Annotated in this window: 54 protein-coding genes and 1 tRNA gene (1 of these 55 running past the window's edge); 33 read left to right on the forward strand and 22 right to left on the reverse strand. The window is 37.7% G+C overall.

Annotation, left to right across the window (positions count from 1 at the left end):
* On the reverse strand, nt 1-162 hold a 162-nt coding region (locus tag I2F17_RS02290), incomplete at its 3' end, for a helix-turn-helix domain-containing protein (protein WP_196421905.1).
* Between the two features lie 255 nt (nt 163-417).
* On the opposite strand from I2F17_RS02290, the gene I2F17_RS02295 reads away from it, so the two are divergent.
* Entirely contained in the window at nt 418-1569 is a 1152-nt protein-coding gene (locus I2F17_RS02295) for an aldose epimerase family protein (protein WP_196422046.1), read from the forward strand.
* A 152-nt stretch (nt 1570-1721) separates the two neighbouring features.
* Nucleotides 1722-2414: a pirin family protein gene (locus tag I2F17_RS02300; protein WP_211138999.1), complete on the forward strand. Its 693-nt coding sequence runs from the start codon at nt 1722-1724 to the stop codon at nt 2412-2414.
* 46 nt (nt 2415-2460) lie between these two features.
* Here the strand turns inward: I2F17_RS02300 and I2F17_RS02305 are convergent.
* A tRNA-Ser gene (locus I2F17_RS02305) sits at nt 2461-2550 on the reverse strand.
* Nucleotides 2551-3106: 556 nt separating this feature from the next.
* On the opposite strand from I2F17_RS02305, the gene I2F17_RS02310 reads away from it, so the two are divergent.
* Entirely contained in the window at nt 3107-4240 is a 1134-nt protein-coding gene (locus tag I2F17_RS02310) for a transglycosylase SLT domain-containing protein (protein ID WP_196422044.1), read from the forward strand.
* 815 nt (nt 4241-5055) lie between these two features.
* On the opposite strand, the gene I2F17_RS02315 is transcribed toward I2F17_RS02310, so the two are convergent.
* On the reverse strand, nt 5056-5445 hold the full coding sequence (locus I2F17_RS02315; RefSeq protein ID WP_196422043.1) for an SCP2 sterol-binding domain-containing protein: 390 nt from the start codon (nt 5443-5445) through the stop codon (nt 5056-5058).
* A 162-nt stretch (nt 5446-5607) separates the two neighbouring features.
* Nucleotides 5608-6510: a tRNA 2-thiocytidine(32) synthetase TtcA gene (ttcA, locus tag I2F17_RS02320; protein ID WP_196422042.1), complete on the reverse strand. Its 903-nt coding sequence runs from the start codon at nt 6508-6510 to the stop codon at nt 5608-5610.
* A gap of 758 nt (nt 6511-7268) precedes the next feature.
* On the opposite strand from ttcA, the gene I2F17_RS02325 reads away from it, so the two are divergent.
* The 13 genes from I2F17_RS02325 to pal all read left to right on the forward strand — a co-directional run bounded on the left by I2F17_RS02325 (nt 7269) and on the right by pal (nt 20174).
* The gene (locus I2F17_RS02325; protein ID WP_211139000.1) at nt 7269-8666 is read left to right on the forward strand and encodes a mannitol dehydrogenase family protein; all 1398 of its coding nucleotides are present in this window, start codon (nt 7269-7271) and stop codon (nt 8664-8666) included.
* Between the two features lie 26 nt (nt 8667-8692).
* Complete coding sequence (locus I2F17_RS02330) at nt 8693-9106, forward strand: SemiSWEET family sugar transporter (protein WP_211139001.1); 414 nt, start codon at nt 8693-8695, stop codon at nt 9104-9106.
* Nucleotides 9107-9283: 177 nt separating this feature from the next.
* On the forward strand, nt 9284-10039 hold the full coding sequence (locus I2F17_RS02335) for a transglycosylase SLT domain-containing protein (protein ID WP_196422039.1): 756 nt from the start codon (nt 9284-9286) through the stop codon (nt 10037-10039).
* Nucleotides 10040-10182: 143 nt separating this feature from the next.
* Nucleotides 10183-11091, forward strand: a complete 909-nt coding sequence (gene htpX, locus I2F17_RS02340; RefSeq protein ID WP_196422038.1) for a protease HtpX — start codon at nt 10183-10185, stop codon at nt 11089-11091.
* 347 nt (nt 11092-11438) lie between these two features.
* Nucleotides 11439-12779: a deoxyguanosinetriphosphate triphosphohydrolase gene (locus tag I2F17_RS02345; protein ID WP_211139002.1), complete on the forward strand. Its 1341-nt coding sequence runs from the start codon at nt 11439-11441 to the stop codon at nt 12777-12779.
* Nucleotides 12780-12791: 12 nt separating this feature from the next.
* Complete coding sequence (ruvA, locus tag I2F17_RS02350) at nt 12792-13403, forward strand: Holliday junction branch migration protein RuvA (RefSeq protein ID WP_196422036.1); 612 nt, start codon at nt 12792-12794, stop codon at nt 13401-13403.
* Between the two features lie 6 nt (nt 13404-13409).
* Nucleotides 13410-14417 (forward strand): Holliday junction branch migration DNA helicase RuvB, encoded by a 1008-nt coding sequence (gene ruvB, locus I2F17_RS02355; RefSeq protein ID WP_196422035.1) that lies wholly within the window; start codon nt 13410-13412, stop codon nt 14415-14417.
* 653 nt (nt 14418-15070) lie between these two features.
* Complete coding sequence (gene ybgC, locus I2F17_RS02360; RefSeq protein ID WP_196422034.1) at nt 15071-15499, forward strand: tol-pal system-associated acyl-CoA thioesterase; 429 nt, start codon at nt 15071-15073, stop codon at nt 15497-15499.
* A 9-nt stretch (nt 15500-15508) separates the two neighbouring features.
* Entirely contained in the window at nt 15509-16207 is a 699-nt protein-coding gene (tolQ, locus tag I2F17_RS02365) for a protein TolQ (protein ID WP_196422033.1), read from the forward strand.
* Nucleotides 16207-16644 carry a protein TolR gene (gene tolR / locus I2F17_RS02370; protein ID WP_196422032.1) on the forward strand — a complete coding sequence of 146 codons (438 nt, stop codon included), beginning with the start codon at nt 16207-16209 and terminating at the stop codon, nt 16642-16644. Before tolQ ends, tolR begins: the two co-directional genes overlap by 1 nt.
* Before the next feature lie 3 nt (nt 16645-16647).
* A complete protein-coding gene (tolA, locus tag I2F17_RS02375) occupies nt 16648-18201 on the forward strand; it encodes a cell envelope integrity protein TolA (protein ID WP_211139003.1) in 1554 nt (517 codons plus the stop codon).
* 89 nt (nt 18202-18290) lie between these two features.
* The gene (gene tolB / locus I2F17_RS02380) at nt 18291-19577 is read left to right on the forward strand and encodes a Tol-Pal system beta propeller repeat protein TolB (protein WP_211139004.1); all 1287 of its coding nucleotides are present in this window, start codon (nt 18291-18293) and stop codon (nt 19575-19577) included.
* A gap of 18 nt (nt 19578-19595) precedes the next feature.
* Nucleotides 19596-20174: a peptidoglycan-associated lipoprotein Pal gene (gene pal, locus I2F17_RS02385; protein WP_211139005.1), complete on the forward strand. Its 579-nt coding sequence runs from the start codon at nt 19596-19598 to the stop codon at nt 20172-20174.
* A gap of 45 nt (nt 20175-20219) precedes the next feature.
* Here pal and I2F17_RS02390 read toward each other — a convergent pair whose 3' ends face one another.
* On the reverse strand, nt 20220-20408 hold the full coding sequence (locus I2F17_RS02390) for an NF038105 family protein (RefSeq protein WP_196422028.1): 189 nt from the start codon (nt 20406-20408) through the stop codon (nt 20220-20222).
* Between the two features lie 185 nt (nt 20409-20593).
* Between I2F17_RS02390 and I2F17_RS02395 the strand changes: the two genes are divergently transcribed.
* From I2F17_RS02395 to I2F17_RS02415, 5 genes are all read left to right on the forward strand, one after another.
* Entirely contained in the window at nt 20594-21565 is a 972-nt protein-coding gene (locus I2F17_RS02395; protein ID WP_196422027.1) for a class 1 fructose-bisphosphatase, read from the forward strand.
* Between the two features lie 64 nt (nt 21566-21629).
* Nucleotides 21630-22406: a TrmH family RNA methyltransferase gene (locus I2F17_RS02400; protein WP_196422026.1), complete on the forward strand. Its 777-nt coding sequence runs from the start codon at nt 21630-21632 to the stop codon at nt 22404-22406.
* A 126-nt stretch (nt 22407-22532) separates the two neighbouring features.
* A complete protein-coding gene (locus I2F17_RS02405) occupies nt 22533-23156 on the forward strand; it encodes an RNA polymerase sigma factor (RefSeq protein ID WP_235985041.1) in 624 nt (207 codons plus the stop codon).
* Nucleotides 23149-23481, forward strand: a complete 333-nt coding sequence (locus I2F17_RS02410; RefSeq protein WP_196422024.1) for a hypothetical protein — start codon at nt 23149-23151, stop codon at nt 23479-23481. Before I2F17_RS02405 ends, I2F17_RS02410 begins: the two co-directional genes overlap by 8 nt.
* Entirely contained in the window at nt 23471-23869 is a 399-nt protein-coding gene (locus tag I2F17_RS02415) for a DUF3106 domain-containing protein (RefSeq protein WP_211139007.1), read from the forward strand. Before I2F17_RS02410 ends, I2F17_RS02415 begins: the two co-directional genes overlap by 11 nt.
* Before the next feature lie 287 nt (nt 23870-24156).
* Here I2F17_RS02415 and I2F17_RS02420 read toward each other — a convergent pair whose 3' ends face one another.
* Nucleotides 24157-24867 (reverse strand): DnaA ATPase domain-containing protein, encoded by a 711-nt coding sequence (locus I2F17_RS02420; protein ID WP_196422014.1) that lies wholly within the window; start codon nt 24865-24867, stop codon nt 24157-24159.
* 2 nt (nt 24868-24869) lie between these two features.
* Nucleotides 24870-26060 (reverse strand): chloramphenicol efflux transporter CxpE, encoded by a 1191-nt coding sequence (cxpE, locus tag I2F17_RS02425; RefSeq protein WP_211139008.1) that lies wholly within the window; start codon nt 26058-26060, stop codon nt 24870-24872.
* A 132-nt stretch (nt 26061-26192) separates the two neighbouring features.
* Here cxpE and purM point away from each other — a divergent pair, with 132 nt between their 5' ends.
* Entirely contained in the window at nt 26193-27263 is a 1071-nt protein-coding gene (gene purM, locus I2F17_RS02430; protein WP_196422012.1) for a phosphoribosylformylglycinamidine cyclo-ligase, read from the forward strand.
* The gene (gene purN / locus I2F17_RS02435; RefSeq protein ID WP_196422021.1) at nt 27260-27895 is read left to right on the forward strand and encodes a phosphoribosylglycinamide formyltransferase; all 636 of its coding nucleotides are present in this window, start codon (nt 27260-27262) and stop codon (nt 27893-27895) included. The genes purM and purN overlap by 4 nt, the downstream gene beginning before the upstream one ends.
* 35 nt (nt 27896-27930) lie before the next feature.
* Here the strand turns inward: purN and sppA are convergent, their stop codons facing one another.
* Nucleotides 27931-28950, reverse strand: a complete 1020-nt coding sequence (gene sppA / locus I2F17_RS02440) for a signal peptide peptidase SppA (protein WP_211139009.1) — start codon at nt 28948-28950, stop codon at nt 27931-27933.
* Nucleotides 28951-29079: 129 nt separating this feature from the next.
* Between sppA and I2F17_RS02445 the strand changes: the two genes are divergently transcribed.
* A complete protein-coding gene (locus I2F17_RS02445; RefSeq protein WP_211139010.1) occupies nt 29080-30036 on the forward strand; it encodes a lysophospholipid acyltransferase family protein in 957 nt (318 codons plus the stop codon).
* Here the strand turns inward: I2F17_RS02445 and I2F17_RS02450 are convergent.
* The 4 genes from I2F17_RS02450 to I2F17_RS02465 all read right to left on the reverse strand — a co-directional run bounded on the left by I2F17_RS02450 (nt 30025) and on the right by I2F17_RS02465 (nt 35046).
* Nucleotides 30025-32442, reverse strand: coding sequence for a DNA internalization-related competence protein ComEC/Rec2 (locus I2F17_RS02450; RefSeq protein WP_211139011.1), 2418 nt, complete (start codon nt 32440-32442; stop codon nt 30025-30027). The genes I2F17_RS02445 and I2F17_RS02450 overlap by 12 nt on opposite strands.
* Nucleotides 32443-32525: 83 nt before the next feature.
* A complete protein-coding gene (gene lolD, locus I2F17_RS02455; protein ID WP_211139012.1) occupies nt 32526-33209 on the reverse strand; it encodes a lipoprotein-releasing ABC transporter ATP-binding protein LolD in 684 nt (227 codons plus the stop codon).
* Nucleotides 33202-34437, reverse strand: a complete 1236-nt coding sequence (locus I2F17_RS02460) for a lipoprotein-releasing ABC transporter permease subunit (protein ID WP_196422007.1) — start codon at nt 34435-34437, stop codon at nt 33202-33204. Before I2F17_RS02460 ends, lolD begins: the two co-directional genes overlap by 8 nt.
* Before the next feature lie 135 nt (nt 34438-34572).
* The gene (locus tag I2F17_RS02465) at nt 34573-35046 is read right to left on the reverse strand and encodes a YaiI/YqxD family protein (protein ID WP_196422006.1); all 474 of its coding nucleotides are present in this window, start codon (nt 35044-35046) and stop codon (nt 34573-34575) included.
* Nucleotides 35047-35251: 205 nt separating this feature from the next.
* On the opposite strand from I2F17_RS02465, the gene I2F17_RS02470 reads away from it, so the two are divergent.
* Together I2F17_RS02470 and I2F17_RS02475 are read left to right on the forward strand one after the other, a co-directional pair.
* Nucleotides 35252-36196, forward strand: a complete 945-nt coding sequence (locus I2F17_RS02470; RefSeq protein WP_407926540.1) for a hypothetical protein — start codon at nt 35252-35254, stop codon at nt 36194-36196.
* 45 nt (nt 36197-36241) lie between these two features.
* Nucleotides 36242-36385, forward strand: a complete 144-nt coding sequence (locus I2F17_RS02475) for a hypothetical protein (RefSeq protein ID WP_196422005.1) — start codon at nt 36242-36244, stop codon at nt 36383-36385.
* A 36-nt stretch (nt 36386-36421) separates the two neighbouring features.
* Here I2F17_RS02475 and serC read toward each other — a convergent pair whose 3' ends face one another.
* The 3 genes from serC to mtgA all read right to left on the reverse strand — a co-directional run bounded on the left by serC (nt 36422) and on the right by mtgA (nt 40544).
* Nucleotides 36422-37501 carry a 3-phosphoserine/phosphohydroxythreonine transaminase gene (serC, locus tag I2F17_RS02480; RefSeq protein ID WP_211139013.1) on the reverse strand — a complete coding sequence of 360 codons (1080 nt, stop codon included), beginning with the start codon at nt 37499-37501 and terminating at the stop codon, nt 36422-36424.
* Nucleotides 37502-37660: 159 nt separating this feature from the next.
* Nucleotides 37661-39763: a polyphosphate kinase 1 gene (ppk1, locus tag I2F17_RS02485; protein ID WP_196422003.1), complete on the reverse strand. Its 2103-nt coding sequence runs from the start codon at nt 39761-39763 to the stop codon at nt 37661-37663.
* Nucleotides 39764-39869: 106 nt separating this feature from the next.
* Entirely contained in the window at nt 39870-40544 is a 675-nt protein-coding gene (gene mtgA, locus I2F17_RS02490) for a monofunctional biosynthetic peptidoglycan transglycosylase (RefSeq protein WP_211139048.1), read from the reverse strand.
* Nucleotides 40545-40619: 75 nt separating this feature from the next.
* Here mtgA and I2F17_RS02495 point away from each other — a divergent pair, with 75 nt between their 5' ends.
* Nucleotides 40620-41420, forward strand: a complete 801-nt coding sequence (locus I2F17_RS02495; protein WP_196422002.1) for a rhomboid family intramembrane serine protease — start codon at nt 40620-40622, stop codon at nt 41418-41420.
* A 120-nt stretch (nt 41421-41540) separates the two neighbouring features.
* Here the strand turns inward: I2F17_RS02495 and I2F17_RS02500 are convergent, their stop codons facing one another.
* Both I2F17_RS02500 and I2F17_RS02505 read right to left on the reverse strand, forming a co-directional pair.
* Nucleotides 41541-44006, reverse strand: coding sequence for an ABC transporter permease (locus tag I2F17_RS02500; RefSeq protein ID WP_196422001.1), 2466 nt, complete (start codon nt 44004-44006; stop codon nt 41541-41543).
* Nucleotides 44003-44704, reverse strand: a complete 702-nt coding sequence (locus I2F17_RS02505; protein WP_196422000.1) for an ABC transporter ATP-binding protein — start codon at nt 44702-44704, stop codon at nt 44003-44005. The genes I2F17_RS02500 and I2F17_RS02505 overlap by 4 nt, the downstream gene beginning before the upstream one ends.
* A gap of 86 nt (nt 44705-44790) precedes the next feature.
* On the opposite strand from I2F17_RS02505, the gene I2F17_RS02510 reads away from it, so the two are divergent.
* Nucleotides 44791-45378 (forward strand): arylesterase, encoded by a 588-nt coding sequence (locus I2F17_RS02510; protein WP_196422018.1) that lies wholly within the window; start codon nt 44791-44793, stop codon nt 45376-45378.
* A 45-nt stretch (nt 45379-45423) separates the two neighbouring features.
* Here I2F17_RS02510 and I2F17_RS02515 read toward each other — a convergent pair whose 3' ends face one another.
* On the reverse strand, nt 45424-46038 hold the full coding sequence (locus I2F17_RS02515; protein WP_196421999.1) for a carbonic anhydrase: 615 nt from the start codon (nt 46036-46038) through the stop codon (nt 45424-45426).
* A gap of 208 nt (nt 46039-46246) precedes the next feature.
* Here I2F17_RS02515 and I2F17_RS02520 point away from each other — a divergent pair, with 208 nt between their 5' ends.
* Nucleotides 46247-47248, forward strand: a complete 1002-nt coding sequence (locus tag I2F17_RS02520; RefSeq protein ID WP_211139014.1) for a hypothetical protein — start codon at nt 46247-46249, stop codon at nt 47246-47248.
* A gap of 39 nt (nt 47249-47287) precedes the next feature.
* On the opposite strand, the gene nfuA is transcribed toward I2F17_RS02520, so the two are convergent.
* Nucleotides 47288-47932 carry a Fe-S biogenesis protein NfuA gene (gene nfuA / locus I2F17_RS02525; protein WP_196421997.1) on the reverse strand — a complete coding sequence of 215 codons (645 nt, stop codon included), beginning with the start codon at nt 47930-47932 and terminating at the stop codon, nt 47288-47290.
* 149 nt (nt 47933-48081) lie between these two features.
* On the opposite strand from nfuA, the gene I2F17_RS02530 reads away from it, so the two are divergent.
* Entirely contained in the window at nt 48082-48702 is a 621-nt protein-coding gene (locus I2F17_RS02530) for a rhomboid family intramembrane serine protease (RefSeq protein WP_211139015.1), read from the forward strand.
* Nucleotides 48703-48760: 58 nt separating this feature from the next.
* Here the strand turns inward: I2F17_RS02530 and purL are convergent, their stop codons facing one another.
* From purL to efp, 3 genes are all read right to left on the reverse strand, one after another.
* Entirely contained in the window at nt 48761-52594 is a 3834-nt protein-coding gene (purL, locus tag I2F17_RS02535) for a phosphoribosylformylglycinamidine synthase (protein ID WP_211139016.1), read from the reverse strand.
* 193 nt (nt 52595-52787) lie between these two features.
* On the reverse strand, nt 52788-53495 hold the full coding sequence (locus tag I2F17_RS02540; RefSeq protein ID WP_196421994.1) for a VIT1/CCC1 transporter family protein: 708 nt from the start codon (nt 53493-53495) through the stop codon (nt 52788-52790).
* A 146-nt stretch (nt 53496-53641) separates the two neighbouring features.
* Entirely contained in the window at nt 53642-54211 is a 570-nt protein-coding gene (gene efp / locus I2F17_RS02545) for an elongation factor P (protein ID WP_196421993.1), read from the reverse strand.
* Nucleotides 54212-54281: 70 nt separating this feature from the next.
* Between efp and epmB the strand changes: the two genes are divergently transcribed.
* The 3 genes in view from epmB to I2F17_RS02560 are tightly spaced (at most 10 nt apart) and all read left to right on the forward strand, a layout consistent with a single transcriptional unit that may run on beyond the window.
* Nucleotides 54282-55304, forward strand: a complete 1023-nt coding sequence (gene epmB, locus I2F17_RS02550) for an EF-P beta-lysylation protein EpmB (protein ID WP_211139017.1) — start codon at nt 54282-54284, stop codon at nt 55302-55304.
* Nucleotides 55305-55309: 5 nt separating this feature from the next.
* Nucleotides 55310-57052, forward strand: a complete 1743-nt coding sequence (locus I2F17_RS02555; RefSeq protein ID WP_211139018.1) for a hypothetical protein — start codon at nt 55310-55312, stop codon at nt 57050-57052.
* A 10-nt stretch (nt 57053-57062) separates the two neighbouring features.
* Nucleotides 57063-57671, forward strand: the start of a protein-coding gene (locus I2F17_RS02560) for an EAL domain-containing protein (protein ID WP_211139019.1). The gene runs 1497 nt beyond the window's last position; only the first 609 of its 2106 coding nucleotides appear in the window; its start codon is at nt 57063-57065; its stop codon lies off the right edge, out of view.

Below are 57671 nucleotides of genomic sequence, written 5' to 3' on the forward strand. Positions count from 1 at the left end.
TTTAAAAGGTTTCCGTGGACGGGTTCTTTTAACCTCAATTCGTTTTTTCCAACTCAAAATTGTATTTTTATCAATTTCAAATTGTGCAGAGACCGCTCGTATGGAATATCCTTCCTCAAGCTTCGCTATCACTTTTCGTCTAAAATGTTCTGAATAACTCATTTTTATATTGTCTTATATTTTTGATTGTTTGACTATATAGAAACTTACCTTCTTGAATCAGTAATTAATCAAATGAATAAAATTCACTCCTAATTATTTTAATGGTGTCATGCTGACATAAAAATACGTTATTGCTTACACATATTCAATACACGCACTCATGCTATGCCTTACCTTTTAAGTACAATAATAATGTCAAATATAGAAATATTTGCAACATAAATAAAATAGACAACCGAATCAAAGGACGATTCAATGAAAGCTAGACATCAACTATATATAGGTATTATTGCTATGGCGATTGGAACCCTTAGTCATGCTGCAACACTCACTAGCCAACCTTATGGCACAACCCAAAACGGTCAAAAAATAACTAAATACACGATGACCAACAACAAAGGCGTTTCAGTATCATTTATTGATTTTGGTGCTGTTATTACACAAATGATTACACCTGATGCACAAGGCAATAAAGAAAATATTGTACTCGGCTTTGATAATTTACATGGATACGAAGTAACAGACACCCAAGAAGGTATTCACTTTGGATCACTGATTGGTAGATATGCTAACCGTATTGGTCAAGGTCAATTTAATTTAGATGGTAAAACTTATCAACTTGAAAAAAACAATGCACCAAACACCCTACATGGTGGGTCACTTGGCTATGACAAACGCGTATGGGGAGTAAAACCTCTTGTTACTCAAGGAGATACTGTAAAAGCTGCATTAACATTAACAAGCCCAAATGGTGATCAGGGTTTTCCTGGAAAACTCGATATTGAAGTCATTTATAGCTTATCTGACCAAAACGAATTTAAAATTGAGTACAAAGCCAATACCGATCAACCGACAGTTATCAACTTAACCAATCATAGTTACTTTAACTTAGCAGGTGTAAAGAATACGCCTTATGGTATTTTAAATCACGCTGTACAAATACATGCAGATCGTATTTTAGAAGTCGATAAGAACTCACTGCCTACAGGCCAATATATTACTGTTAAAGACACACCATTTGACTTCACTGCATTAAAAACTGTTGCAAAAGATATTCGTAAAAACAATCAGCAATTGGCATATGGTTATGGATATGATCAAACTTGGGTGTTAAATAAAAGTGCATCCCACCTCCCTCAATTGGCGGCCAAAGTGCTAGACCCTCAGTCTAAACGTACTTTAGAAGTTTTGACAACAGAACCAAGTATACAATTTTACACAGCCAATCACTTACATGGTAATGTCATGGGTCGAGATGGGGTTTTATACCGACAAGCTGATGCATTAGCTTTAGAAACACAACATTTCCCAGATAGCCCAAATAAAAATAGTTTTCCATCTACCCGTCTGAATCCAGATCAAACATATCACAGTACAACCGTGTATAAATTTGGTATTGAGAAATAATATATCAAAAGCCTTTGTATGGAATTACCCTACAAAGGCTTTTTTCACACATCATTGTTCTACTTGTAAAACATTACATTCCAAATTCGTTATTTAAATATAAATTTAAAACAATAAAATAATAAATATATTCTGCAAAACAAGGCAAAACAATGAACACTTATTTACATCATCATCAAAATCGTGGGCATGTACATACGGACTGGCTCAACACTTATCACAGTTTCTCATTCGGCCAATGGCATGACAGACGCTTCATGGGAATTGGTGCTTTACGAGTCATTAATGATGATACCATCGCTGCACACCGTGGTTTTGGTACACACCCCCACGACAATATGGAAATTCTAACCTACGTTGTATCAGGTGCAATTACCCACAAAGACAGTATGGGTAACCATGGTCAAATTCATGCTGGTGAATGGCAACTTATGAGTGCAGGAACAGGGGTTGAACATAGTGAAGTAAATCAAAACGACACGCCCGTACACCTATTTCAGATTTGGATTCACCCCAATATTAGAAATGCAAAACCGAACTATCAGCAAGTCTCACTTGACCCTAAAACACAACCTAACCAATGGCATGTTATAGCAGGCCCTGAAGACAATGCATTAATGCATATTCGTCAGTCCGCTGAAGTAAAAACAGCATTTTTAGATCAAGATCAAACTCTTGAGCTTGAAAGACAGCATGATGTCAATTATGTACATGTTATTTCAGGGCAAATTAAAATTGGGCAACAGATCCTAAACCCTGGAGATGCACTGGCATTTACCACAGAAAATCAAATGACAGCGATGTCTAAAGATAGTCATGTACTATGGTTTGATTTGCCTCAATAAAAAAAGGCCACCTCAATAAAAGGTGGCCTTTTTAAAACTACATATTTGGCGGAAGCGGTGAGATTCGAACTCACGGAGGGGGTAAACCCTCGTCGGTTTTCAAGACCGGTGCATTAAACCGCTCTGCCACGCTTCCAATGTGCGCAATCATATAAACAAAATGACGATATTGCAAATGTTTTATGTCTTGGCATCACCTAAAAGGACAAAAAAACAGCAAAAAGATGTCATCATATCTAGCAAATGATCAAAAGAATCACTGCAACATCCTCCTAATCAAGTTTAAAACGTATATTTAATAAACAAAGGAACATCTAAAATGAAGATTAAAAGTAAAAAAATTTACGTCTTTTTATCCATAGAAAAATTAAATTAAACACCTGAGTTTAATCAAAAAAAATTGTAAGAACATCTAGATTAAAAATAAAATAAATATTTTTATTAAAAAGTCAAGTTTGACTTTTAATATTCAGCACATTATTATGCACCCAACATCACAACATGGCTATTTTTCCACCTATATTGTTGTATAAGTAATTTGACTACTTTTAACGCAATATAAATCCCAACTTTAATTCTTGCTATAGACATAGCAAACATGACTACCCCCTCAACACTTTAGCAACTTACGCAAGCATTAGACACCTGTCTTTTAGCTTCATTGGGTGGTTATTCTCTGTCGTGGAGTCACTATGCAAAATACGTTATCTGTTTTAGCAAGGCGTTTGCGCCTTACATGTAAAACAAACAAATTACCCGTTCGCGTATCAATCGTTACAGCACTTGCGATGCTGCCCTTACTACAGCTACATGCGATTAGTTCTAAAAAAGAAATGAATCAATATGTAGATGTCATGAACAATAATCGGCTGACTGTGGTCTCTGTCAAAAGCCCAAATACTGTGTTTAACAATGGCCAAAGTTTACATGGATTTGGTTATGACCTAATGCGAAATTATGCGAAGAGTCTAAATGTACAATTAGATTTTAAAATTGTTGCAGATGACACAACTGCGCTTCAGCTTGTTGCAGAAGGTAAAGCAAATATGGCTTTGACCAATGCATCTATGCAAGCTATAGAAAAGAAGAGTTTAAACTTCTTCTCGGCCACCTGTGGGAACTTAAACTCACTTGAAAAACATGGCCTTTCAAGTAATATTAATCTTGTGGTCAGTAGTGCCACCGATCCACTGGCTCAAACAGCCACAGGTTTCACATGTAAAGCCAACGACAATGGATACATTGATCAATTAGCATCTTTTTACAATCACAACACTGTGGATGAAAACTCTTGGGAAATTATTGAGCAAGATCTTAAAAAGCGCATGCCAATTTACCGAGCAAGCTTTAAAAGAGAAGCACAAAAATACAATATGGACTGGCAATTTCTTGCAGCTATGGGCTATCAAGAATCATATCTCAAACCGAACTCAGTTTCACCAACAGGTGTGAGAGGCTTGATGATGCTCACTAACAATACTGCAAAAGCCATGGGAGTTACAGATCGAAATAATCCTCAACAAAGCATACAAGGTGGAGCGAAATATCTGGATCACCTTTTAGAGCAGTATGAAGACATCTCGTACCCAGATCGTGCATGGTACGCGTTAGTTGCATACAACATGGGCCCAGGTGCATTAGCCAATGTACAAACAAAAGTGTCTAAATTAGGTAAAAATCCAAATGAATGGATTAATATCTATAGTTATATGCAAACTCACCAAGCATCAAATGGTAAATATAAACAAGCTGTACAATATGTAACGCGTATAAGAGCATATATCGAACATATTCAAAGTAATGACAGCAGTACCATAGAAGTGTGATAAACACAGGATCTCCATTTCAAATTATATTGAAATAGAGATCCTGTAAATCAAAGCGATCCTTCTGTTGCCCGTCTATAAAGTCTCTCTCAAATACCGTTTACTGAGATGTTCACTCATAATGAATGACATGATCGTATGATCACATCCAAATTACTTCATTTGATTTTCAACATGAATTTATAAATACAGCACTCACTATTCCACTTGAACATATCAATACACGTTTGAATATTCATACAACATAGTGTTTAACATTTATCATGTTTACATAGTCACTTTACAGCAATAAATGTCATGAAATAATAGCATGTGAGCACTAAAAATATTTATCATCGTAAAGAGCGCCTCTAATAGCTTCAAAATCGCACGTATAACAGCGCTAAAGCCTCTTAATCAATAAGAAGATGGTACGTGGGAATTTTTCTATATCTCAATCTACCTCAAACAATAGAACATCTATTTATTTTTGTAATACAGTTTAAAGTGATTATGATAGATATGACCGCTAACACCATGGATCATTTTTTAAAATACCCCCAACACTACGCTTTTATTCAGACGTTTAAATGCATTTTAGATTTATAAAATGAGTAAATGATTATTCTGTTTCTATCAAAATAGAAATGGCTTACATACAACATTTATTTTTATTTTGCCAATACTAAAGTACGACTAAATAACATCCAATTTTTAAATGACCTATAAAAAAATCCTTCCACTGTAAAAGATCATTCTGTTTACAATAGAAGGATTATAATCACTTTCATTTCACACTTAAAAAAATATGTGCAAAACTCAGGCAACAGATGAAGCTATAAAGTAGTATGTGCCAAAATATTATGAAATAATTGTTTTTGTGCAGGCGTTGGTTTTGCAGTTTGTAAAGCCATAAGCTGAGACATATCCCCTTGCACTTTAATTTTCCCTGTCATAAATGCTTGCATAGCCGCAGTCATATCGAACTCTAGAAACACTTTTCTTAATGTTTCAGCATTCATCGTTAGTGTTGTTCTTGCTTGCTCAGAAAGACCTTTATGTAACTTCCCCGCAGCCAAAGAAAGCTCTTTCACGCCTGCTTCTGAGTCAGATACAATCAAATTAATGACTAAGTTTTGCAATGCAGGCGACAAATTTAAATCTCCTGCTTGAGCCGTTAGCGTTTCAACTTGAGTGAACCACTCCTCTGTTAAAAATACAGGCATATTATTTCCTTTCATTTATTTAAGTTTTTCACGACAACTATGGTCATAATGAGATTCACATATCAATCTAAAAATACACACAAAGATTGACGGCTTACACCTCACTAAAAATTGCGATAAAGGGTGCAACACCTAAAGAACTATACAACACTCTACATTTGATTAAGCCATATAGCCTAGATTAACAACATCTAGCTTATTTTTATCTGCATCTGAATTTTTTAAATCAAACTCTCTTTGCTCGTCTAGCTTTTCGAAATCAAAAAGCTCACGATCAGCGAGTTGCGATGGTGCAACATTTTGTAAAGCACCAAAAATACTATGTAAACGTTTAGGATGAACTTTATCCCATTCACGAAGCATATCATTAAGCATGGCACGTTGTAAGTTTTCTTGAGAACCACATAAATTACATGGAATAATTGGAAACTTACGCATGTTTGCATATTTAATAATGTCTTTTTCTTCCACATATGCCAATGGACGAATGAGAATATTCTTTTTATCTGAAGATAACAGCTTAGGAGGCATTGCCTTTAAACTACCACCATGAAATAAATTTAAAAAGAACGTTGCAAGAATATCATCACGATGATGACCCAAAGCCACTTTTGTTGCTCCAATTTCTTGCGCGAACCCATACAATGACCCACGGCGAAGACGAGAACATACTGCACAGTACGTTTTACCTTCAGGCGTCAATTTTTTTGTAATACTATAAGTGTCTTTTTCTAAAATATAGTAAGGGATATTATTTTCTTCCAAATATTTTGGTAAAACATCCTCTGGAAATCCAGGTTGTTTTTGGTCCAAATTTACAGCCACAACGTCAAAATGGATAGGTGCAATACGCTTAAACTGCAATAAAATGTCAAGTAACGTATAACTGTCTTTACCACCAGAAATACACACCATGACCTTATCGCCATCTTCAATCATCTTGAAATCACGAATGGCATGACCTACCTGCCTACGCAGTTTTTTTAATAACCGATAATACGATGAACTCGTTGGCAAATCAGGCTTAAAATTAAATCCTTGATTGGACTCAATTGGAGAGTACATAGACGACACAAACCATTTGAAAAAATTAAGAGATAATTTTATATGATTCTTCAATGATTCGCATCTATCTTATCGATGAATTATATAAGATATTTCAATTTACCTTTTACACACTTACAGCTTATGATCAGATCAACACAATTGCACAGTAAAAATGCTTTTTCAGCATAAAATATGTCCATAATTGAGCAATTTTGATTGCAATCCCTCTAAACGCTTTGACTAAAATCAGTTGTCCACAAATACTGTGGATAAACCTGTGGATTGTCACCATCTTGACAAAACTAATCATAAGTAGCACAAGGCTTTCAATTGGTTTGGTTATTTTTTAACCTACAAAATAAATACATAAAAAACAATATCTTAGTTAAGTCAAGACAAAAAAATGAAAAATAATTTTTTATTTTTTGAAAAAAACAAAAATATTGATTAGATCAATTATTTACAATATGTAACAACTTGATTTAGGAAAAAATAGCAATCACTAAAAAAAATACGTCTAAATTGTTACAAAATCTAATCAAGTTTCAAATAAGACAAATAAATAAATAAAAATATTTTTTTTTGCCTATAAAACAATGTTTTGTATAAACAGTCATTTTTTTAATAAATATAAAATACCGAGGTAATCTACGCCAAAAGTCCATAAATTTGTGATGAAAACAGCATAAATTGTCAATGCTTTTTTTTATTTTTGGAGAGTTAATGCTAAGCTAAAAATATGATCAAAAAAAACCTCTATAGAGGAAGGAGTAAGTTTGAGTAGGCAAACCATTGAACCAAACTCTGAAAATATTTGGCTACATTTAGGCGCAAGCGCGTTTTTCAGAGCACACCAAGCATATTATTTAAATCAATTAAATCAAAAAGGAAATCATCCATGGCATGTGAGTTTAGCGAATATTCGCAATAGCTCATCACAAGACACATTAAAACAACTGCAACAACAAAATGGGACCTATACCCTCGAAATCATCTCACCCTCTGGCGATTTCAACTATGAAACCATAGAATGTCTCGACCAAATATTACTTTGGGATCACAGACTTCAATCAACTGTTAATGTGGGTGCCAACCCAAAGACAAAAATCATTTCTTTTACTGTAACCGAAGGTGGTTATTTTCTTAAAGAAGATAATAACCTCGACTTAGAACATCCCGCGATTCAAAATGATCTTTCTGCAACAGGCGAAATCCAAACGCTGTATGGCGTTTTGTATGACATTCTCGCTTTACGCATGAAAAACCAAAGTGGCCCGGTCACTTTACTATGTTGTGATAACTTACGTAGTAATGGCGATAGCTTTGCCAAAGGTTTAAATGACTTTGTTCAAGCCAAAGGAAATACAGAACTTTTAGCTTGGATTGAAGAATTTACATCTGCCCCAAACAGCATGGTTGACCGTATTACCCCAAAGGTCAATGATCAAAGTATTGAAAGAGTACAAGCACAACAAGATCAATCAGATGCTGTACCTATTAGTTGTGAGCATTATACAAGATGGGTTTTGGAAAAAGACTTTGTCAATGATCACCCTCAGCTTTCTAAAGTTGGTGTTGAATTTGTAGATGATGTCCTACCCTACGAAGAGGCTAAAATCCGATTGCTCAATGCAAGTCACAGTGGTTTAGCTTGGTATGGAGCACTTCATAAACATACTTTCATCCATGAAACATTAGCTCCTTCTATTTGTGAAACACTCACAAATTATGCAAAGCACGATGTAAAAGATGCATTACATCATCATCAGATTGACATCAACACCAATGTTGAATGTAAAACTATCTTAGATCGCTTCAGTAGCCCATATGTGAAAGACACTGTAGCTAGGGTTGCCTCTGACAGTATTTCTAAATTACGTGGTTTTATTTTACCTACGATTAAAGATTGCTTAATACAAGGTAAAAATCCCAAATATGCACTTCAGCTTGTTGCTTCATATTTTTACTTTTTGCAACGCAACCAACAAAACCAACTGTCTTTTGAATACCAAGACAGCGCACTCAATGACATTGCAATCGATCAAGTTTTTCAGCACTCAGACCCTATTACAGCTTTTGCAACACATGCTGGTCTGTTTGGTTCACTCACTGAAGATCCAGCTTTTTACACCGAGCTCATCAAAACTACTCACTCGTTTAACCTCGTCGAATGACGGACAAAACAAATAAGGAAAAAGTGATGACTAAACAGTATCGAAAAAATATTTATATTGTAATTGCAACTTTAATTGCTGTATCCATTTCTGTTGCTGCACTTTATCGTTGGCCTGTTGCACTAGGCACATTGGCTGCATGGGTCACAACAGGTTCATTTTCATTACAAGTCATTCACATGATTCGCCAAAAAGACACCAAAGGCGTATCTTTAGGGATGTATGCGACACTGTTTTTTGGTGTGACAAGTTGGACGTTCTACGGTTACAAAATGAATGACATTCCTGTCATGACTGCCAATGGACTCACAGCAGTACTTGCCATTGTTGTGATTATACTTAAGCTATACAATGAAAGACCGTCTGGGGGAAAGCCCAAAGAACAGACCAACATTAAACCTAAAACAACAACGGGGATTCGCCAACAACAAATAAGCTAACACACCACCACAGCACCGTGTTGATGACGAGTAAGACCACAAACATCGATCAGGTCTTACTCATCATTAATTTCTCGCTCTGCCATATTTTACTTGCTTTTCGTTTTTTAAATTGATAAAAGCATTAATCAACCTCTCTATCGAATATTGCTCCTATTGAAAAAACATCACGTGATCATGCTTTTGCTTGCAGCACATGATATCTACGCACCAACATCGGTCAGCGCAGTCAATATTTACACCTATAAAGATGCCAATGGAGAAGTACTTTTTACAAACCAAGTGCAAACCAACAAACAGTTTCAAAAAGTCACTGTCACCTACTACCCAGACAGTAATATTCATAATTATAAAAATTGGGGCAAAAATGAGGCCTCTGTTCTACCTAGTTTTAGTAAAAACAAAAACACGTTCGATCAAATCATTATAAATGCAGCACAAAGGCATGGTGTTCCAGAAGGATTAATTAAAGCCATTATGCATACAGAATCTAGCTTTAATATCTATGCAAAATCACCCGTAGGGGCGCAAGGACTCATGCAATTGATGCCCGCAACAGCAAAACACCTTAATGTCTCAGATAGTTTTAATCCAGAAGAAAATATTCATGCAGGTGCCAAGTATATTGCTTTACTACTTAAACAGTTTAATGGTAATACACGCTTAGCACTTGCCGCTTACAATGCAGGTGCAGGTAATGTTAATAAATATGGTGGAATTCCACCATTTAGAGAAACTCAAAACTATGTTGAGCGTGTGTTAAGTCGTTACCACAATCTGTATCAAAATCAGTTAAGCCTAACAAACCACACTTCTTCTACAACAACCAATCCGATCAAAACCAACCCACAAACTGTGCACAATACCCTTTATCGGAAAAAAATTGTTCAGACAGCTGACGGCACATTTACTGAAGTACTTGTTCAACAGTGAACTTCAGGCACGATTGCTGTAGAATATTCAAAAATTCAACAAATAGCGCTTGAAATTTAAAAAATCAAGCCACATAGTAAATACTAAGGTTCATTGTATTCAAAATACAATCACTTCTTTTTCTATTATAGAGGATCTACTCAATGATGCGGATTGGTTTGTTCTTGCTAACCAACCTCGCGGTACTAGTTGTCGCTGGTCTTATTTTGTCAGTTTTAGGTGTCGGGAGTTATCACGGCGCAGGCGGTCTAAAGTTAGGTAACTTGCTGGTTGTCTGTTTTGTGTTTGGTATGGTTGGCTCTTTTATATCGTTATTCATGTCAAAATGGATGGCTAAAAAAACCACAGGTACAGAGCTTATTAACCCTAATGCGCCACGTAACCAAGCAGAAATGGTTTTACTGCAAATGGTGAGTGATCTGTCGCAACGTGCTGGTATTAAAATGCCAGAAGTCGGTATATTTCCATCATATCAATCTAATGCATTTGCAACAGGTTGGAACAAAAATGATGCTTTAGTTGCCGTCTCTAGTGGTTTACTTGAGCGCATGAATCAAAATGAATTACGTGCAGTACTCGCACATGAAATCGGTCACGTTGCTAATGGTGACATGGTCACATTGTCGTTAGTACAAGGCGTTGTCAACACCTTTGTTATGTTCTTTGCACGTGTTGTTGGTGACTTCATTGACCGTAATTTATTCGGCAGAGAAGATGGCGAAGCACCTGGTATTGCCTACTTTATCATTACTATGGTTCTAGATATTGTCTTTGGTATATTAGCAAGTGCTGTTGTGATGTGGTTTTCACGCTACCGTGAATATCGTGCAGATGAAGCAGGTGCACAACTTGCAGGTAAACAAGCCATGATCTCAGCTCTACTTCGCTTACAAGCAGAACATGAACTACCTGATCAAATGCCAAAAGAAATGAAAGCGCTGGCCATTACAGAAGGTAAAGAGCAAGGCGGTTTCAGTTTAAGTGCTTTATTCCAAACTCACCCAAGTATTGAACAACGTGTTGCTGCGTTACAACGCTTAAACTGCCCGTAACTTAAGCAAACTCCATTCATTCAAATATAACGCTTTTCTTAAAAAGGGTATATTTAAAGGCAAAAAAAAAGCCATACTCTGTCAGTAGGAGTATGGCCCAAAAATAGGAAATTACAGCATAATCCCTATGTTTTGTATAATAAAAACCAAAACTTAAATCAAACTTAATCAGGCATTATAAACGTTGAAATCTTCAGGTTTATTTCCTCATGAGAAAAACACAGCCTTAAAATACAATCAAATCATACAACAATGCATCACTACGACAAATTTTGACGCAAGTGACTAGAGAATCATGTTTTTTTTTGGCATGATGTGCATACCACTACAGGAACTTCTTAACATTAATGAAAGAAATGCGCTGGCTAGAACTACTTTCTGCAATTCGACTAGGAAGTAAAAAAAGTCGTAATGAACTCGGCAGAAGCCCTTTTCATAAAGACTATGACCGCATTGTATTTTCACAAAGTTTTAGGCAACTCAATCGAAAAACACAAGTGCATCCATTAACCCAAAACGATGGTGTGCATACACGCCTCACACATTCTCTTGAAGTGTCTTGTATTGGTCGTTCCTTAGGCATGTTGGCTGCAGAAAAAATCAAAGATGATTTGCCCTCATGGATTGATCCCACAGATGTCGGCGCCATTATTCAAGCGGCATGTTTAGCACATGACATTGGAAACCCACCATTTGGACATGCAGGTGAATATGCCATTCGTGAATGGTTTGATCATGCTGCCCAACAAGGAATACTTGACCAACTCAGTCCCGAAGAACAAGCAGATGTCAGACAGTTTGAAGGCAATGCTCAAGGGTTAAGACTCATTACACGTATTGATGACCATCCTGAAGATGGCGGCATGCGTCTGACTTTTGCCACATTAGGTACATATCTTAAATACCCATGGCTTTCACAGATCATTGCCAATGACGATACACAACCTGCCTATAAAAGACATAAATTTGGCTGTTATCAAAGTGAAAAACATATTTTAGAGAACATTGCAGATCAACTTGGGTTAATTGAGCTTGGTCCATCTCATTATTGTCGTCATCCTCTTACCTATTTACTTGAAGCAGCTGATGACATTTGTTATGCACTCATTGACCTTGAAGATGCAATGAGTTTAAACATGCTCAATTATGAAGAAGTTGAGCCCATTTTCATTCAATTAATTGCAGACTATAGCATTCCACCCGAGATTTCGCTCACATGGACAACATGGCAACAAAAAATTTCTGCCTTACGTGGACGAGCAATGAAAAGATTAGTCGATGAAGTTGCAACCACTTTTGCTAAATACCAAGCAGATATTTTGCTAGGACAATTTAAAGGCTCACTCCTACAATACTGTCCATCAGATATTTCTCAGGGCATTCAAACTGCTAAAAATTTGGCAAGAGATAAAATTTTTGCACACCGACAGAAAATGGATTTAGAGATTGTTGCACACATGAGTTTGCAACATATCTTAGATGCATTTATCCCGCTGACAGATCCTGCGCATCAAATGAGTTTTAAAGACCAAAAACTTATGACCATTTTACAACAATATGGAATTCATTTTGGTCTGAGCCACTATGAAAATATTATGCAGGTTTTAGATATTGTCGGCAAATTTTCAGACCATCAAGCCTACGACATTGCACAAATTTTACAAGGTCAACGACCGACTTACAGATAACAAGGACACCTCATGATTGGTTGCTTAACTGGCGAAGTAGTCGCACTTGAAGCTCCTACCGTACTCCTTTTGGTACATGGTGTAGGGTATGAAGTAGATACTCCCCTATCTACTTTTTGCCAGCTACAAAAAGGACAAACGACCACACTTTGGACTCATCTTGCCGTAAGAGAAGACGCTCAATTACTATACGGATTTTCAGAAGCACGTGAAAAAACACTATTTCGTACATTACTAAAAGTTACAGGTGTTGGGCCTAAAATGGCTCTTGGTATTTTATCTACCCTCAGTGTAGATTTACTCATACAGACCGTGGAACATGATGACATCAACACCTTAACCAAAGTACCAGGTGTAGGCAAAAAAACAGCTGAACGACTCATGATTGATTTAAGAGATCGAATTAAATCACTACAACACCACAGTGCTATACCATTAACAGCAAACAATGCAGAAACAACATCACCTTTCTTAGCACACACAGCAGTTGCTGAAGCAGAAGCTGCTCTACAGTCACTTGGGTATAAACCGATTGAAGCCAAAAAAGTGATTGCCACTGTAAAAGATCAACATACTGAAGTGTCCGATATGATTCGTGCCGCACTCAAATCAATGATGAAATAATAAACCATGCAAGATAGAATGATAAGTGGCTTTGAAAAGCCAGAAGACCAAATTGACCGAGCCATTCGACCAACAGCATTGGTTGATTACATTGGTCAGCCCGTGGTTAGAGAACAAATGGAAATCTTCATTGGTGCAGCACGAGGTCGTGGAGAAGCACTAGATCACACACTCATTTTTGGCCCACCGGGATTAGGAAAAACCACATTGGCTAATATTATTGCCAAAGAAATGGGAGGTGGTCTAAAGTCGACTTCAGGCCCTGTACTTGAACGTGCAGGAGATTTAGCAGCTTTGCTCACCAACTTAGAAGAAGGCGATGTATTATTTATTGATGAAATCCATCGCCTTTCGCCTGTCATTGAAGAAATTTTGTATCCAGCAATGGAAGACTATCAATTAGACATTATGATTGGTGAAGGGCCAGCTGCACGCTCAATTAAGTTAGATTTACCTCAATTTACTTTGGTTGCAGCCACAACACGTGCAGGACTACTCACCTCTCCTTTGCGTGATCGATTTGGTATTGTTCAAAGACTTGAATTTTATTCTGTAGCCGATCTAACATTTATTATCGAACGCTCAGCACGACTTATGGACGTACCGACCACACAGGCGGGTGCCAAAGAGATTGCTCAACGTTCACGAGGTACACCGCGTATTGCCAATCGTTTATTACGTCGAGCACGAGACTATGCTCAAGTCAAAGGCACAGGAGAAATCACTCAAGAAATTGCTCAATTGGCTCTCGATATGCTCAATGTAGACCGTTCAGGGTTAGATACACTAGATCGTCGTTACTTAAGCATGCTCATAGAAAGGTTTGATGGTGGCCCTGCAGGCGTTGAAGCACTCGCAGCAGCAATGGCTGAAGACAGTGGTACACTTGAAGATGTCATTGAACCATATCTGATACAACAAGGTTATGTTATGCGCACAGCAAGAGGACGTATTGCAACCAATATGGCCTATTTACAATTTGATTTGACGCCACCTGAAAGGCCTATTCATTAAATCAAAAGTACAAAACCTGTAGTTTAATGTCGTCAAACACGTCACCAATGAACGTTTTAAACTACAGCAGTTTGATGATTACAAAACACCTCATCACTCAGAATAAGTATCCATAAAACCTTTCAAACAAATACATCCTCAAATTTAATGCATATCTACTCATGATGATTCATCGATTTTCACCTAGCCCATTCAAGCTTCATTTAACTTAAATTTTTCATCGGTTAAACATCAAATACACATATGTATAGTTAAACCACTCAAAACTACATACAAGTAAAAATTAATAAATACAGCGACATAAGGCTTTAATAGGATGAACTGTATGAACTGTATGAACTGTATGAACTGTATGAACTGTATGAACTGTATGAACTGTATGAACTGTATGAACTGTATGAACTGTATGAACTGTATGAACTGTATGAACTGTATGAACTGTATGAACAACTAGATGGTTTCACTATACTTCCATTACCTCAAGTATTTTCTCCACTAAAAAGTAGTTATTTTTTACAGTTATCTTTACAATATGCACTTTAAAATAGTGATTCTAGAGACTTTTTTTTTGCTGTAATACTCTATAAATCACATATGATTACGATTCACTACTTTCGCTTTCGTGAACAATTTGATCAAAACATAGGTTATGTATGTCACAACTTAGTAAAAACAACAACAAGACATTTTGGTTTCCAGTACGTATATACATTGAAGACACTGATGCAGGAGGCATTGTGTATCATGCTAATCACATACGCTATATGGAGCGTGCACGTACCGAATGGCTCAGAGCATCAGGTGTTGCACATTATTGGCATCAAAAAAGTTATAGTTTTGTGGTGCATCGCCTAAATATTAAATATGTAAAACCAATTTTGATGGATGATCTTATACATGTAAGTGTACAAGTTATTTGTTGTAAAAGTGCATCTTTAGTATTGCAACAAGATATTTATCGTGGTGAAATCTTGCTTGCTACAGGCGAGGTTGAATTAGCATGTTTAAATGCCAACATGGCACCTTGCAGACTCCCTCAAGAAATAAAAGCCATCTCTCAGCCATCAGTGATACCGAACTAAGCTTATATTATGACAACTTCTAATCCAACATCATTACACATCAGTGATCTTATTTTACAAGCAAGCCCTGTTGTTCAAGCTGTGATGCTCATTTTGTTATTTGCATCACTTTATAGTTGGTATGTGATTGCAAAATTATCTATGGGGTTCAATAAAGCCCTAAAACAAGATGAACACTTTCAAAAAATCTTTTGGTCTGGTGCTGAGATTAATACTCTATTTCACAATGCACAGCTCAATTCAACACGCCATGGCCTTGAAGATATTTTTTATGATGCATACCTTGAATTTACCAAATTACAAAAAAACACAAGTACAATTGCTCAAAAAATAGATGGTACAGAACGCATACTTCATGTTGGACTTTCAAGAGATCAAAGTCGTTTAGAACATGGGCTCAGTGGCTTAGCAAGTATTGGTTCAGTTGCCCCATATATTGGTCTATTTGGTACAGTATGGGGCATTATGAATGCATTTATTGGTCTGTCAGCCGTGGAGCAAGTCACACTTGCAACCGTTGCTCCAGGGATTGCAGAAGCACTGATTGCAACAGCCATAGGACTGTTTGCTGCCATTCCTTCTGTACTTGCATTTAACCGTTTTAGTACAAAAAGTGAGGCCATCTACTCAGATCGTGCACTTTTTGCAGAAGAAATGATTACTGTATTACAGCGCCAGTCCATAGAAGCGACAAAGGATAGTGAATAATGGCCATACAGCGTTCAGGACGTTTCTCTCGTATCAAAAAACCACTCAAAAGTGATATGAATGTCGTTCCGTATATCGATGTAATGTTGGTGCTTTTGGTTATTTTTATGGTAACAGCGCCTATGATTACAAGTAGTATAAAAGTTGACCTACCAAAGGCGAGTTCACAACCCTTTGAGGCAAAGTCTCCACCTGCGATTGTTAGTTTAAATGATCAAGGAGAATATTTTTTACAATATGCTCAATATAAAAACCAAAAAATGTCACTTGAATCTTTAAAAACAGCTTTAGCGAATGAGCAAAGTCAGCAACAACAGCTGACTGTATTAATCAATGGCGCACAATCGAGACCTTATGGTGACGTTGTAGCACTCATGGCATCTTTACAAGGTGCTGGCCTAACCCAAGTCGGTTTACTGACAGACCCTGTTAAGTAGTGTATGAAAAAATTTCAACCGCATAATGTTCATCAAGACCATTTCAAAGCCCTTGGTTTTACACTAGGGATACACGTTATTGCACTTACAGGCTTACTCTTTTTAGGTACAACCCCACCCCCAAAGCCACCACAAGAAATTAAAACTTTTTTAGTCAGTACAGATCAAGTTACACTCCCCGACAATACCTCGGGAAATACACCAATAACACCTGAACAGTCACCTGAAAGTCAAAATCAAGTCATGACGGAAAGTTTAGCACTCGCAGCAACCCAACAAGCCAACCTTGCAAAGCAAAAAGCAGAAGCGGAAGAAAAACGCCATGCTGATGCAGAGGCTAAAAAACAAGCGAGTCTCGCAAAGCAAAAAGCAGAGGCGGAAGAAAAACGTCAAGCTGATGCAGAGGCTAAAAAACAAGCTAACCTTGCAAAACAAAAAGCAGAGGCGGAAGAAAAACGCCATGCTGATGCCGAGGCTAAAAAACAAGCGAGTCTCGCAAAACAAAAAGCAGAGGCGGAAGAAAAACGCCATGCTGATGCCGAGGCTAAAAAACAAGCGAGTCTCGCAAAGCAAAAAGCAGAGGCTGAAGAAAAACGCCATGCTGATGCCGAGGCTAAAAAACAAGCCAATCTCGCAAAGCAAAAAGCAGAGGCTGAAGAAAAGCGTCAAGCTGATGCTGAGGCTAAAAAACAAGCTAGTCTCGCAAAACAAAAAGCAGAGGCGGAAGAAAAACGCCAAGCTGATGCCGAGGCTAAAAAACAAGCCAATCTTGCAAAACAAAAAGCAGAGGCTGAAGAAAAACGTCAAGCTGATGCCGAGGCTAAAAAACAAGCCAATCTCGCAAAGCAAAAAGCAGAGGCTGAAGAAAAGCGTCAAGCTGATGCCGAGGCTAAAAAACAAGCCAATCTTGCAAAGCAAAAAGCAGAAGCGGAAGAAAAACGCCATGCTGATGTAGAGGCTAAAAAACAAGCCAATCTTGCAAAGCAAAAAGCAGAAGCGGAAGAAAAACGGCAGGCTGATGCTGAGGCTAAAAAACAAGCTAATCTTGCAAAGCAAAAAGCAGAAGCGGAAGAAAAACGCCATGCTGATGCTGAGGCTAAAAAACAAGCTAATCTCGCAAAGCAAAAAGCAGAAGCAGAAGAAAAACGCCATGCTGATGCTGAGGCTAAAAAACAAGCCAATCTTGCAAAACAAAAAGCGGAAGCAGAAGCAAAACGGCAGGCTGATGCCGAGGCGAAGCAAAAAGCTGAAGCCGAAGAAGCTGCAAATAAAAAAGCGGAAGCAAAACGAATTGCATCAGATGCAAAAAACCAATTTACCAAAAAAATAGAAAGATCTTGGGATGTTCCTCCTGGTACTCATGGTAAAAAAGCCAATGTACGTGTCACCCTAACTAGCTCAGGACAAGTCGCATCAGTATTAGTCACATCAAATGATCCAGACGTAAAAGCCAGTGTTGAAGCGGCCATCAGACAAGCAGCACCGTATCCAATGCCATCGGATCCAGATGCACGGCGTGAAGCACAAAATTTTAATGCAACATTTACAGCACAGTAACACTTTACTCAAACCATCTAGGTTAAATTAGTACGCATTATCATGCTATTTTGGCCTATGTTTAACCTTTGTTATACGTGAAAATAATTATGGAAATGAACCGTAAACATTTAACAGCAATTCTATTGGCACTATCATGTAGCTCAATCATTGCAACCTCGGCACAGGCTCAATTACAGTTAGAAATTGCAAAGTCACCAGATGCAAGTGCACCTAAAATTGCGATTGTTCCATTCGATAGTGATGAAAAAATTTATACTATTGTAGAAAGTGACCTCAACCACTCAGGAAAATTTACGAGTGCATCAAAAAATCTACCAGCCACCTCTACACTCAATAGCATTGATGCAAATAGTTGGGCCAATGCAAGTGTACCTTACGTTGTGGTGGGTAAAGTAAGCCAACCTGACCCAAATAGTTATCAAATTCATTACCAATTATTTGACGTAGAAAAAAAACAATTTCTACTCAATGAGGTATTAACCGCACCTGTATCGAGAATACGCCAAGCAGGTCACACCATTAGCGATGCAATTTATCAGGCACTCACAGGCATACAGGGAAGTTTTAGTGGGAAAATTGCTTACGTCTTACGTAACCCCAATGTGCCAGATCAACGCTATACCCTACAAGTGGCCGATACAGATGGGGAAAGACCAATTACAGTACTTGCATCACACTACCCGATCTTATCTCCAACATGGACACCTGACGGAAAATCTATTGGGTATGTTTCATTTGAAAGCAAACGCCCACGTATTTATTTACAAGATTTGTCTACAGGTCAAAGACAAGTTCTCACCAGTTATCCGGGACTAAATGGCGCACCTAGCTTTTCACCCGATGGTAAATCCATGCTATTTACAGGCTCTATGGATGGCAACCCTGACATTTACCAAATGAACTTAGAAACTCGTCAAATTGAACGTCTGACTAAAGATACCGCAATAGATACAGAAGCAAGATATGCACCTGATGGTAAATCATTTATTTTCACTTCTGACCGTGGCGGTTCACCACAAATATATCGCTATACATTTGATAATGCCACTGTTCAGCGCCTCACGTTTAGAGGAACATTTAATGCACGCAGTACGCTAAGTGCAGATGGGCGCAAACTTGCAATGGTCAGTCGTCAAAGTGGAAGTAGCTTCAAAATTGCCATACAAGATCTCAACTCTGGCGTATATAGTGTAATCACACCCACGACACTCGATGAATCTCCAAGCTTTTCTCCAAATGGGCAGATGGTTGTATATGCCACACAAGAAGGAAATCGTGGCCTATTATCGATCGTATCACTCAATGGACAATTTAAAATGAACTTGCCAAGCGAACAAGGTGAAGTCCGTGAACCTGCTTGGGCCCCTAAATAAGATGATTGGAGTCACCAAATGAATACAAAGTACCTCATTGTACCGTGCATCATGTCAGCACTAGTATTTACAGGCTGTGCAACACGTAAACCTGCCACACAAACGGTTACACCTATGGCAGAAAGTCAAACACAAACACCTATGGCAGTAAATACCAATGGATTAAGCGATGATGCAGCCCTCGATGCTAAAAACTTAAAAGGGGCTTCTTCTAAAGGAGTAACTGCAGAAAATAAAGCCTTTTTAGCCAATCGTGTTGTACATTTCGACTATGATAGTAGCTCAATTTCTCAAACAGATTATCAAACACTTCAAGCTCATGCACAGTTTTTACAAGCCAATCCAAATTCACATGTAGCTTTAGCAGGCCATACAGATGAAAGAGGTACACGTGAATACAACATGGCGCTCGGTGAAAGACGTGCAAAAGCAGTTCAAAGTTACTTGATTTCTATTGGTGTTCAATCTAACCAACTTGAAGCCATTAGCTACGGTAAAGAAATGCCTGTTAATTCAGCGCACACTCCTGAAGCATGGGCTGAAAATCGCCGTGTAGAAATTAATTATGAAGCGGTGCCACCACTACTTCTTCCTTAATCGTTCAAAAAGATGCTCTATAAATAGAGCATCTTTTTTTATCCCTCACTTTAATAAAGTCATCTTTTCGCAAGATTGCAATGCTTCAATTAAATCATGTTTATTATATTGTTTGTATTGAGGGTTATTTATCTCGTAGTCGGCCCAAGCTTGCCTACTTGATTCTTCAGAAATCTCACTGATATCTAATGATTCTGTTGCTGTGGGCATTTCATCAAAGTTTTTTGTTGTCATCTGTGCCACCTTACAGTCAAACTTGTTATATAATAAACATAGCACGTTCTTAGCGTATTGTAAGCACTCATAGAACAAACATGCCTGTTCATCGTTATAAAAACTTTACACGATCACGTTTTATCTATAAAACATCAGCTCACTATTCTGCTAAGAAAAAACTGTACTTTTCGGAGCCTCTTGTTATGTCGAACACCACCTTGTCCCAATACTTACAACAACAAACGGGAAAAATACCAACCGAACTCGCTGAGGTAATTAATGCTATTGCTACCTGCTGTCATATTATTGACTACAATCTACAACAAGGTGCAATTGCAGGAATTTTGGGCAGTGCTGAACATGAAAATGTGCAAGGTGAAACTCAGAAAAATTTAGATATTTTTTCCAATGAACAATTCATCAATGCATTACAAAAACACCCTCATGTTGGTGGTTTTGCCTCAGAAGAACTCGAAGAATTTTTACCAGCTCAAACCAACGGTGAATATTTGGTGTTATTTGACCCACTTGATGGATCGAGCAACATTGATATTAACATGTGTGTCGGTAGTATTTTTTCTGTTCTTCCTTCAAAAAATAAAGTCACTCAAGCCGAAGACTTTATGCAACCTGGTACAAACCAAGTTGCCGCAGGCTATGTCATGTATGGCCCATCAACCATGCTCGCACTTACCTTTGGTGCAGGTGTTATTTTATTTACGTACGATATTGACGTAAAAGCGTTTGTACTCACTCAAGAAAATATTACGATCCCACGTCAAACACAAGAATTTGCGATTAACTCATCAAATCATAGACATTGGGAAAAACCCGTTCAACGCTATATCTCAGAACTTCTTGATGGCAAAACAGGTGTCAGAGGGAAAGACTTCAATATGCGTTGGATTGCATGTATGGTCGGTGATATACACCGTATTCTTAGCCGTGGTGGGGTCTTTATGTACCCATTCGACCTAAAAAACCCAGGTAAGCCAGGTCGTTTACGCCTCATGTATGAAGCCAATCCAATGAGTATGCTCATTGAACAAGCAGGTGGTGAATCTACCACAGGCCGTGAACGTATTATGGACATAGAGCCTACTGGTTTACATCAGCGCGTGCCTGTCATTTTAGGAGCAAGTGATGAAATTGAGCTTTTAAAAAGCTACCATTAATCCTTTCTCACAATTTACCACCCTAGTACAAAACAAAACGTTTTGTACTTTTTTGGCGATGAACATGTCTATAATTTACCTCGAGTCGAAAGACAACCCAAAGATTAAGCACCTACGTGCACTCATTGAACAAAACAATTACCGAAAAAAGCAACAGCAAACCGTTTTAGAAAGTACGCATACTTGTCTTGCTTGGTTACAAAGCGGACAAAAAATTCATGCTTTTTTTACAACAGAAATTGCTTTAAAACATCAAGATTTACAAGATATTCAAGCTTTACACACAGGCCATATTTTCATCATTAGCGAAGTGTTGTACAAAAGTTTAAGTATATTGGGCACGACCCTTGCGTGTTTAGCAGTCATTGATATTCCTAGACACAATCAAACGATCAACTACAATATCGACACGTTAATCCTTGATGACGTACAAGACCCAGGCAATGTAGGTACATTATTGCGCTCTGCAGCTGCTGCTAATATTAAACAAGTGATTTGTACACCAGCTGTTGCATCACTTTGGTCTCCTCGTGTTTTACGTGCGGGTATGGGCGCTCATTTTTCTGTATGTTGTTTTGAACGTGTAGACTTAACCAACGTCTTACCACAGTTTCAAATTCCAATTTACGCAACCAGCTCTCATCAATCTCATTCATTGTACGAAAAAAACCTGACAACGCCGTGTGTTTGGATTTTAGGTAATGAAGGTCAAGGAATATCAGAGTACGCCTTGGCTCATGCACAAGCACTCACCATCCCTCAGCCGGGCGGACAAGAATCACTTAATGTGGCGATTGCAGGTTCCATTTGCTTTTTTGAAATGGTCAGACAGCGCCTATAATCACGATCATTTTTAGCGTATGACATAAAAAAGTGATATATGATGTCAACCGAATTTAACCATTGTACGTTATAGTCATAAACAATGGTTAAAGGTAGGTATTCGATGGCAGGATTATTAATATCCATGGATCTAGTACCCAAAAATACGCAAGCACATAGCAGGCATACATTGGTGACAAGTCGTGAGCAGCGCCTCAGTGCATTTATGCAAGATGTCAGCGGCCGTGCTTTAATTATGATGGAGTCTGCAACAAAAAATCCAGATGTTGCGATGGATTTAGTACAAGAAGCTTTTATTTCACTTTATAAATCTTATGCGCTCAAATCTACCCAAGAGTGGTATGCTCTTTTTTATACCATCTTAAATAATAAACTTTATGATTGGAAACGCAAAGAACAACGAACAGCTATACCCTTTTCATTTTTCAAAAAAAAATATGCTGAGTTTGACGATGATCCAATCGAAGAACACATCGTAGATGATTACCACATCGACCCTGCAGAACTCATTAGTCAATACACTACAATCAATGATATTAAACAGGCCATTGAAAAACTACCAACACGGCAACAACAAGCATTTATGCTCAGAGCATGGGAAGGTTTTGACACCAAAACAACTGCAGAAATTATGCAATGTAGCGAAGGTAGCGTAAAAACACATTACCACCGCGCAACACAAGCTCTACAACACATGTTGAGCCATTTGAATCCATATCATCAAAATCAAGGTATGACAGATGAGTAAAAATCTATTTGAGCAAAAAATAACAAAGAAATTAAACGCTCTGGCAGATCAACACCCAAGCACACCACAGGTGATTTCACATGTGCTTGAGCATATTCAAGATCGTAAAAAACCTAAAAAACAAGTATGGAAAGTCACAAGTCTTGCCTTTGCAGCCGTGCTAGCGAGTGTTGCTATCACACCAAACATTTTACAGTTTATGAATAAAAATGATGAAACCACACAAACCGTGATGGCCACTTCAGATAAACTTTCTCCACAAATGGTTGAAGATTTAGAAATGGTTATGGTTTTTGGAGAAAATGTGCCTCGTCATGGAAGTTAAAAAAATTACTCTTGCCATCATCAGTGCTGCTTTTTTGCAAACAAGTTTTGCAGGTTTTTGGCCGTTTTCTTCTCATCTTTCACAATCAAATGTAACCAATAGTGACGATTGGAGTGAATTAAGTGCCACTCAACAACAAGTGTTATTGCAACATTATCAAAACTTAAAAGATATTCCTGAACAACAACGAACTATACTTCAACAAAAAATGGAATGGTTTACTCAACTTTCTGAAGAAGAACAACAACGCCTACGTTTAGCTTGGCAACATATGAATACACAGCAGCGCTTGCAACTCAGAGATCAAATCGAACAAGCGAAAACAAAAGAAGAACGTGACCAAATTCGGCAGCAATATATCGAAAAATATACACCGACTATGCCATAAGCCAATATTTCTTATAAAGCATCTTAATCATGAATAAGTATTTTTAATATCTTATTATCATCAAGACACATTTAAGCTTCTCTATTAAAGATATAAAAGCTTAAATGTGTTATTGGTACACCTTAAATGCCATTTATTTGATGTTCTAATATGTAGTTGTAGTTGTATCGTCAAATCACTCAAAACCACATACACGTAAAAATTACCAAATAAGGCTTTAGTAAGATTAACTGTATGAACAATTAAATGATTTCACCGCATCATTCTTCATGGTTTATGTAAGTTCATTAAGCTTGTTTATATTCATCTATTAGTGCATAAATTTGTTTTAGTGTTGCAGTCGATAATTTTGTTTTTTCACCGCGTAAAACCCCTTCTAGTCGATCTAGCATTTGTAATAACAACGAGGTTTGGTATGGCCCATAATCTAACAAATAATCAATAATTTGTGGGTCTAAGACCACTCCACGGCGTGAAAGCACAGACTCGACCAGTGCAACACGGTCGGCATGTAAACTCCCATTTGGCAATCGAACACTTACCGCTTGAGTTAATCTTGACTGTAAATCAGGTAATTGTAATTTAAGAGAAATAGGCGCTTCTCTAGATGAAAAAATAAGTTGACCACTAAACTCATGATGATGATTAATTAAGTGAAAAATCGCTTTTTGCCAGCCAATAACACCACTAATCGCCTCAATATCATCTAAAGCGACCAAGTCATAATGCTCTAAAGCACTTAAAGCCTCAATCGGTGCATCTAACAATTCCAATAAAGAAACTTGTATGGCTGTTCGTCCTGTTTCTAAATATAAATCACAAATCGCAGATAATAAATGACTTTTTCCTGTTCCTGCTTCACCGTATACGTATAAACGATCAACTAAACCACTATGCAACTGACGAATAACATCAACGACTCCAGCCCAACTTGGGCCAGAAAAATCACTGATGCATGCATCGAGTTGTGGTTCAATATGTAATTGTAATTGTCGCATAACTATTTTTCATCTTGGTCGGCATGTTGCTTCGGTTGCTCAGATGTTTTGACCTTAATATCTACATCGAGATGCTCTGACTGAACTTTCACAGCTTGTGTATCATCTAAATCGTTTAACCCATACCGTTCACCATACAGGTTAGAATTTTCATAAAAATCACGGATATGTTTAAGTAAAACCACGATTACAGCAGCAACAGGAAGTGCAATCAACATTCCTAAAATACCACCAAGTTGTGCCCCTGCCAAGACCGCAAAGACCACAGCAACAGGTGACAAGCCTATTTTATCACCTAATAGAAATGGCTGTAACACATAACCTTCTATCGCTTGGCCAATCATAAAGACCACACCGACCAGTAATAATTGTGTCCAATCTAAACCAAACTGAAAAAATGTCGCAGCCACCGCAGAAATAATACCCACTGCAAAACCAAGATATGGAATAATGCTTGCAAGGCCTGCCACCATACCAATAATTAAACCAACCTCTAAACCAATTAACTGTAATCCCACGGCATATACTGTACCTAGTAAAATCATCACTAAAAATTGGCCTTTAACAAAAGCACGCAATACAGCATGACACTCAGAAACGATTTGCAAAGTGAGTTTTTCATATGGTCGAGGAATCAAACGATGCATCTGCTGAAGCATACGTTGCCAATCTAATAAAAAGTAAAATGAAATAATTGGAATAAGAACGACTGTACCGCCAAGTTGAATAAAATTTAACCCCGATTGCGCCAAGCGTAATAATAGAGATTGAATACTGTCTACACTATAATTGGTTTGGATATACTGCATTAAAGTATCAGAAATTTGATTTGCATTAATCGCCATCGGTTCTAGTTTAAAAGTGTGTGTGATCCAAGGCAAAGCCGTATGATTTACCCAATAAATCACGCCCGGAATACTATCTCTAGCATAGACAATTTGCTTCCACGCCAATGGAATAATATACCAAACGGCTAAAACTAAACCGACACCAATACCTAAAAAAACCAATGTGGTTGATAACCACCGAGGTAGTCCGATTCGTGTTAACTTATTGACTAAACCACTAAACAAATATGCAATAAAAAATGCAGCAACAAAAGGAATCACAACAGGTTTAAGTATAAAAAGCAACCAACCTAGAAGTGCTAAGCCAATGAGAATAAAAATTCTACCTAATGTACGATCTACCATGACCCTTCGCCTATTAAATTTATTCACGATTTATAATGATAATTAAGTTAAAGATAACATTTTGTTGGATAAATAACATAACAGTTTCGTATATAGGTTATAATCGGCACGGCAAAGCGGAGACTTCTATACATGAGCAACTCGACTTCTAATCCAAACACCAGTTTAAGTTATAAAGATGCAGGCGTAGACATTGAGGCAGGTGATGCCCTCGTCAGTCGCATAAAATCAGTCGCAAAACGTACTACTCGCCCAGAAGTGATGGGGGGTCTTGGCGGTTTTGGTGCACTATGCAAAATACCTAAAGGTTACGAATCACCAATTTTAGTTTCAGGTACAGATGGCGTAGGTACAAAATTACGTCTTGCACTCAATCTAAATAAACACGACACCATTGGACAAGATCTTGTTGCAATGTGCGTCAATGATTTATTGGTTTGTGGTGCTGAACCTTTATTTTTCTTAGACTATTATGCAACAGGTCATTTGAATGTTGATGTAGCTGCAGATGTGGTTACTGGCATTGGTAAAGGCTGCGAATTAGCAGGCTGTGCATTGGTTGGTGGTGAAACTGCCGAAATGCCGGGTATGTATGAAGGCGAAGATTACGATCTAGCTGGCTTTTCAGTCGGTGTTGTTGAAGAAAGTAAAATTATTGATGGTCGCCAAGTCAAAGCTGGCGATGTGCTGATTGCTGTCGCTTCATCTGGTGCTCACTCTAACGGTTACTCATTACTACGTAAGATTTTAGATGTAAAAAATGTTGATCTTACGCAACAAATAGATGGTCGCACACTGTCTGATGTCGTCATGGAACCTACACGTATCTATGTTAAACCTGTACTAGAACTCTGTAAACAAGTACAAGTACACGCAATGGCACATATTACAGGGGGCGGTCTACCGGGTAATCTACCTCGCGTCTTACCTAATGGTGCACAAGCAGTGGTCAATGAATCATCTTGGCAATGGCCAGCATTGTTTCAACTGTTACAATCAGAAGGTAACGTTGAACAATTCGAAATGTATCGCACTTTCAACTGTGGTGTAGGTATGGTGATTGTTGTCGATCAAAATGATGCAGACAAAACGATTGATATTCTTACGGCTCAAGGTGAAAAAGCATGGGCACTTGGATATATTCAAGAAGATGCTGCCTCTATTGAAGGCGCAGATGAAAAAATTCGTGTGATTTTTAAATAATGAAAATTGCTGTACTGGTTTCAGGACACGGCAGTAACTTACAGGCTTTGATTGATGCAAATCTGTCAGGTCAGATCGTTGGTGTCCTCTCGAACAAGCCTTCTGCTTATGCATTGCAACGCGCACAAGCAGCGGGTATTCCAACTCGCGTCATTGAACATTCAGACTATGTTCATCGCGCTGAGTTTGATCAAGAAATACAGGCTCAGTTGCTCGAATGGCAAGCTGATTTAGTGGTACTTGCAGGATTTATGCGAATATTAAGCCCTGAATTTGTGATGCAATGGGAGGGGAAAATGTTAAACATTCATCCCTCATTATTGCCTAAACATAAAGGGATGCATACTCATGCTAAAGTCATTGAGGCAGGTGATACACAACATGGTTGTACTGTTCATTTTGTTACAGCACAACTAGACTCAGGGCAATCCTTAGCACAAGGAGTTTTGGACGTTCAAAAAAACGATACCCAAGACAGTTTAGCTCGCCGTGTGCATCAACTAGAACATATCATTTATCCTATGGTCGTAGAGTGGTTTTGTAATAAAGACCTTATATACCACCCTAAAGAACATGTTCAACTCAAAAAACAACCTTTAAATCATCCCATTCAAATATACGAAACAGCATAAAAAAAGCGCATCAAATAGATGCGCTTTTTTTATTTCTAGTTTAATTTTAGTTCTTGCTGAGTGCCTAAATGTTGCTCTACAGACTCACTAAAGCCTTCTCCAATTTTAGTACCCATCTTTCCAAAAACTGATTCTAATGGGCTGTATTCTACAGTGTAATTTACTGTTTTACTCAAATCAAGTTTACGCATCAATGTGGTAATATTACCTGCCTGATCGGCTAGACCCAAATGAATGGCTTGCTCACCCGTCCAAAATAATCCAGAAAATATTTTTGGGTCTGCATTTTTCAAACGCTCTCCCCGACCCTGCTTCACTGCTTGAATAAAATGCTCATGCACATTATCTAGAACCGATTGAATATGCTCTCTTTGAAGATGATTAATCGGCTTAGTCATGCTTAAAATATCTTTATTTTCACCAGATGTCATCGTACGGTCTTCAACACCCAATTTTTGTGCCAACCCACTGACACCATAATTTGGCATAATAACACCAATTGAACCGACCAAACTTGAAGGGTTTACCCAAATTTCATTGGCTGCCGATGCAATATAATATGCGCCCGATGCACCCATATCACCAATCACAGCATATACTTTCTTATTAGGATATTTTTGTTCCAAATATCTCACTTCTTGCCAAATATTATCTGACTCTACAGGTGAACCACCCGGTGAGTTAATATTTAATGCAATCGCTTTACTGTTTTTTGCTTCAAATGCTTGTCGTAATGCTTTAATCGTATCTTGACTATTTACATCTTTACTATTGGAGCTAATCGTACCATTAATATCTACAACGGCCAAATGACTCACACTAGATGCTTTTTCCGAATCAGTCGGATTAACAGAACATCCTCTAAATAAACCAAGTAGTACAAGTAATGTGATCACAAATGATAGAATTTTAAAGAAAATACCCCAACGCCTTGCACGGCGCTGTTCTTGTATAGAGGATAAAACAACTTCTTCTAACAGTTTCCATTCCTTGCTTTTATTTTGGTTAACATCTTGAGGTGCCGGGTTGTTTGGTTTTGGTGGCCAATCAGACATACGTTGCATCCAAATCATTAAAAGTTATTTTATTATATACTCTCAGCGCACAAATATTGTCTAAATTCAATATTTTCCACTATAATCCACACCACTTAAAAAAAGACACTCTTGTGCTTACGCCATTCCATGCCTAATACTCGCCCAAACATGCAATCTACGATGTATCGTATGCTAAATTTTATAAGCAAACAACCACTGCAATTGACACGTATTTTTGCACGTTTGCTTGCCTCGATTACATACCGTACACCACTTGTAAAAGCGGCACAAGTAACCACTTTAAATATCAATATTGCATTGCCTGAATATACAGCACAAGAACGACAAGCGATTGTAAAAAAATCTATTCAAAATGAACTCACCTCATATTTTGAATTTTTTAATATTTGGGGCTCAAGTCAGGAAAAAAATATTCAGCGTATTCATCAGGTAGAAGGAAAATCTCTTTTTCAAAATGCGCTTGCTCAACAAAAAGGCATCATTTTGATTGTGCCACATTTTGGTACGTGGGAAATTATGAACGCATGGTGTGCTCAATATACCCAAATGACCATCATGTATAAACCCATCAAAAATAAAGATGCCGATATTTTTGTACGGCGTGCACGTAGCCGTGAAAATGCAACACTTGTTCCGACGGATGAAAGTGGTATTCGACAGGTTTATAAGGCACTCAAACGCGGTGGAACCACAGTCATACTACCTGATCACACACCACATTTAGGTGGTGCAATGGTAGATTACTTTGGTGTTCCTCTTGCATCAAGCCACTTAACGGCTAAACTGATTCAAAAAACCGAAGCCACTGCACTTTTTCTCTATGCCATTCGTAACGACAATGCAGGATTTGACCTTTATATTCAAGCTATGCCTGAACAAATTTATCAGTGTAGCGACAATAAAGGTACGCAAATTATTCATCAACACATTGAAAGATTAATTCAAACGCATCCAGAACATTACCACTGGAGCTATAAACGTTTTAAGGCACATCCTGATTTACATAATATTTATGACATTTCATCACAAGAAGCTTTAGAAAAAGTAAAGCAAGTCCGATCCGACCCTCAACTACCGCACTAACCAAAGTTTATGTTTTCGGTATACATCTGTCGTTAATATACCCTGATCATTAATGGTTAAATCAATTGTTCCTGTATCACGAGTCACCATAAGTGGAATATTCAATTGCTTTAAACGCGCTTGAACTTCAACATGTGGATGGCCATAACGATTCATATAACCTGCTGATGCAATCGCCATTTTGGGTTGATAATGTCGTAAAAACGACAAAGACGAACTATATTTACTACCATGATGACCCAAAACTAAAACGTCTACCGCTAGGTTTGGATATTTGATCATTAAATCACGTTCAGCGAATTCACTCGTATCACCCATAATGAGAATATGCTTAGGCCTACCTTGTTTGGGCTGATACGTCAAATAAACCACACAAGAATACTCATTGCTCATTTTTTCAGCGTCTACTAAATTTTGCACTAGAGGCCATAAAATATCTATAGTTAAATCATTAAAAATATCTCTTTGCCCTGCATGGCAATAAGAAAACGCAGTATGAGAATTTAAATGATCAGGACGTTGATTACTGCGAAGCATGTTTATCTTCATATGTTGTTGTAATTGCTCAAATGCACCACTATGATCTACATCTAAATGTGTTAGTAGTACTTGATCTAGCTCAGATACTCCTTGTTTCATTAAAAATGGGATTAATAGTGCCTTTGCTAAACTAAAAGATGATTCATTAATATGTCCACCTGTATCAATCATCATTCTTTGTTGTGATGTATTCACAAACACTGCTTGTCCTTGTCCTACATCTAAAATGCTCAGTAAAAAAGGAGTGTTTTGTTTCGTCGGTAAATATAATGCAATGATGCACGGTACTATGTACCATCTTGGCAGCACACCTTTAGGTAATAAAAGTAACAAGACAATTACCACTAAAATTAAAATTTTCCACCCTGTTAATGCATAATATTGTGGTTGAATCCCAAAAGATTGTAGGTACGACAACATAAAAATTAAAACAGATACAAAATGATCAACAACCCCAAAAAACCATAAACTCAGTGTTGGGCTCAACCCATAAATACAAGCAGAAAAAATATTTAAAGGTACAATTAAAATACCAATCAATGGAATAGCGACTGCATTTCCCAATGGAGCTAACCAAGACATTTGATGAAAAAACCATAATGTGATGGGTGTTAAAGCCAAAAAGATATATAACTGTGAATAGAAAAAATGATAGATCAAATGCTTGAAACGTTGAATGATTGATACATGCTCTAGCGTCTCAAATTTTTCATAAATAAAAAGAAGTACAAAACAAGCAGTATAAGACAACCAAAATGCAGCGGATAATACACTTAATGGCTCAATAAGCAAAAATATACTGGCACTTAGTAATGTTAAAAGAGAGGCAGAGATACGATATTTAAAAAATGAAAATATGCTAAATAGTATGACTGTTGTTAATGTTCTTAACGCAGGAATTTCAAAACCAACAAACCCACTATACAATAAAGTACCCAATAATAATGGGATAGATAACACATATATTTTAGGCCATTTAAGGTATAAACTTGGACATAACCATATGATTATGTAATGACAAAAGATGGACAATAGCATAGCAAAAACTAAAACATGTGGCCCTGAAATTGCCAATAAATGTTGAATTCCTAAATATTGAAATAATTGCTTGGTTTCTGGTGAAATTAAACTCTCATCTGCACTCAATAAAGCCAACATGAGGCCTGCATGTGTAAAGTGCTGTTGAGCAATAAAGTGGCGATATTCTAGCCTTTTATGTTGTAGAAATAATAAAAATCGTGGCCAAAGTTGTTGTTGCTGAATAAAAAAATGGCGATACAGCATCTCTGATTTTAATTGAAAAAGACTAGCCTCTTCAAATGATTCAACATGTAGCTTCCCCATGACTCCTTGTTGCAATGCCCACTTTTCTTGCTCAAAAGCATATGGAACAGCATAACCATGAACGGGATATACCTTACCTTTCACCCAATAATAATGACCCAAACGAAAGGGATTTTTTGAAAATTTCTTTTTAGGTAATGTAGCATCCCACACAGCAGTGGTCTTTAATGTAGGATTAAAAACAAGCATACGCTGTTGTATACTTTGAGCATTTAATTCATCTATGTGTTTAACATAAATTAAAACACGTGTGTCTTGTGCAATGAGCACACGGTCTTTTAACTGTATGCTGAGTGAATACTGAGCATGCCACATAGCGACAATAAACGTGCTAACGTAAAAAATACTACGTGCAAGCCCATATTTCAAAACATGAATTTTCTTAAAAAAAACAGCAATACCATATACACACAAGCCCATCACAAACAAGTAAATAAGCTGTATTGGTGCTAAAAAAGCATCGCTATTTTCCCCAACAAAGGCATGCCCTAAAATCCATGCTAAAAATACAATATATAACATATAATTATAATTCGTAGGCTCACTCTATGAGCTGAATGTTTGATTAACGTGTCAAGTCGCTATTCAATCAGACATTATCGCACCTATGCTTTCACCCAATACCCATCTTCCATATGTAAAATACGATCTGCTGATTGTGCAAGTGCTTCATCATGCGTAACGATTAACATTGCCATATCAAGTTCATGACGTAATTCATTAAGCAACTCAAAAATACTGGTCGCTGTTTTACGGTCTAAATTTCCAGTCGGTTCATCTGCTAACATCACTTTAGGTTTGGTAACCAATGCTCGTGCTAAAGCTACGCGTTGGCGTTCCCCACCCGACAATTCACCGGGCTTATGGGTTAAGCGATGAGACAACCCTACCCTTTCTAATAAAAAATGTGCTTCTGATTTTACCTGAGCAAAACGTGTGCCATTTCTAAGCATTAAGGGCATCGCTACATTTTCTAGTGCCGTAAATTCAGGTAACAAATGATGAAATTGATAGACAAAACCCAAGTATTGGTTTCGTAAATGACCTCGCTGTGTTTCGTTTAATGCATCAAAACGTGAACCGTTGAGTTGAACTTCACCTGATGTGGGTAAATCTAACCCACCCAACACATGTAGTAACGTACTTTTTCCTGACCCACTTGCCCCAACAATCGCAACAAATTCACCTGCATGTACTTGTAAAGATAGTTCTTTCAACACATGAACACTATTTTTACCTTCATTAAATGTTTTAATGACATTTTTTGCTTCTAAAACTACACTACTCATAACGTAATGCCTCCGCAGGCTGTACTTTTGCTGCACGTAAAGCAGGGTAAATGGTGGCCAAAAAACTTAATATAAAAGACACAGATACAATTAAAACAACATCTTGCCATTTCAAATATGATGGTAAATAGTTAATAAAATATGCATCAAATAAATGCCAACCAAGGCGTGTATTGAGCCAATCTACAATTTGACTCACACTTGTAGCTAAAACTACACCAATAATTGCACCAGCTAACGTTCCAACCACACCAATAATTGTGCCTTGTACCATAAAAATGCGTGTAATTGTTGCAGGTGATGCACCTAATGTACGCAAAATTGCAATGTCGGATTTTTTATCTGTAACAACCATGACCAATGATGAAACAATATTAAAAGCCGCAACCAAAACAATTAAAAATAGCAACAAACTCACCATCGCTTTTTCCATTTGTATGGCACTAAATAAGTTACCGTGCGTATATGTCCAATCCGAAGCATAAAAACCCATCGGCAGATCATGTAAAATCTCTTGACTCACTTGAGGAGCTAAAAATAAATTATCTAACTTCATACGAATACCTTGTGCTCCATCAGGTAGTCGTAACAATGTTGAGGCATCATATAAATTGATATACCCCATACTAGAATCAACCTCAGCACCTATGCTAAAAATACCAACAATTTTAAAACGTTTAAAACGAGGTACTACCCCTGCAGGTGATGGTGTAGCTTCTGGTAAAACCAACGTGACGCTATCATTTAAACTTAAACCTAATGCATCTGTCAGTTGCTTTCCAAGTACAATACCAAACTCACCTTTTTTTAAAACATCGATACTACCTGCAACCATATGATTTTGAATAATAGAGACATTTTTTTCATATGTCGGTTCAATACCAGATACCATCAAACCAGAGACTTGTCCTTGTGCAGTCAACATTCCCTGTAGCTGAGTAAAAGGAGCAACCCCTGTCACATGTTTATGTTTAGAAATATCTTCTGCAAGTTTTGGCCAGTCAGTAATAATTTGACCTGAAGATACGGTAGCTTGTGGAACCATGCCAAGCACACGTGTTTTTAACTCACGATCAAATCCATTCATGACAGATAACACGGTAATCAGTACTGCAACACCCAGCGTTAAACCAATCATAGATGCTAAGGCAATAAACGAGATGAAATGATTACTACGTCTAGCACGGGTATACCTTAGACCGATATACAATGAAATAGGTTTGAACATAAGATTTTATTCCAATTTTTATAAAATAACAGTGCACAAGTATGGTATGAGCGATAGTATATTGATTTTTCTAAAATTTAAACCGCAAAACAGGCGCAAATGGTAAGCAACTGTATCGCAGAAGTGACGAAAAAATTATACCGATTTAACTTTACGTTTTTGGCGTAAAATGGTTTGGTCTAATGCACTTGAAAACTCACGTTTATCTTTTTCACTTAAAGGTTTTGGCCCACCGGTTTGAACGCCTGCACCCCGCAACGTGTCCATATAATCTCTCAAGTGCAAACGTGCTTTAATATTCGCTACCGTATAAATTTCACCACGAGGATGAATCGCAACCCCACCTTTTTCAATAACTTCAGCCGCCAAAGGAATATCTTGTGTAATCACAATGTCGTGCATCGTCATTTGTGCCACAATTTCCTTATCTGCTTGATCTGCACCACTCATCACCTGTAGAGATTTTATTCGTACAGATGGCGCAATTCCTAATGCTTGATTCGCCACGAAAATGACCTCAAGTTGGTAACGATCAGACGCTCTAAAAATAATTTCTCTGTAGATTCGAGGTAATGCATCTGCATCGACCCATAATTTAAAATTCAGCACACATCATCATCTTAAAGGTAAACAAGCCAACATTGTAACAAACAACGTAAGCGACAATGTATTTGCTTTAAATTTTGATGCGCTAACTGCCATAAAATGTATAAAAAAAGACCGATTAATAAGGCAAATCACAATACTTTATGCAAATATTCACAAATAGACTTGAAAAAGCCATTCATCTACACGATAAAAGGACATAAGATCAATGTATGAAGTCTTAAATATGCAAAACAATAAACCAGAAATTATTGCCATCGAAGACCAACACTTTGGTAGTCATGTCGAACACTGGAGTCTTCTTACTGAAAACCCAACACAAACGGTACCTCAATGGCTTGGTCAAGCACTAGACCAACCAGATATGCCGATGGGATTATGCCAACAAGAATCAGAGATCGACCCTTCAACGTGGCTTATTCTCGGCCCTAAAAAAAGTGTTATTCAATCGGCTCAAGTCATCGCTGTGGAAAATAATCAGCCTCGTGCTGTCAAAACAGCGTTTCCAACTTTTTCTAGTCCGTATAAAACAACTGCAACAATTGACCGAATCATCTGCTCTCAATCAGAGAGTCAAGCCGTTTTATCTCTAAACATTAATAACTCTACATTGTATGCGTTTGACAGTTTATATAGTGTCAATAAAAATCAATATCAAGCAGATCAAAAATATGCTGTAGCACTTTCTGCATGGTCATATGAACTAGAAATTGTAGATAAAAATGAACACATTGTGGTCGATGACCCTGCATCTATTCAACATCACCGCGCACTTAATGCGATTTTAGAAGCAAATCAGGGCGTTGCTCCAGATAATCTACAAGAACAAATTGATGCTTGGGAACCAAAAACTGAAGAAGATAAAGCTCCATTAAAAGTTGATTTTTCTAAAATGGTTGCCTATTTACATGGAGAGAATTTAGGCCAAGAAGATGAAGCATGGTTTCAAGGTCAAATTGTTGGTAAAAGCACAACGACTTTTCAAGAGCAGACGTACACATTATATGATGTGACCATACTGCTTGAAGATCATGCTGAAGCAACCCTAATTCGTATTGCTACACAACATTTGAGTGACCAAGACTACCAAATTGGTCAATATATTCGGGGCAACGTATGGATTCTGGCCAATATTTATTCTACAATAAAGTAAAAATCATGAACATATAATAATAATTGTATGACTTGGAATTGCTGAATGAAAATGATGCCCGAACAAATGACAACACTCACAGAACAAAGAGCCCAAACAAAGCTAAAAATAGATGCAGGTGCGATCTGCTTCTTTTTATTGGGTGTATTTTTAATTGCATTTCTATTGCACCACGTTTTTACGATTTAAAATACATCATAAAAACGTGGCATAATCACAGCATACTTAACGGTGTGCTTGTGCAAACTTGTCCATAAATTCAACTAATGCCTGTACAGCCTCTAAAGGTACTGCATTATAAATACTTGCGCGCATACCACCAACTGAGCGATGTCCTGCAAGATTTAATAGATGATGCTCTTCGGCCTGCTGTAAAAATAAAGCCTCTAAACTCTCATTGACCAATGTAAATGGTACATTCATAAGTGATCTATGTGCTGGGGCAATTGGGTTATTATAAAAATCGCTTTGATCAATATAGTCATATAGATATTTTGCTTTGGCTAAATTTTGCTGATAAATTGCATCAACTCCACCTTGCTCTAACAACCACTCAAATACTAGACCCGCCAAGTACCAAGAGTACGTTGCGGGTGTATTTAGCATAGACTCATTCGCTGCTTGGTTGGCATATTTAAGCAAAGATGGAATTTCAGGTTTTGCTTGATCTAATAAATCATCTCGTACAATGACAATTGTTAATCCAGCAGGACCAATATTTTTCTGTGCGCCCGCATAAATTAAACCAAACTGAGAAACATCAATCGGGGCAGATAAAATGCTTGATGATAAATCTGCAACAAGTGGTGCTGTTGTTTGAGGAATCGTTTTAAATTGTAAACCACCAATCGTTTCGTTTTCGCAGTAGTGTACATAACTTGCATCTGTCGAAAGAGGCCAAGATTCTGTTGGAAGAATCGCCATTTTTCCATCGATTTCAGCAATCGCATCAACTACATTCACTTCACCATAACGCTTGGCTTCTTTAATGGCTTTTTCTGACCAAATGCCCGTTTTGATATAGTCAGCTTTGGCATTTTTGCCAAAAAAATTTAACGGAATGGCTGAAAATTGTAAAGTTGCTCCACCTTGTAAAAACAAGACTTTATAATTTTTAGGGATATTTAACAGTTGGCGTAAATTTGCTTCTGCTTTTTCGGCAACAGCCACATAGTCTTTACTACGATGGCTCATTTCCATAATAGAAACACCTGTACCCTGCCAATTTAACAGTTCACGCTGTGCTTTTTCTAAAACAGCAGTAGGCAATGCAGCTGGGCCTGCACAGAAGTTATACGCGCGCATGATATTTCCTTTAATCTGAGCATAAATAAAAAAACAACAACACGCATTTAATCATAGAATAAATAAACGTGCAGTAATTAAAAACACGAAGATTTGATCTGTTGCCCATAGGGTAGATGAAATATGAGCTTTTCTGATCTATTCACCTACCCTTTAAGATTAACGGTAGTATTCAAGCAAAATTTCTTGTGAATTATGAGCCACTTCATCTTCTTTTTTCACAACATGTACCCAAGAACCATCGCCTTTTAATTCCCAAGCACGCTGATTATCTTTTAGATAATTAATAAACCCTTGCTGATAGATGACTTTACGCAATGCAGGATCTTCAACAGGAAAGCAAGCCTCAACTCGGTTAAATAAATTACGATTCATCCAGTCTGCACTTGAACAATAAATACGTGCTTGTCCTAAATTACTAAAATAAAACACACGTGTATGTTCTAAAAAACGACCAACGATAGAACGTACTTTAATATTATCAGATAAGCCTGGTAAACCCGGACGTAAACAGCAAATTGAGCGAATAATCAGATCAATTTTCACACCTGCACTTGATGCTTCATATAATTTATTAATCAATTGCACCTCAGTGAGTGCATTCACTTTAATAATAATGTGAGCTTCTTTACCTGCTCGAGCATGCGTAATTTCATCATCGATGCAAGTAAGTAAGTGGCTATGTAACGTAAATGGTGCATGGTAAAGTTTTTTCAACTTTGCCATTTTCCCCATTCCTGTAAGTTCTTGAAAAATACGATGTACATCTTCACATAATTCTTTACCTGTCGTCAGCAAGCCATAGTCTGTATACATACGAGCATTACCTGCATGGTAATTTCCTGTACCTAAATGTGCATAACGAACCAATTTATTATTTTCACGGCGTACAACTAAAATCATTTTTGCATGTGTTTTATAGCCAACAATGCCATATACCACCACAGCACCTGCCTCTTGCAATAAATTGGCAACCGCGATGTTCGACTCTTCGTCAAAACGTGCACGCAATTCAATCACTGCTGTGACTTCTTTGCCATTTCGAGCAGCCTCTGCAAGCACTTGCACAATTTCTGAATCTGGACCACTACGGTACAATGTTTGCTTAATTGCTAACACTTTAGGATCTCTTGCAGACTCACGTAATAACGTAATTACAGGTGCAAATGATTCAAATGGATGATGGAGTAAAATATCTTGCTTTTTCATTGCCGCAAAAATACTTTCTGATTTCTTTAAAATTTTGGGTATTGCTGGTGTAAAAGAGTCATATTTTAAATGCGGACGTTTAAAATTCGATACCAAACGTGCTAGATTTACAGGGCCATCAACTTTATATAACTGATCAAAGGAAAGTTCAAACTCATTGAGCAAATATTCATAAATATGTTTTGGACAACCTTGAGTCACTTCTAAACGTACTGCACGACCAAAACGTCTTGAACTCAGCTCCCCTTTTAGTGCAATGGCAAGATCTTCTACATCTTCATTCAGCTCTAAATCTGCATTACGTGTTACCCTAAACTGATATGAGCCTGTTGCTGTCATGCCTGGAAACAGATCAGATACATGTTCATGGATAATCGCTGAAAGCATCACATGATGTTCTTTACCATCTGTAAGCTCGTCAGGCAATCGAACAACACGAGGCAATGAACGTGGTGCAGGCACAACTGCCAAATCAATTTGGCGACCAAAAGCATCTTTACCATCTAAGGTAACAATAAAATTCAAGCTTTTATTCACTAAACGAGGAAATGGATGTGCAGGATCTAAACTAATAGGCGTAAGTACAGGTGCAACTTGTTCTTGGAAATATTTTTTAATCCACACCGATTGAGCAGGCGTAAGCTCACCACGGCGTAAAAAGCAAATGTCTTCATGTGCAAGCTTAGGTAAGATTTCTTGGTTTAAAATACGATATTGGCGTTCAACAGCCTCATGTGCTGTTTTAGAAATTTGATCTAAAACCTGTTTTGGCGTGAGGCCATCGGGCGTATGGCTTTCATTACCCAATGTGAGCTCTTCCATCACACCTGCAACACGAATTTCAAAAAATTCGTCTAAATTACGAGAAAAAATAAGTAGAAAATTTAAACGCTCAAGTAACGGATGCGATGGATCAACCGCTTGCTCTAATACTCTCAAGTGAAAATCTAAAATAGACAGCTCGCGATTAATATAACGTGCATTATATGCATAATCTGGTGCAATCGCATTGATTTGCTGACCAGTCGTTAATACATTTTCTTCAGTGCTCATACAGCCTTCCATCTTAAGCCTTTTTTAATTTATGTCATATTATGAATGATATTTATGGCAATTTGATAAAATAATGCTTAAAACACATTCAAACTTCATCTTTATTTTACGGAATCTGACTTGAACCTATATACTTAGTAATAAATCTTTGCCTAAACAGAAATTTAGCATCATTTTTGTGCCTTTGATAATACTTAGGGTTCGGCAATAATGCAGCTAAAAATATGGCCTGACGTTGGGTTAAATGCCGACTACTACAATTAAAATAGTGCTGTGAGGCCGCTTCAATACCATAAATACCGTTGCCAAACTCTACCGAATTTAAATACACTTCTAAAATACGCTGTTTAGACCATATTTGCTCCATCATGACAGTAATGATTGCTTCTTGTGCTTTTCGAATGTAACTACGTTGATTATATAAAAAGAGATTTTTCGACAACTGTTGAGTAATCGTTGAACCACCAGCCACGACCTCGCCATTTTTTTCATTTCTAGCCAATGCACTGTGTACACCATTCCAATCAAAACCATGATGCTGAATAAATTTACCATCTTCTGATGCAATCACTGCTTTTTTAATGGCAGTACCCATCTGTTCGTCACTGATCCATTGATGTTGAAGGTTAAGTTCACTATTTTGCAATAATGCAATACGCATAAACATGGTAGTTTCTACAGGATGACTTTTCCACCAATATAAACTACAAATAATCCATATTTGTACCAATAAAAACAACGTCAATACCATAAAAATAAAACGTGACAATATGACCTTGATCAATCCAACTTTCTCCTCAGAGCCTGTTCTGTTAAGCTGATCATATTCGATATTAGCAAAATACAGTAATTAAAAATGCAACAACCTTTATTTTACCGTAGCAAAATTAACGTTCATTTATGGTGGCTCAGCGCTTTACTCATTCTGATCAATGTTTTGTTGTATTTATATCAAATTAGCCATGGTGTAGACAGTTCAGAACCCACCTTTTTTGATGCAATTCAATGGGGCGCAGACTACCCTCCTTTAACATTACTTTCAGATCCAAAACGTCTGTTTACGGCTCTTTTTTTTCACTTCGGATTTATACATTTGGCTTTAAATATGTGGGCATTGTATGTGTTTGGACAAATTGCTGAACAAATTTATGGCCGTGTCTATTTTGGGCTTATTTATTTTTCCTCAGGTATTTTTGGCAATTTAATGACCGATGTTATCAGCATATATAACAGCCACATTGCCATTACAACACAGCAATTTTCAAGCAATCTGTTACCGCATATCAGTGCAGGTGCATCAGGATCTGTTATGGGACTTGGTGGTGCACTCACCATATTGGCATATTTACCACAACACGCATCTTATCCGTTTGTTTTAAGTAAAAGATCATTAATTACCCTTATGCTACTTAATTTAGCCATAGGTATTTTTACACCTAATATTAACAATACAGCTCACATGGCTGGTTTTGCAATGGGTGCAGTGCTTACTCTCGTATGGTATTTTACACAACAAAAAATAAATCGATATAGTGCTCATTTATGCGGTTTTACTGTGGCTTTCGCTCTATGTTTTGGTCTCTACTTTTACTGTATTCAGTATAGTCAAACCGTGATTGATTTGTGGCAAACACTCTCAAAACATGCACTGTTATAAAGGTATTTTATGTACATAGTGATGATGACTTCGTTTATTTAGCACCCCATGTCATTCAACATACACCATACAACCCAAAGCATGGTGACAGGATAAACCACCATGCTTTGTTCGTGTCCATCAATCGATTTGCCTTAAGCTTTGTAAAGGTGCAATATTCGATAGATAATTTAATCGATAGCGCCCAATGACTGCACATAATACGGTCATAATCACAGGTAAAATCAACCAAAGTTCAAGGTGTAGTTGAGGACTCAGTCCAATTTGGCGACTTGCAATAAAACCAATCAACTCAGCAAACAAGCAAGCTGTCAGCCCTGAAGTGAACCCAATACATGCAAATTCGATGGTCATCATACGCCGAATATTGGCTTTGGTACTCCCAAAGGCGCGCCACAAAGCCACTTCTTTTTTACGCTCATCAATTAAAATATTAATGCATGCCATCAGCACTAAAAATCCAGATAAAGCAACAAGTAGTGCTAATACTGTCATGATTTTTACCATCACACTCATGAGTTGTTTGACTTGATCTAAAATCAAACTAATATCAATAAATACTGTGGTGTTATAATGCTGAATCAATGGTAATAGCTGTGACTTCTCTACTGTAGGAACAAAAAAACTGCCTAAATAGCTGCCCGCATTACGATCAAATGTGTTTGGCGAAAAAATAAAATAGAAGTTTGGGTTAAAACTTTGCCACTGTACCGAGCGTACATTAATGACTTTGGCGTTGATCTGCCCTTCAGGTAAACTAAAAGTTAATTGGTCACCTATCTGAATATTGAGTTTTTTTGCCACTTCTTGTTCTACAGAAACCTCTTGCACCCCTTTAAAGGCCAAATCGCCTTGCAGAATTTTATTGTCTGAAGGATATTGCTGTGCCTGTGTTAAATTTAGCTCTCGTTGTAAACTTTCATTGCTACGTGTTTCTTGTTCAGAAAAACCTTGTCCATTTTTAGCAATCAATCGACCACGAATATTTGGATACAGTGTTGTATGTGACCAACCTTTTTTTTGCAAATCCTGTAAAAAATCAGGCTCATCTGTTGGGGGTAAGCCATATACAAATTGGTTTGGTGTATTGTTTGGCAATTCTGCTTGCCAGCGAGATAAAACGTCAGTACGCAATACAATTAATACAGCAATCAAACTTAAACCTAAAGACAATGCAGTCACCTGCAATGCACTGTACTGCGCTGTTCTTACATAAGTCGACCACGTATTTTTTAATTGTTTAATACCTTTAAATAACAACCATAATAATCCATACATGACGACAGCAAGTCCCCCCATACCTAAGAGCACCTGCACCGTTAAACCTACGCTTTGGGTTAAAATCACCCCTAAAATGGCAAGACTTAAAAAACCTGTGCATACAGTGATCATTGAGTATATATTCAACTGTGAAATAGCACGTAAAACTTTAATTGGAGGCGTTGTTAAAAGCTGATATATCTTAGGAAAAACAAAACCTAAAAGAACCAGACCACTGGTTAAAAATGCAATAGGGATCGCTTCTAACAATACACTGCCCCATGCAATATCGATATTTACTTGGGGAATAAATTGCAACATTAATTGCAACAACCCATAACCTAAACCAATTCCTAATGCACTACCTACCCAAGCAGAACAAAACATCACTAATGCCATCAGACTAAAAAAAGCAATCAGTAAGTCTTTTTTACTCGCACCCAAACAGCGCATTAAAGCAATATAATCTTGGTTTTGTTGTACATAACGTTGTGTACTTAATGCAATGGCTAAACCACAAAGTAATACAGTTAAAAGGTTACTGAGTTGTAAAAATTTCTCTAAATTTTCAATGGGTTTAAGAAGTCGTGTATTGCTATTTTTAGCATCTTTTAATTTGACTACGCCCACTTCATTTGCATGGTCAACCGTCATTTTTTGTTGCTGCGCATCAAACCACTGCTGATAACGTGTTAAAGGTGCATTTTGCGATGATGATAACAGCAATCGATAGTCAATTCGACTGCCTTGCTGAATGGCCTGTGTTGCATTCACATCATCTTGATTCATTAATACTAAAGGTGAAAATGCACTAAAACCTGTTTCTTGATTACTGTCTTTTTCAATGATCGCACTAAAGCGTAATTGTGCATCGGCAATATTCACTGTATCGCCAAGTTTTACCCCAAGCAAATCTTGCGCTCTTGGGCTTAACCATACATCACCTTTAGGTACTGTTTTTTGTGTGTGAGGCTCGACAACCAATGTACCTCTCAGCGGGAAATTTGGCTCTATTGCTTTGACTAATACCATTACAAACTGATGATCTGTACTGGCCATTGTACTAAATACAGTGACTTGAGATTGTGTTAAGCCTTGTGCAGTAGCTTCTTCACGATATTTTTGATCAAGAGGTTGATTACTATTCAGCACTACATCTGCTGCAAGTAAATCTGCTGCTTGCAAATTAATGGCACGTTTCACTTGATCGCTGGCTAAATTTAATGCTGTAGTTGCGCAAATCGCCAAACTTAATGCAACCATCAATAACCAACTACTTTGGCTACGAAAACTTTGTTGTAATAATGGTTTAATCAAATGATTCATGCAAAGACCTCACGTTGAAAAGGTTTCAATTCTCCTTCGTGCAATACATAGTGTTTTTGGCAACGCTTTGCTAATTCTAAATGATGAGTCACTAATACCAATGTCACGCCCAAATCTTTGTTTAAATCAAATAACAGCTTTTCAATGTCTTTTGCGGTATGTTCATCTAAATTCCCTGTAGGTTCATCTGCAAAAATAATTTGAGGTGATGTAACCAAGGCGCGTGCAATTGCTACACGTTGTTGCTCGCCTCCCGAAAGTACTTTTGGTGTTTGGTCTTTTTGCTTTAACAATCCTACCTGATCAAGCAATTGTATGGCCTTCGCTTCTGCTTGAGTATAGTTAAAATGTGCCTTTAAACGTAATGGCAACATTACATTTTCAAGTGCCGTCAAATGAGGTAACAATTGAAATGATTGAAAGACAAAGCCAATAGTTTTTTGACGAAGACCTGCTCGTTGCTCTTCATTTAATGCGTGTGCTGCCTCACCACAAACCCACAATTCACCTTCACTGGCTTGATCAAGGGTTGCCAAAATACCCAACAAAGTGGACTTACCTGAACCCGAACGACCTGTAATCGCAACTTGCTCACCTTGTAAAATATCTACATTGATTGAACGTAACAATGTAACATCTTGATGATCTCGTTTAATTTTATGTGATAGATGCTGTGCTGAAATGATAACTTGTGCCATGATTTACCTATTGACTGACTTTAAAGGATGACCTACGCATGCTGAAGGCAACACGTTATATTAAACAACTTAGCGTCACCAGTTTCATGAGTTTTGTTGTTTTATTGCCATTACAGCAAGTGATGGCTGCAAAAATTTTAGTTGTGGGAGACAGTCTCAGCGCAGGCTATGGGATTGATGTCAACAAAGGTTGGGTTCACCTATTACAGCAAAATCTCGACCAGCAAGCGCCTAAAAAACATCAGGTCATTAATGCAAGCGTCAGTGGTGAAACAACGACAGGGGCACTGGCTAGACTCCCAAAACTGTTACAACAATACAAACCTGACGTGATGCTTCTTGAACTTGGAGGCAATGATGGACTAAGAGGACAACCCCCTCAAACCATTCAACGTAACTTAGAAAAAATGATTCAGCTTGCCCAACAAAGTGGAAGCAAAACTGTGTTATTTGGCATGAAAATACCACCTAATTACGGCAGTGCTTATACAAGAGCATTTGAGCAAAACTACACTATCATGAGTCAAAAGTATAAATTACCCTTGATTCCTTTCTTTTTAGAAGGTGTGGCAGGTCATAATCAACTCATGCAGTCAGACCTGATTCATCCAAATGAAAAAGCACAAAAAATACTACTCAACAATGCACTGCCCTATGTAAAAGGCGCTTTATAAAGCGCCTTTGTTGAACAGATTTAAAAGTACACAACGGTTGTTTGATTAAAAATCAAAAAATTCAACTTGACCTGTTTCAAGTGAATACTCAGCACCTACAACTTTTAATTTTCCTTGTTCAATTAATTGTTCTAACACCGCAGAACCATGACGTAATTGATTCACTGATGCAAATACATTTGAACGAATAGCATGTTCACAGAGTTTATCTAAATCGTCTTTTAGTTCAGTTTGCATCAGAATTTCTACTGAAGGACGTACACGACTCACAATCGACATTAAATTATTTGATGTACCATGATCTGGGTTACGTAAAGTTTCAATCGTTGCTTTCACAGCACCACAGTGGCTATGACCTAACACCACCACTACAGCACAGTCATAGCTTGCAGCAGCAAACTCAACACTGCCTACTTGTGACGGTGCAACAATATTTCCTGCTACACGAATAACAAATAAATCACCTAAGCCCTGATCAAATACAATTTCAGCAGGTACACGAGAATCCGAACAGCCCAATACAATTGCAAATGGGTTTTGATCTGCAGTCAATGAAGAACGCTGTTCTTGTGAAATAAGACTAGGAATCGATGACTCACCATTCACAAAGCGTTGATTTCCTTGTTTTAAACGTTCTAAAGCTTCTTGTGAACTCAACATAACCCTATCCTATAATGTAATTTATACTACGTATTTTATGATTCAAAATCATTCTTGTCATTGACAAAAATGATCTCCACCAAGCAAAGGTCGAACATCTGTAAAAAAAATCGATTTAAGTATATGAGAAATATGACATATAGCACTTAAATCACGTTATAATTTTGTGAAAATTTACGCTAAAATCAAGGCTCAGATGACAGATTCCATGCCAACTCACCCACTCATTGAGCAACTGATTGAACAACATATTATTTTTCTAGAACAGCAATTCCTTGATACAACCTATTTACAGCAAGAGGTTTGTATATTATGCCAATGGTTAGGAACCCAATCCGTTCAAAATCTTGTGTCTTTAGACCAATTACAATCTACTTTACGCCATCTATTTATTGATACTGATATCCCTCAAAACACACTCAAACATTTAGGTATACGTTTAAGTGAGGCCTTAAAACACCCTCTCAATCAGACCACAACAATTGCAGACATTGTTCATCCTTTGCATGTTGATGACTTGGCTCAATATACAGCCAGTAAAAGTACACAACGTCAATATTTAATTGCGCATATCACTAAACATCCTGCATTTGTTAATATCGCTACACAACTCATTCAACAGGTATTACATGATTACTTTCAAAATCATTTAAACAATAACTCTAGCCATGTTAGTCGCTTTATGAAAATAGGTAAATCTGTACTCGAAAATGTTACAGACCTTAATTTATCTCATGCAATACAACAATACTTAGAAAAAAATGTTTCTAAATTAGCCATGTTGGCCGAAAAAACACTAAATCAACAACTCAGCAATGACAACGTCTATGAGCTACATGTACAGATGTGGCATCAGTTAAAAAACACACCTCTGTCACATCTACAGCATTACATTGATGCCAATGATTTACCACATACCATACCGCTTTTACATCAGTTTTTAGATCACTTTAGACACAGTCCTTTTTTTGCGCAACATCTCCAACAAGGACTCACTGCATGGTATCTAGATCATGAAAACAAAAGTGTTTTAGATGTTTTACATGCATTAGGTAAAACACCCGAACAGGTCAGCCAACTGTTAGAACAACATTTAGGACAAATATTGCAACAGTTCATTCATGATGGCTCTTTTAAAATACGTTTAAGGCAACAGTTACACGATTTTTACTACACCCCAAGCACATTAGACCTACTCAAAAAAATATAAAAAAGCGTGCTTTGAAGCACGCTTTAATTTCTATTTGAGTTATTTATAGTAAGCACCTTCGGCTTGGCTATGATCTGTTTCATCAATTACACGTTGCAACTCTGGAATATACTCTTTTAGTGTGGTCTCTACACCTTGTTTAAGTGTTACATCAATTGCTGAACAGCCTTGGCAACCTCCACCAAATTTAAGTACCGCAGTTAATCCATGTTGTTCATCTTCAGTTACAGTCACTAAACTACAGTTTCCGCCATGACTTGCAAGCCCCGGATTAATTTCTGACTGTAAGATGTAAGTAATACGTTCTTCCATAGATGCATCAGCACCTACACGCGGAACTTTAGAGTTTGGTGCTCTAAACGTGAGCTGGCCACCAAAGCGGTCTTTGTTATAGTCAATAACTGCATCTTTTAGATACGGAATAGACGGCGCATCAACATAGGCAGGAAAATCGGCATAATCCTGTTTATAATCTGACGTGAGCACTTCATCTGGTGCACTGTATGCCATACAACACTCAGCACGAGGTGTTCCTGCATGTTCAACAAATACTCTTACACCAATACCGGGTGTATCTTGTTTCGCCAATAATTCCCCTAAATACTCTTGTGCTGATGGCGTAATAAGTAAGTTAGGAATTTCTTGATTTTCTGCATCTGCAGTGCTGACATTTTGTGTAGACATATCCATTTTCCTCAACATCAATACGCTATCTTAACTTAAATCGTGTTGAATAGATAAAATTCAAGCTGTCATTTTTTGTGTTTTATATATTTTTCCATCTTCATGATTTTGTGTCATCATAAACACCTATCAAAATCATGAATTATATTATGCTAAATTTACCTTTTTCTCATAGTATTACCATTATTATTATTACTGTAGTGATTTCATTGATTGCTTTGTCTAATCAAAAAGTCATGAATCGGCTTATTTTTTGGCCGCCAGCCATACAAAAAGGGCAATTTGACCGATTTATCACACACGGTTTTGTACATGCAGATGGTATGCATCTTTTATTTAACATGATTACCTTGTATTTCTTTGGTCGTGTTATTGAAGTTTTCTATCGCCAATACTTATTCAACATGGGTTTTGTATTTTTTTATTTAGGCGCATTAATCATTGCAATTTTACCTAGTTATTTAAAACATAAAAATGATTTTCAATGGGCCTCTCTTGGTGCATCTGGTGCTGTATCTGCGGTTTTATTTTCTTATATTTTGTTTAAACCATGGAGTCTCATACTGGTTTTCATTATTCCTGTGCCTGCCATTATTTTTGCATTATTGTATATTGGCTACAGCATTTGGGCAGGTAAAAGAAATCATAACAATACCAATCACAGTGCTCACTTGTGGGGAGCTGCTTACGGTGTAGTCGTTACCATTTTAGTTGAGCCTAATATTGTTCCACATTTTTTAAATAAATTGACTCAAATTCCTTTTTTATAATTCATGGAATCAAAAATAAAAAAGCACGTTTAAACGTGCTTTTTTATTGCATTTAGGTTTAGTTTACAAATTTGCGAGCATTACGGAACATACGTAGCCATGCACCATCTTGATCCCAAGACTCAGGTGCCCAAGAATGTTGAATAGCACGGAAATTACGCTCTGGATGAGGCATCATAATCGTGGCACGACCATCGTTAGACGTAACCCCTGCAATCGCTTCTGGCGAACCATTTGGGTTCATTGGATAATGTTGTGTCGGCTGTCCATGACTGTCTACATAGCGTAAAATCACTTGATCATTACGGTTGAGTTCGGTCAAATGGTCAGCATTGGTTACAACACGACCTTCCCCATGCGCAACGGCAATCGGTAAAATCGAACCATGCATATCTTGTAACAAGACCGAGTTTGATTTTTCAACGGTCACGTTTACGCTACGCGCTTCAAAGACTTCACTTGTATTGCGGTGGAAACGTGGCCATGCTTCTGCACCCGGAATAAGTGGTGCAAGTTGCGATAACATTTGGCAACCATTACAAATACCCAAGCTAAACGTTTCTTGACGAGTAAAGAAACGTTCAAATTGGTCACGTAATTTTTCGTTAAACAAGACCGACTTTGCCCAGCCACCGCCTGCACCCAACACATCACCATATGAAAAGCCACCACATGCCACTAGACCTTCAAAATCTTCTAGGCTCACGCGACCGGCCAATAAATCACTCATATGCACATCAATACTTTTGAAACCGACTTTATCGAAAGCAGCTGCCATTTCCACATGACCATTTACACCCTGTTCACGCAAAATAGCCATATTTGGACGACGTAGATTTAAATAAGGTGCTTCTACTTCTTCATTTAAATCAAATGTTGGTTTAGCAATTAAACCTTTATGTTTTTCATCGGCAATGAGTGCATACTCTTGATCTGCAGTATCTGAGTTGTCACGTAAGCGTTGAATTTGATGCGATACTTCAGACCATGCCTGCTGTAGTTCGGTACGGCTTAAGGTTAAATCATTGACAGTCAGTTGATCTGTTGAATTCACTGTACCCATCAAAGAGACTGCATCTTTTAATGGGCTATTTGCAATTTCTTCTTGCAATGTTGTCCAATCTGCTTGTGTCAATTGCACTACAGCGCCAACTTCTTCAGCAAATAAACTTTCAATGCTTTGTTGCTCTAGCTGTACACCAAGACGTGATGCAAACATCATTTCACTGACAGTCGCTAATAAACCACCATCACCAATATCATGGTAGGCATGAATCAAGCCACGCTGATTCCAATCTTGGATTAAAGCAAAGAACGCTTTGACATCATCAAAGCTATCTACGTCTGGTGCAGTGGTACCAAGTGCCTTATACACTTGTGCCAAAATAGATGCACCAATACGATGTTGTCCTTTTGACAAATCGATCCGCACTAACACGCTATCTTCAAATGCTTTTAATTCAGGCGTAAGTGTTTTACGTACATCAGATACAGGAGCAAATGCTGTGATCACTAAAGACATTGGTGAAGTGACTGATTTATCTACCCCATCATCTTGCCATGTCGTACGCATAGATAACGAGTCTTTACCTACAGGTATTGCAATGCCCAATGCAGGACAAATTTCCATACCAATGGTTTTCACTGCTTCGAACAATGCTTGATCTTCACCTGCTTGACCTGCTGCCGCCATCCAGTTTGCTGAAAGCTTAACATCACTCAACTTGGCAATATCTGCAGAAGCAATATTGGTCAGTGCTTCAGCCACAGCTAGACGTGCAGATGCTGCAGGGTTAAGCAATGCAACAGGTGGACGTTCACCCAAGGCCATTGCTTCACCCATATAACCTTGTAAACTGGTGGTGGTTACCGCAGCATCTGCCACAGGAACTTGCCAACGACCAACCATTTGATCTCGTGCAACCATACCCGTAATTGAACGGTCACCAATGGTAATTAAGAATGACTTAGATGCTACGGTTGGATTTTTTAAAACACGGAAAATGGCATCTTTTAGATCAATTTTTGTGGTATCAAATGCTGTACCCTGACGTGGCATACTGTCATACGAGCGTTGCATACGTGGCGTGCCACCGAGCAATACTTGCATTGGCATATCTACTGCATTATTTTCAAATAATGGATCTTCTACCGTTAAGTGACGTGCTTCAGTCGCCTCGCCCAATACCGCAAACGGGCAGCGTTCACGCTCACAGATTGCTTCAAATTGAGCCAAACTTTCTGGACGAATGGCCAACACATAACGCTCTTGTGCTTCATTTGACCAAATTTCCATTGGAGACATACCCGTCTCTAGCGATGGAATTTTACGTAAGTTGAGTACTGCACCTAGCTCATGATCATTGACCAATTCAGGCATGGCATTAGACACACCACCTGCACCGACATCATGTACCGATACAATTGGATTTTCATTTTCTAAACGCCAGCATGTATCAATCACCTCTTGGCAACGGCGTTCCATTTCTGGATTTTCTCGTTGTACTGATGCAAAGTCTAAACTTTCACCCATTGTACCGCTGTCTACCGATGAAGCCGCACCACCGCCCAAGCCAATTAGCATGGCAGGGCCACCGAGTACAATCAGTAAATCACCAGGTTGAATTGGATCTTTTTCAACATGATCAGGACGAATATTACCGTAACCACCTGCAAGCATAATTGGCTTATGAAAGCCTTTGACTTCGCCATGTACTTCTTGTTCAAAGGTACGGAAATAACCGTTTAAGTTCGGACGACCGAATTCGTTATTAAATGCCGCTCCACCAAGTGGGCCTTCAATCATAATTTGTAGTGGTGATGCCATACGTGATGGCTTACCATATTTAACTTCCCATGGTTGCTCAAAACCAGGAATATTCAAGTTAGATACGGTAAAACCTGTTAAGCCCGCTTTTGGTTTTCCACCACGGCCTGTTGCACCTTCATCACGAATTTCACCACCTGAACCTGTAGCTGCACCTGCAAATGGCGAGATTGCAGTTGGATGGTTGTGTGTTTCCACTTTCATTAAAATATGAGCAGCTTGATTTTTATATTTATATGCATAATGACCATTTTCATCTTGCTTTGGATAAAAACGTACGGTGTCATGTCCAACCATGACCGATGCATTGTCTTTATATGCAGATAACACATTGTCTGGTGATTCTTTATAGGTATTTTTAATCATTTTAAACAATGATAGTGGCTGTTCTTCACCATCAATCGTCCACTGTGCATTAAAAATTTTATGACGGCAATGCTCAGAGTTTGCTTGTGCAAACATCATCAGTTCAATGTCATTTGGATTACGTTGTAATTGGGTAAATGCTTCAACTAAGTAATCAATTTCTTCATCTGATAAGGCAAACCCAAAATTTTGATTTGCTTCAACCAAGGCCACTTTACCTTGGTTTAAAATATCAATCGTATTTAACGGTTTTGGTGGTGTGTCTGTAAATAAAGCTTTTGCATCATCAATATGATCAAAAACATGTTCAGTCATACGATCATGAAGCGCCAATTTAATGTCTTGGCTGATCGATGACACACCTTTGAGTGTATACAAAATTCCACGTTCTATTCGATGGATAGGTGTATTACAGTTTTTAAAAATATCAGTCGCTTTTGAAGACCATGGAGAAATGGTGCCTACTCGAGGGGTTACAAGAATTTGAATTTCATCGTGTGTAGGTTCTGACAGCTTAAAACTCATACCATCATTGAGTAAGCGTTGTGCTGCATTTGTTTCTTGCTCGTTGAGCGATTGATCGAACAGATAAACCCATTGGCTTTCTATAGATTGAACGGCACTAAAAGACGATAGTCGTGATAATAGTTGCGTTTTTTTGAAAGTAGAATGTGCTTGTGCACCGGCCACGATAAACATGTTGATTTTGGCTCCACGGGTAAGTCTTCGCACCTTACCGCAATGTGACTTAGAGAGAGGCTGTTATGATACTGCTTATTCTATATTTCGGCTAGATTAAAGCTTACGAATCACTCATTAAAATCAAAAATTATTCATTTTAAATATGAGTGATCGGTAAATTTAAAGTGAGTACATGCGCAATGTGTTTCTTTTATGCTCCAGTTGAGACATTAAATAAACTACCAATCCAAAATGTGAATAACATGGCCACCACACCCCATAACATCACTCGAACAACCCCTCTCATAATAGGGCTTCCACCTGCATAACTTGCGATCGCGCCAAGTAGACCCAAAGACAAGACACCGACAACCATAATGCCATACTCTAAAATATGTCTTGGCAACAACAAAATAGCCAAAAGTGGGAAAAGACCACCCAAAATAAAAGAAACTGCAGAAGCCATTGCAGCAAGTAAAGGTTGTGCGGCTGTTTCTTCATTAATACCTATTTCATCTCTTGCATGAGCAGCAAGTGCATTATGCGCGGTCAACTGCTCTGCCACTTGAAAAGCCAGCTCTTTGTCTAAGCCTCGATGAATATAAATCTTTGTGAGTTCTAATAACTCTAAATCTGGACTCAGATGTAAGCTTTCAGCTTCCATACGCAAGTCAGCATCTTCAATATCCTGCTGTGATTTGACTGAAATATATTCTCCTGCCGCCATAGATACAGCACCTGCAATCACACCTGCCACACATGTGATGAGCAGCGTATTGGCTGTTGCACCACTTGCAGCCATTCCTACCACTAAACTAGTTACTGAAATAATGCCATCATTTGCACCTAAAACCGCAGCTCTAAGCCAACCTGAACGTTCAGTATAATGGTTCTCTTCATGGTGTGAGTGACGAGACATAGTCTACCCTTATGTTTATATCAACAACATCGATCTATTTTTTATGTAACATGCCAATTTATTGTATTTAATAGCTATGTATAGATAAAGGGCCTTAAATGTAATAAGACCCTTTAGCTAGATTAAACACAACACAAATATTTGCGTTATGCACGCTCTAAGTAGTCACCCGTACGTGTATCTACACGAATACTTTCTTCTTGCTGAACAAACAAAGGAACACGAACCACTGCACCTGTTTCAAGTGTTGCAGGCTTACCACCTGTGCCTGCGGTATCACCTTTCACACCCGGATCTGTTTCAGTAATTTTTAAAATCACAAAGTTTGGTGCGCTTACATTTAATGGCACACCATTAAATAACATGATTGAACATTTTTCGTTAGAATCATCTTTCAACCATTTTGCTGCATCACCCATTGCAGTTTTATCTGCAGCGATTTGTTCAAATGATGCAGGGTCCATAAAGTGCCACATTTCACCATCGTTATATAAGTAATCCATTTCTACTTCAACGATGTCTGCACCCTCTAAAGATTCATTAGATTTAAATGTTTTCTCTAGAATTTTACCTGTGCGCAGGTTACGTAGTTTTACCCGACTAAAGGCTTGGCCTTTACCAGGTTTTACGTATTCGTTTTCTGTAATAGTACAAGGATTACCATCAAGCATGACTTTGAGGCCTTGCTTAAACTCATTTGTAGAATAATTGGCCATGACTGGCACGCTCCGAACTTACTAATTTAAATCGATTAATGCTAGACTAGCATTATTTTTAACAGATGGCATGATAAACTATTTGTACCGTGAGCAAAACTGGAAAAGTCAACTGAATGACTTAATTACCGATCCTCATGAGCTCTTACGCATACTTTCACTCTCACCCGACGAATTATTGTCAGGCGCACTCCTTGCATCTGAACAGTTTAAACTTCGTGTTCCTCGCTCATTTGTAGATAAAATAAGCAAATCAAACCCATTAGACCCACTGCTTTTACAGGTTTTGCCTCATCATTTAGAACTAGATGAGCACGATGGCTTTATCACAGATCCATTAGGAGAAGAGGCAGCCACTCAATTACCAGGTGTCTTGCACAAATATCAATCTCGCTTTTTACTTACACTAACGGGAGCATGCGCCATACACTGTCGTTACTGTTTCCGCAGACATTTTCCCTACCAAGAAAACCTGCCAAAACATAAAGATTGGCTCGACATTAAAGCGTATATTGAAAGTCAACCTCAGATTAATGAAGTTATTTTAAGTGGTGGCGACCCACTGACCTTATCTAATCAAAAATTACATACTTGGCTTGAACGTATTGCATCCTTACCGCAAATTCAATTTCTCCGTATACACTCTCGTGTGCCGATTGTTATTCCAGAGCGTTTAGATCAAGAGTTACTACAAACACTCACAATGAGTCGTTTGAACATTATTTTGGTCATTCATGCCAATCATACTCATGAAATTGATGAAAAAACTCAGTATTATTTAAAACAGTTACACCAGCACAACATTACACTTCTGAATCAATCAGTGTTACTCAAAGGAGTCAATGATTCAGCAAAACTATTGCAAGAATTAAGTTATAAACTGTTTGAGTCTGGTGTCATGCCTTACTATCTACACGTATTAGATAAAGTGAAAGGGGCTCATCATTTTGATTTAAGCCAAGATCGTGCTACAAGTATATATAACGAGCTACTTGCCCTTTTACCTGGCTACCTTGTGCCTAAATTAGTACGAGAAATTGCAGGTGAGAAAAATAAAACACCGATCGTGACTCAGTTTAATCCTATTGAGTAGTGTCAATGACTACAGAGCAATGTATTCCTACAGATATTTTCATTCAAGATGTTCAATACACTCGAACCCATTTAAGTTTTTGTAGCCCTAACGTAGAAAGCCTCAAAATATGGTTAGATACCACACATCAAAATGCCATGGGCGACCGTTCGAAGGCATTGCTCCAAGCACTCATTGAACTATCGGAATTAGATATTGCATCTTGCTTAAGATTCACCCTCGTGCAAACCATACATCACTCGATTGATCAAGTGATTGAAGACCTAAAAGTCCTGATTAAAGAGCAATCAACCTCTAACGCGCTTCACAAAGAAAATATTTTAGATTTAATTGAGTCTTTTCGCTGTTATATGGCACAACTATATTTAGATATTTTTATTAAATTACGTGAAGACATGATCATCACGTCATTTTCATTCAGACATTATCTTACCCATAAAAAGCAAAATACATGTTCGTGGTATGCCTGTTATTTGGCATTAGAACAATTTAGTTTGCTCACTTGTCATCAACACATGGTCTATAAAGAAGCTTTAGATGGTCAGTGGCAACGCACACATTATTTATATTGGTGTGCCCGTCAGCATCAATACCAAAATATTGAAATCTATGATTCAAAAGATTGTATATGTAGTCAAAATGATATTCATAGTATTTCTATTTTATACAAACAAATTTTACTGCTTCATTTATTAAACACCCGACAAGTCAGACCCAGTGAAACTTATGCATTATACCAATGCAGTGCAGAATGGGCTCATTTACTTCGAGTTACGCCTAAAAAAAATCCGTTATCTCGTTACACTATTCAGCCTCAAACAGATCGCCCACCTACTGCTTTGCTTGAAGAACAAGAAAACACGTTAAGCAAAAATTATTTCTATATTAATGTCAATCATTTATTCAAACGAATTCAGTTGGCCAACTCACCTACACAGTCTAAATTATCCATTAAAGAACAATTATACCTAAGCAGCTCACTCATTTTTCACATAACCAACACACTCAACCAATCTCCCGAGCGTCGCTATACACGGTATAACTTCAATTCAAGCATTCAGATTTGCTTTGGCTTAAAATCAGTACATCACCTATTAGCACAAGCAATACGAAAGCATCAAAACCAACGAATAAAACAATCAAAACGCTCAAATACACCACAAGAAATACATCACATTATTCCTAAGCATACTGTCTCAAATGCCAATTTAGACTTTGATGAAAATATATATACCTGTCGTATTTTAGATGTGAGTGTCAATGGTTATCGTATGCTATGGAAAGGCCACACACCTAAACATTTACGAGCAGGTGAGTTTTTAGCTGTACAAGAAAACAGTCAAAGCCCTTGGCGTTGTGGGCTGATTCGTTGGATCAAACAACGTTCAGATAAAAATCTAGAGTTTGGGGTGGAAATTATTTCTCAGAACATTACACTGTGCTATATACAAAAATCTAATAATATGTTAGAAAATAACACGTACAGCCCTGCACTATTGTTGAAAAAAGACATTTTAGACCAAGCACACTTCTTTTTAGCCATACCCACCTCAGACAGCTTAAATGATCAAAAACATGTACAGCTCTATCTTATGAACCAAATCATTTCTGTTTACTTAAATGATACAGAGTTAGAAAACCCAAGTTTTATTTTGTGTAACTTCGAGGTATTAACACTTGAAGATACAGATAAATTTAATTACCTTACTTTCGAGTACGATAGATTACTAAAAAGTGTAGATTTATGAGACGCGCAACATGATGGATTTTGCTAAAGCCAAAAACATACGAATGATTATCATTGATGATAATCAAATTCAGTACAATCGCCTCATGGATATCTTTCAAGCGCAAGGCTATACCGTCAGTGCAGTATTGCTAGATGACTTGTTAAGCCTACAAAAACACATGAAAACAACGTGGGATATTATTTTTTATCGTAAAGCTTACGATTTCGACCAAAACAAAATTTTTGATCTCATCAAAAACTCTAAACAGTCCTATCTACCCTGCATACGCTTAGAGTGTGAAAACACCGCTCAAAACCACTATGAATTAAAGAGTGATTTCTTTGATCAAGTCAATATTAATCACCCTAAACACCTATGTTTTACGTTCAACAAAGCCATCGTGATAAGCTACTTATGGCAAGAGAAAAAACGTTTAGACAAAGATGTCGAAAACATTCAAAATCAAATTAAATCAACTTCTGAACACACCAAAGATGCATCAATGGTTGTGCAAGAAGGCATCGTTATGGAAAATAATCAGCATGTTCATGAAATGTTTCATATTGACGATGCTTTTGGTATGCCCTTACTTGATGTGTTACAACCCAAAAATCCAGATTACTTAAAACAACAACTC

It is taken from the genome of Acinetobacter baretiae (genome assembly GCF_015627105.1).
Taxonomy (GTDB): Bacteria; Pseudomonadota; Gammaproteobacteria; order Pseudomonadales; family Moraxellaceae; genus Acinetobacter; species Acinetobacter baretiae.

Excerpts from the sequence above, each read along its gene's own strand:
- I2F17_RS02460 (WP_196422007.1), bottom strand. The coding sequence starts at position 34,437 with ATGTTCAAACCTATTTCATTGTATATCGGTCTAAGGTATACCCGTGCT.
- I2F17_RS02555 (WP_211139018.1), top strand. The coding sequence starts at position 55,310 with ATGACTACAGAGCAATGTATTCCTACAGATATTTTCATTCAAGATGTT.
- I2F17_RS02470 (WP_407926540.1), top strand. The coding sequence starts at position 35,252 with ATGTATGAAGTCTTAAATATGCAAAACAATAAACCAGAAATTATTGCC.
- I2F17_RS02405 (WP_235985041.1), top strand. The coding sequence starts at position 22,533 with ATGGATCTAGTACCCAAAAATACGCAAGCACATAGCAGGCATACATTG.
- ruvB (WP_196422035.1), top strand. The coding sequence starts at position 13,410 with ATGCAAGATAGAATGATAAGTGGCTTTGAAAAGCCAGAAGACCAAATT.
- efp (WP_196421993.1), bottom strand. The coding sequence starts at position 54,211 with ATGGCCAATTATTCTACAAATGAGTTTAAGCAAGGCCTCAAAGTCATG.
- I2F17_RS02335 (WP_196422039.1), top strand. The coding sequence starts at position 9,284 with ATGCTTTTGCTTGCAGCACATGATATCTACGCACCAACATCGGTCAGC.
- htpX (WP_196422038.1), top strand. The coding sequence starts at position 10,183 with ATGATGCGGATTGGTTTGTTCTTGCTAACCAACCTCGCGGTACTAGTT.
- I2F17_RS02295 (WP_196422046.1), top strand. The coding sequence starts at position 418 with ATGAAAGCTAGACATCAACTATATATAGGTATTATTGCTATGGCGATT.
- I2F17_RS02400 (WP_196422026.1), top strand. The coding sequence starts at position 21,630 with ATGTCTATAATTTACCTCGAGTCGAAAGACAACCCAAAGATTAAGCAC.
- I2F17_RS02310 (WP_196422044.1), top strand. The coding sequence starts at position 3,107 with ATGCAAAATACGTTATCTGTTTTAGCAAGGCGTTTGCGCCTTACATGT.
- ttcA (WP_196422042.1), bottom strand. The coding sequence starts at position 6,510 with ATGTACTCTCCAATTGAGTCCAATCAAGGATTTAATTTTAAGCCTGAT.
- I2F17_RS02510 (WP_196422018.1), top strand. The coding sequence starts at position 44,791 with ATGAGTTTTGTTGTTTTATTGCCATTACAGCAAGTGATGGCTGCAAAA.
- I2F17_RS02500 (WP_196422001.1), bottom strand. The coding sequence starts at position 44,006 with ATGAATCATTTGATTAAACCATTATTACAACAAAGTTTTCGTAGCCAA.
- cxpE (WP_211139008.1), bottom strand. The coding sequence starts at position 26,060 with ATGGTAGATCGTACATTAGGTAGAATTTTTATTCTCATTGGCTTAGCA.
- tolB (WP_211139004.1), top strand. The coding sequence starts at position 18,291 with ATGGAAATGAACCGTAAACATTTAACAGCAATTCTATTGGCACTATCA.
- I2F17_RS02540 (WP_196421994.1), bottom strand. The coding sequence starts at position 53,495 with ATGTCTCGTCACTCACACCATGAAGAGAACCATTATACTGAACGTTCA.
- ybgC (WP_196422034.1), top strand. The coding sequence starts at position 15,071 with ATGTCACAACTTAGTAAAAACAACAACAAGACATTTTGGTTTCCAGTA.
- epmB (WP_211139017.1), top strand. The coding sequence starts at position 54,282 with ATGATAAACTATTTGTACCGTGAGCAAAACTGGAAAAGTCAACTGAAT.
- I2F17_RS02475 (WP_196422005.1), top strand. The coding sequence starts at position 36,242 with ATGAAAATGATGCCCGAACAAATGACAACACTCACAGAACAAAGAGCC.
- I2F17_RS02445 (WP_211139010.1), top strand. The coding sequence starts at position 29,080 with ATGCCTAATACTCGCCCAAACATGCAATCTACGATGTATCGTATGCTA.
- tolR (WP_196422032.1), top strand. The coding sequence starts at position 16,207 with ATGGCCATACAGCGTTCAGGACGTTTCTCTCGTATCAAAAAACCACTC.
- lolD (WP_211139012.1), bottom strand. The coding sequence starts at position 33,209 with ATGAGTAGTGTAGTTTTAGAAGCAAAAAATGTCATTAAAACATTTAAT.
- I2F17_RS02450 (WP_211139011.1), bottom strand. The coding sequence starts at position 32,442 with ATGTTATATATTGTATTTTTAGCATGGATTTTAGGGCATGCCTTTGTT.
- I2F17_RS02420 (WP_196422014.1), bottom strand. The coding sequence starts at position 24,867 with ATGCGACAATTACAATTACATATTGAACCACAACTCGATGCATGCATC.
- I2F17_RS02530 (WP_211139015.1), top strand. The coding sequence starts at position 48,082 with ATGCTAAATTTACCTTTTTCTCATAGTATTACCATTATTATTATTACT.
- I2F17_RS02495 (WP_196422002.1), top strand. The coding sequence starts at position 40,620 with ATGCAACAACCTTTATTTTACCGTAGCAAAATTAACGTTCATTTATGG.
- sppA (WP_211139009.1), bottom strand. The coding sequence starts at position 28,950 with ATGTCTGATTGGCCACCAAAACCAAACAACCCGGCACCTCAAGATGTT.
- I2F17_RS02515 (WP_196421999.1), bottom strand. The coding sequence starts at position 46,038 with ATGTTGAGTTCACAAGAAGCTTTAGAACGTTTAAAACAAGGAAATCAA.
- I2F17_RS02410 (WP_196422024.1), top strand. The coding sequence starts at position 23,149 with ATGAGTAAAAATCTATTTGAGCAAAAAATAACAAAGAAATTAAACGCT.
- purL (WP_211139016.1), bottom strand. The coding sequence starts at position 52,594 with ATGTTTATCGTGGCCGGTGCACAAGCACATTCTACTTTCAAAAAAACG.
- I2F17_RS02315 (WP_196422043.1), bottom strand. The coding sequence starts at position 5,445 with ATGCCTGTATTTTTAACAGAGGAGTGGTTCACTCAAGTTGAAACGCTA.
- I2F17_RS02520 (WP_211139014.1), top strand. The coding sequence starts at position 46,247 with ATGCCAACTCACCCACTCATTGAGCAACTGATTGAACAACATATTATT.
- I2F17_RS02345 (WP_211139002.1), top strand. The coding sequence starts at position 11,439 with ATGAAAGAAATGCGCTGGCTAGAACTACTTTCTGCAATTCGACTAGGA.
- purM (WP_196422012.1), top strand. The coding sequence starts at position 26,193 with ATGAGCAACTCGACTTCTAATCCAAACACCAGTTTAAGTTATAAAGAT.
- pal (WP_211139005.1), top strand. The coding sequence starts at position 19,596 with ATGAATACAAAGTACCTCATTGTACCGTGCATCATGTCAGCACTAGTA.
- I2F17_RS02395 (WP_196422027.1), top strand. The coding sequence starts at position 20,594 with ATGTCGAACACCACCTTGTCCCAATACTTACAACAACAAACGGGAAAA.
- ruvA (WP_196422036.1), top strand. The coding sequence starts at position 12,792 with ATGATTGGTTGCTTAACTGGCGAAGTAGTCGCACTTGAAGCTCCTACC.
- I2F17_RS02415 (WP_211139007.1), top strand. The coding sequence starts at position 23,471 with ATGGAAGTTAAAAAAATTACTCTTGCCATCATCAGTGCTGCTTTTTTG.
- I2F17_RS02300 (WP_211138999.1), top strand. The coding sequence starts at position 1,722 with ATGAACACTTATTTACATCATCATCAAAATCGTGGGCATGTACATACG.
- I2F17_RS02505 (WP_196422000.1), bottom strand. The coding sequence starts at position 44,704 with ATGGCACAAGTTATCATTTCAGCACAGCATCTATCACATAAAATTAAA.
- I2F17_RS02330 (WP_211139001.1), top strand. The coding sequence starts at position 8,693 with ATGACTAAACAGTATCGAAAAAATATTTATATTGTAATTGCAACTTTA.
- tolA (WP_211139003.1), top strand. The coding sequence starts at position 16,648 with ATGAAAAAATTTCAACCGCATAATGTTCATCAAGACCATTTCAAAGCC.
- I2F17_RS02390 (WP_196422028.1), bottom strand. The coding sequence starts at position 20,408 with ATGACAACAAAAAACTTTGATGAAATGCCCACAGCAACAGAATCATTA.
- nfuA (WP_196421997.1), bottom strand. The coding sequence starts at position 47,932 with ATGTCTACACAAAATGTCAGCACTGCAGATGCAGAAAATCAAGAAATT.
- serC (WP_211139013.1), bottom strand. The coding sequence starts at position 37,501 with ATGCGCGCGTATAACTTCTGTGCAGGCCCAGCTGCATTGCCTACTGCT.
- ppk1 (WP_196422003.1), bottom strand. The coding sequence starts at position 39,763 with ATGAGCACTGAAGAAAATGTATTAACGACTGGTCAGCAAATCAATGCG.
- tolQ (WP_196422033.1), top strand. The coding sequence starts at position 15,509 with ATGACAACTTCTAATCCAACATCATTACACATCAGTGATCTTATTTTA.